General features: G+C 70.9%; 55 protein-coding genes and 1 tRNA gene (2 of these 56 only partly in view). 34 read left to right on the top strand and 22 right to left on the bottom strand.

From position 1 onward, the window contains the following. From NRP21_RS14210 to NRP21_RS14180, 7 genes are all read left to right on the top strand, one after another. Positions 1 to 229 carry the end of a hypothetical protein gene (locus tag NRP21_RS14210; RefSeq protein WP_257716871.1) on the top strand. It extends 347 nt beyond the left edge of the window, so the window shows 229 of its 576 coding nt (coding positions 348–576); the start codon falls outside the window, past its left edge; the stop codon is at positions 227 to 229. A gap of 298 nt (positions 230 to 527) precedes the next feature. After that, positions 528 to 1589 carry an amino acid ABC transporter substrate-binding protein gene (locus NRP21_RS14205; protein ID WP_257716945.1) on the top strand — a complete coding sequence of 354 codons (1062 nt, stop codon included), beginning with the start codon at positions 528 to 530 and terminating at the stop codon, positions 1587 to 1589. 71 nt (positions 1590 to 1660) lie between these two features. Further along, positions 1661 to 2863 (top strand): amino acid ABC transporter permease, encoded by a 1203-nt coding sequence (locus tag NRP21_RS14200; RefSeq protein WP_257716870.1) that lies wholly within the window; start codon positions 1661 to 1663, stop codon positions 2861 to 2863. Between the two features lie 12 nt (positions 2864 to 2875). Then, a complete protein-coding gene (locus tag NRP21_RS14195; protein WP_257716869.1) occupies positions 2876 to 4018 on the top strand; it encodes an amino acid ABC transporter permease in 1143 nt (380 codons plus the stop codon). A 26-nt stretch (positions 4019 to 4044) separates the two neighbouring features. Next, positions 4045 to 4839 (top strand): amino acid ABC transporter ATP-binding protein, encoded by a 795-nt coding sequence (locus NRP21_RS14190; protein ID WP_308219895.1) that lies wholly within the window; start codon positions 4045 to 4047, stop codon positions 4837 to 4839. A 136-nt stretch (positions 4840 to 4975) separates the two neighbouring features. Beyond that, positions 4976 to 6856: a potassium transporter Kup gene (locus NRP21_RS14185; protein ID WP_408639625.1), complete on the top strand. Its 1881-nt coding sequence runs from the start codon at positions 4976 to 4978 to the stop codon at positions 6854 to 6856. A gap of 35 nt (positions 6857 to 6891) precedes the next feature. Then, complete coding sequence (locus NRP21_RS14180) at positions 6892 to 7257, top strand: hypothetical protein (protein ID WP_257716867.1); 366 nt, start codon at positions 6892 to 6894, stop codon at positions 7255 to 7257. Positions 7258 to 7335: 78 nt separating this feature from the next. Here NRP21_RS14180 and NRP21_RS14175 read toward each other — a convergent pair. Further along, positions 7336 to 7411: transfer RNA gene (locus NRP21_RS14175), tRNA-Ala, on the bottom strand. A gap of 133 nt (positions 7412 to 7544) precedes the next feature. Between NRP21_RS14175 and NRP21_RS14170 the strand changes: the two genes are divergently transcribed. Together NRP21_RS14170 and NRP21_RS14165 are read left to right on the top strand one after the other, a co-directional pair. Next, positions 7545 to 8300 carry a CoA transferase subunit A gene (locus tag NRP21_RS14170; protein ID WP_257716866.1) on the top strand — a complete coding sequence of 252 codons (756 nt, stop codon included), beginning with the start codon at positions 7545 to 7547 and terminating at the stop codon, positions 8298 to 8300. Positions 8301 to 8313: 13 nt separating this feature from the next. Then, complete coding sequence (locus NRP21_RS14165) at positions 8314 to 8961, top strand: CoA transferase subunit B (RefSeq protein ID WP_257716865.1); 648 nt, start codon at positions 8314 to 8316, stop codon at positions 8959 to 8961. 66 nt (positions 8962 to 9027) lie between these two features. On the opposite strand, the gene NRP21_RS14160 is transcribed toward NRP21_RS14165, so the two are convergent. The 4 genes from NRP21_RS14160 to NRP21_RS14145 form a co-directional block, all read right to left on the bottom strand. Continuing rightward, positions 9028 to 9495, bottom strand: coding sequence for a hypothetical protein (locus NRP21_RS14160; RefSeq protein ID WP_257716864.1), 468 nt, complete (start codon positions 9493 to 9495; stop codon positions 9028 to 9030). A 72-nt stretch (positions 9496 to 9567) separates the two neighbouring features. After that, positions 9568 to 10374 carry an undecaprenyl-diphosphate phosphatase gene (locus NRP21_RS14155; protein ID WP_257716863.1) on the bottom strand — a complete coding sequence of 269 codons (807 nt, stop codon included), beginning with the start codon at positions 10372 to 10374 and terminating at the stop codon, positions 9568 to 9570. 78 nt (positions 10375 to 10452) lie between these two features. Further along, positions 10453 to 11556, bottom strand: a complete 1104-nt coding sequence (locus NRP21_RS14150) for a TRAP transporter substrate-binding protein (protein ID WP_257716862.1) — start codon at positions 11554 to 11556, stop codon at positions 10453 to 10455. Between the two features lie 86 nt (positions 11557 to 11642). Then, positions 11643 to 12497 (bottom strand): prephenate dehydratase, encoded by an 855-nt coding sequence (locus tag NRP21_RS14145; RefSeq protein ID WP_257716861.1) that lies wholly within the window; start codon positions 12495 to 12497, stop codon positions 11643 to 11645. Between the two features lie 218 nt (positions 12498 to 12715). On the opposite strand from NRP21_RS14145, the gene NRP21_RS14140 reads away from it, so the two are divergent. Genes NRP21_RS14140 through NRP21_RS14110 form a run of 7 tightly spaced genes read left to right on the top strand, consistent with a single transcriptional unit; the run spans position 12716 to position 20091 of the window. Continuing rightward, positions 12716 to 13249 carry a c-type cytochrome gene (locus tag NRP21_RS14140; protein ID WP_257716860.1) on the top strand — a complete coding sequence of 178 codons (534 nt, stop codon included), beginning with the start codon at positions 12716 to 12718 and terminating at the stop codon, positions 13247 to 13249. Further along, the gene (locus tag NRP21_RS14135; RefSeq protein ID WP_257716859.1) at positions 13249 to 14022 is read left to right on the top strand and encodes an inositol monophosphatase family protein; all 774 of its coding nucleotides are present in this window, start codon (positions 13249 to 13251) and stop codon (positions 14020 to 14022) included. The genes NRP21_RS14140 and NRP21_RS14135 overlap by 1 nt, the downstream gene beginning before the upstream one ends. 45 nt (positions 14023 to 14067) lie before the next feature. Beyond that, entirely contained in the window at positions 14068 to 15918 is a 1851-nt protein-coding gene (locus NRP21_RS14130) for an extracellular solute-binding protein (protein ID WP_257716858.1), read from the top strand. A 6-nt stretch (positions 15919 to 15924) separates the two neighbouring features. Next, on the top strand, positions 15925 to 17028 hold the full coding sequence (locus NRP21_RS14125; RefSeq protein ID WP_257716857.1) for a microcin C ABC transporter permease YejB: 1104 nt from the start codon (positions 15925 to 15927) through the stop codon (positions 17026 to 17028). Continuing rightward, entirely contained in the window at positions 17025 to 18074 is a 1050-nt protein-coding gene (locus NRP21_RS14120; protein ID WP_257716856.1) for an ABC transporter permease, read from the top strand. Before NRP21_RS14125 ends, NRP21_RS14120 begins: the two co-directional genes overlap by 4 nt. Beyond that, positions 18071 to 19678 carry an ABC transporter ATP-binding protein gene (locus NRP21_RS14115; protein WP_257716855.1) on the top strand — a complete coding sequence of 536 codons (1608 nt, stop codon included), beginning with the start codon at positions 18071 to 18073 and terminating at the stop codon, positions 19676 to 19678. Before NRP21_RS14120 ends, NRP21_RS14115 begins: the two co-directional genes overlap by 4 nt. Continuing rightward, positions 19675 to 20091, top strand: a complete 417-nt coding sequence (locus tag NRP21_RS14110) for a hypothetical protein (protein ID WP_257716854.1) — start codon at positions 19675 to 19677, stop codon at positions 20089 to 20091. The genes NRP21_RS14115 and NRP21_RS14110 overlap by 4 nt, the downstream gene beginning before the upstream one ends. A 138-nt stretch (positions 20092 to 20229) precedes the next feature. On the opposite strand, the gene NRP21_RS14105 is transcribed toward NRP21_RS14110, so the two are convergent. The 3 genes from NRP21_RS14105 to NRP21_RS14095 all read right to left on the bottom strand — a co-directional run bounded on the left by NRP21_RS14105 (position 20230) and on the right by NRP21_RS14095 (position 22904). After that, entirely contained in the window at positions 20230 to 20640 is a 411-nt protein-coding gene (locus tag NRP21_RS14105; RefSeq protein WP_257716853.1) for a MarR family transcriptional regulator, read from the bottom strand. 114 nt (positions 20641 to 20754) lie between these two features. Continuing rightward, on the bottom strand, positions 20755 to 22146 hold the full coding sequence (locus NRP21_RS14100) for a leucyl aminopeptidase family protein (protein WP_257716852.1): 1392 nt from the start codon (positions 22144 to 22146) through the stop codon (positions 20755 to 20757). A 32-nt stretch (positions 22147 to 22178) separates the two neighbouring features. Beyond that, positions 22179 to 22904, bottom strand: a complete 726-nt coding sequence (locus NRP21_RS14095; RefSeq protein ID WP_257716851.1) for an SGNH/GDSL hydrolase family protein — start codon at positions 22902 to 22904, stop codon at positions 22179 to 22181. Positions 22905 to 22994: 90 nt separating this feature from the next. Here NRP21_RS14095 and NRP21_RS14090 point away from each other — a divergent pair, with 90 nt between their 5' ends. The 4 genes from NRP21_RS14090 (at position 22995) to NRP21_RS14075 (ending at position 27299) form a co-directional block, all read left to right on the top strand. Then, entirely contained in the window at positions 22995 to 24083 is a 1089-nt protein-coding gene (locus NRP21_RS14090; protein WP_257716850.1) for a glycosyltransferase family 4 protein, read from the top strand. Then, a complete protein-coding gene (locus tag NRP21_RS14085; protein ID WP_257716849.1) occupies positions 24080 to 25255 on the top strand; it encodes a glycosyltransferase in 1176 nt (391 codons plus the stop codon). The genes NRP21_RS14090 and NRP21_RS14085 overlap by 4 nt, the downstream gene beginning before the upstream one ends. A 74-nt stretch (positions 25256 to 25329) precedes the next feature. Continuing rightward, the gene (gmd, locus tag NRP21_RS14080; RefSeq protein WP_257716848.1) at positions 25330 to 26310 is read left to right on the top strand and encodes a GDP-mannose 4,6-dehydratase; all 981 of its coding nucleotides are present in this window, start codon (positions 25330 to 25332) and stop codon (positions 26308 to 26310) included. Positions 26311 to 26315: 5 nt separating this feature from the next. Next, positions 26316 to 27299, top strand: a complete 984-nt coding sequence (locus NRP21_RS14075) for a GDP-mannose 4,6-dehydratase (RefSeq protein WP_257716847.1) — start codon at positions 26316 to 26318, stop codon at positions 27297 to 27299. Positions 27300 to 27321: 22 nt separating this feature from the next. On the opposite strand, the gene NRP21_RS14070 is transcribed toward NRP21_RS14075, so the two are convergent. Then, positions 27322 to 28722 carry a glycosyltransferase family 4 protein gene (locus tag NRP21_RS14070; RefSeq protein WP_257716846.1) on the bottom strand — a complete coding sequence of 467 codons (1401 nt, stop codon included), beginning with the start codon at positions 28720 to 28722 and terminating at the stop codon, positions 27322 to 27324. A 185-nt stretch (positions 28723 to 28907) separates the two neighbouring features. On the opposite strand from NRP21_RS14070, the gene NRP21_RS14065 reads away from it, so the two are divergent. Further along, complete coding sequence (locus NRP21_RS14065) at positions 28908 to 29549, top strand: acetyltransferase (RefSeq protein ID WP_257716845.1); 642 nt, start codon at positions 28908 to 28910, stop codon at positions 29547 to 29549. 100 nt (positions 29550 to 29649) lie between these two features. Beyond that, on the top strand, positions 29650 to 30801 hold the full coding sequence (locus NRP21_RS14060; RefSeq protein ID WP_257716844.1) for a DegT/DnrJ/EryC1/StrS family aminotransferase: 1152 nt from the start codon (positions 29650 to 29652) through the stop codon (positions 30799 to 30801). 365 nt (positions 30802 to 31166) lie between these two features. Here NRP21_RS14060 and NRP21_RS14055 read toward each other — a convergent pair whose 3' ends face one another. The 3 genes from NRP21_RS14055 to NRP21_RS14045 form a co-directional block, all read right to left on the bottom strand. Continuing rightward, positions 31167 to 31913 carry an ABC transporter ATP-binding protein gene (locus tag NRP21_RS14055; protein ID WP_257716843.1) on the bottom strand — a complete coding sequence of 249 codons (747 nt, stop codon included), beginning with the start codon at positions 31911 to 31913 and terminating at the stop codon, positions 31167 to 31169. A gap of 4 nt (positions 31914 to 31917) precedes the next feature. Next, positions 31918 to 32760, bottom strand: coding sequence for an ABC transporter permease (locus tag NRP21_RS14050; RefSeq protein ID WP_257716842.1), 843 nt, complete (start codon positions 32758 to 32760; stop codon positions 31918 to 31920). 68 nt (positions 32761 to 32828) lie between these two features. Next, positions 32829 to 33167 carry a hypothetical protein gene (locus NRP21_RS14045; RefSeq protein ID WP_257716841.1) on the bottom strand — a complete coding sequence of 113 codons (339 nt, stop codon included), beginning with the start codon at positions 33165 to 33167 and terminating at the stop codon, positions 32829 to 32831. A gap of 278 nt (positions 33168 to 33445) precedes the next feature. On the opposite strand from NRP21_RS14045, the gene NRP21_RS14040 reads away from it, so the two are divergent. Further along, positions 33446 to 34915: a lytic transglycosylase domain-containing protein gene (locus NRP21_RS14040; protein ID WP_257716840.1), complete on the top strand. Its 1470-nt coding sequence runs from the start codon at positions 33446 to 33448 to the stop codon at positions 34913 to 34915. Positions 34916 to 35020: 105 nt separating this feature from the next. Here the strand turns inward: NRP21_RS14040 and NRP21_RS14035 are convergent, their stop codons facing one another. Genes NRP21_RS14035 through NRP21_RS14020 form a run of 4 tightly spaced genes read right to left on the bottom strand, consistent with a single transcriptional unit; the run spans position 35021 to position 38433 of the window. Continuing rightward, positions 35021 to 35851, bottom strand: coding sequence for a MetQ/NlpA family ABC transporter substrate-binding protein (locus tag NRP21_RS14035; protein WP_257716839.1), 831 nt, complete (start codon positions 35849 to 35851; stop codon positions 35021 to 35023). Positions 35852 to 35874: 23 nt separating this feature from the next. Then, the gene (locus NRP21_RS14030) at positions 35875 to 36687 is read right to left on the bottom strand and encodes a MetQ/NlpA family ABC transporter substrate-binding protein (RefSeq protein ID WP_257716838.1); all 813 of its coding nucleotides are present in this window, start codon (positions 36685 to 36687) and stop codon (positions 35875 to 35877) included. A gap of 19 nt (positions 36688 to 36706) precedes the next feature. Beyond that, a complete protein-coding gene (locus tag NRP21_RS14025) occupies positions 36707 to 37372 on the bottom strand; it encodes a methionine ABC transporter permease (RefSeq protein WP_257716837.1) in 666 nt (221 codons plus the stop codon). Beyond that, positions 37369 to 38433 (bottom strand): methionine ABC transporter ATP-binding protein, encoded by a 1065-nt coding sequence (locus tag NRP21_RS14020; protein WP_257716836.1) that lies wholly within the window; start codon positions 38431 to 38433, stop codon positions 37369 to 37371. The genes NRP21_RS14025 and NRP21_RS14020 overlap by 4 nt, the downstream gene beginning before the upstream one ends. 282 nt (positions 38434 to 38715) lie before the next feature. On the opposite strand from NRP21_RS14020, the gene NRP21_RS14015 reads away from it, so the two are divergent. Beyond that, positions 38716 to 39690, top strand: coding sequence for a threonine ammonia-lyase (locus NRP21_RS14015; RefSeq protein WP_456300238.1), 975 nt, complete (start codon positions 38716 to 38718; stop codon positions 39688 to 39690). Positions 39691 to 39712: 22 nt separating this feature from the next. Here NRP21_RS14015 and NRP21_RS14010 read toward each other — a convergent pair whose 3' ends face one another. Further along, positions 39713 to 40258, bottom strand: coding sequence for a cupin domain-containing protein (locus NRP21_RS14010; RefSeq protein ID WP_257716834.1), 546 nt, complete (start codon positions 40256 to 40258; stop codon positions 39713 to 39715). A gap of 66 nt (positions 40259 to 40324) precedes the next feature. Continuing rightward, positions 40325 to 40864: a molybdenum cofactor biosynthesis protein B gene (gene moaB / locus NRP21_RS14005; protein ID WP_257716833.1), complete on the bottom strand. Its 540-nt coding sequence runs from the start codon at positions 40862 to 40864 to the stop codon at positions 40325 to 40327. Between the two features lie 124 nt (positions 40865 to 40988). Between moaB and NRP21_RS14000 the strand changes: the two genes are divergently transcribed. After that, positions 40989 to 41249, top strand: coding sequence for a hypothetical protein (locus NRP21_RS14000; protein ID WP_257716832.1), 261 nt, complete (start codon positions 40989 to 40991; stop codon positions 41247 to 41249). Positions 41250 to 41264: 15 nt separating this feature from the next. Here NRP21_RS14000 and NRP21_RS13995 read toward each other — a convergent pair whose 3' ends face one another. Beyond that, positions 41265 to 42824 carry a sulfatase-like hydrolase/transferase gene (locus tag NRP21_RS13995; RefSeq protein WP_257716831.1) on the bottom strand — a complete coding sequence of 520 codons (1560 nt, stop codon included), beginning with the start codon at positions 42822 to 42824 and terminating at the stop codon, positions 41265 to 41267. 104 nt (positions 42825 to 42928) lie between these two features. Between NRP21_RS13995 and NRP21_RS13990 the strand changes: the two genes are divergently transcribed. Then, positions 42929 to 43900, top strand: coding sequence for a Bug family tripartite tricarboxylate transporter substrate binding protein (locus NRP21_RS13990; protein WP_257716830.1), 972 nt, complete (start codon positions 42929 to 42931; stop codon positions 43898 to 43900). Next, on the top strand, positions 43900 to 44877 hold the full coding sequence (locus tag NRP21_RS13985; RefSeq protein WP_257716829.1) for a Bug family tripartite tricarboxylate transporter substrate binding protein: 978 nt from the start codon (positions 43900 to 43902) through the stop codon (positions 44875 to 44877). Before NRP21_RS13990 ends, NRP21_RS13985 begins: the two co-directional genes overlap by 1 nt. A gap of 4 nt (positions 44878 to 44881) precedes the next feature. On the opposite strand, the gene NRP21_RS13980 is transcribed toward NRP21_RS13985, so the two are convergent. Together NRP21_RS13980 and NRP21_RS13975 are read right to left on the bottom strand one after the other, a co-directional pair. After that, the gene (locus NRP21_RS13980; protein ID WP_257716828.1) at positions 44882 to 46612 is read right to left on the bottom strand and encodes a cation:proton antiporter domain-containing protein; all 1731 of its coding nucleotides are present in this window, start codon (positions 46610 to 46612) and stop codon (positions 44882 to 44884) included. An 82-nt stretch (positions 46613 to 46694) separates the two neighbouring features. Then, positions 46695 to 47597, bottom strand: coding sequence for a DMT family transporter (locus NRP21_RS13975; RefSeq protein ID WP_257716827.1), 903 nt, complete (start codon positions 47595 to 47597; stop codon positions 46695 to 46697). A 141-nt stretch (positions 47598 to 47738) separates the two neighbouring features. Between NRP21_RS13975 and NRP21_RS13970 the strand changes: the two genes are divergently transcribed. From NRP21_RS13970 to dnaA, 6 genes are all read left to right on the top strand, one after another. Continuing rightward, complete coding sequence (locus tag NRP21_RS13970) at positions 47739 to 48425, top strand: SIMPL domain-containing protein (protein WP_257716826.1); 687 nt, start codon at positions 47739 to 47741, stop codon at positions 48423 to 48425. 68 nt (positions 48426 to 48493) lie between these two features. Continuing rightward, complete coding sequence (locus NRP21_RS13965) at positions 48494 to 49474, top strand: Bug family tripartite tricarboxylate transporter substrate binding protein (RefSeq protein WP_257716825.1); 981 nt, start codon at positions 48494 to 48496, stop codon at positions 49472 to 49474. A gap of 47 nt (positions 49475 to 49521) precedes the next feature. Then, the gene (locus NRP21_RS13960) at positions 49522 to 50388 is read left to right on the top strand and encodes a DMT family transporter (RefSeq protein WP_257716824.1); all 867 of its coding nucleotides are present in this window, start codon (positions 49522 to 49524) and stop codon (positions 50386 to 50388) included. A gap of 60 nt (positions 50389 to 50448) precedes the next feature. Further along, positions 50449 to 51228: an enoyl-CoA hydratase gene (locus NRP21_RS13955; RefSeq protein ID WP_257716823.1), complete on the top strand. Its 780-nt coding sequence runs from the start codon at positions 50449 to 50451 to the stop codon at positions 51226 to 51228. Between the two features lie 140 nt (positions 51229 to 51368). After that, the gene (rpsT, locus tag NRP21_RS13950) at positions 51369 to 51638 is read left to right on the top strand and encodes a 30S ribosomal protein S20 (protein ID WP_257716822.1); all 270 of its coding nucleotides are present in this window, start codon (positions 51369 to 51371) and stop codon (positions 51636 to 51638) included. A 225-nt stretch (positions 51639 to 51863) separates the two neighbouring features. Beyond that, positions 51864 to 53357 (top strand): chromosomal replication initiator protein DnaA, encoded by a 1494-nt coding sequence (gene dnaA, locus NRP21_RS13945; RefSeq protein WP_257716821.1) that lies wholly within the window; start codon positions 51864 to 51866, stop codon positions 53355 to 53357. A 31-nt stretch (positions 53358 to 53388) separates the two neighbouring features. Here dnaA and NRP21_RS13940 read toward each other — a convergent pair whose 3' ends face one another. Beyond that, positions 53389 to 54396: a zinc-dependent alcohol dehydrogenase family protein gene (locus NRP21_RS13940; RefSeq protein ID WP_257716820.1), complete on the bottom strand. Its 1008-nt coding sequence runs from the start codon at positions 54394 to 54396 to the stop codon at positions 53389 to 53391. Positions 54397 to 54554: 158 nt separating this feature from the next. Here NRP21_RS13940 and dnaN point away from each other — a divergent pair, with 158 nt between their 5' ends. Then, positions 54555 to 55015 carry the start of a DNA polymerase III subunit beta gene (gene dnaN / locus NRP21_RS13935; protein WP_257716819.1) on the top strand. It continues 667 nt past the right edge of the window, so 461 of the gene's 1128 nt are visible here — the first part of the coding sequence; its start codon is at positions 54555 to 54557; its stop codon lies beyond the right edge, outside the window.

Below are 55015 nucleotides of genomic sequence, written 5' to 3'. Positions count from 1 at the left end.
TAAGGCGGTGATCGAGAGGCGCTCGCCCGCGCTGGAGGGAGCCCTGATTCTTGCCGCATCCGGGGCTGCGGGCCTGCCGCCAGGCCCACGCCCGGCCATTCGCCTGAATGGGGCGCGGCTGAGCCTGCCCTGGCCCCTGCCGCCGGAGGCGCTGGCTGCGCTGGAAGGGCTGGGAGCCCTGCTGGAGCCGGAAGGGCAAGGTATGGCTGTCACACTGCCCTCGGGGTGACCCTCGTCATGGCCGGGCTGGGGACCATCGGTGCCCGACCGGGGTGGAGGCCAGACGTCCTCGTTGCCAGGAGGCGGCACGCCACTTGCAGTGCTGGCCCAGTCATGTGGAGCGACATCATCGTGCCCTTGGTTCCTGCCGCGGGGCCCTCTCCGGCGAGGAATGGACGGGCGTGTGGCAGAAGGCTAAGGGGCGGCTGCCCTGCGGTTCGCGCAATCCCGCGTTGATCCAGGCACAACCCTGGCGCAGCATGACGTCTGGGTGAGTCCCAACGAGACTCGGGGAGAATTGAATGAGCATGCAGCCCTTGCGGCGCGTGATGTCCGGCCTGAAAGGCAGCCTGTTCGGCGCCCTGGCCATGACGGCGGTGGGTGCCCTTCCGGCCATGGCCCAGGCCCCGGCAGCCGGTGCTGCCGCAACACTGGACGCGATCAAGGCGCGCGGCACCTTGGTTTGCGGCGTGAACACCGGCCTGGCCGGCTTCGCGCAGCCGAACAGCCAGGGCGTGTGGCAGGGCTTCGACGTGGAGTACTGCCGCGCCATCGCCGCCGCGATCTTCAACGACCCGAACAAGGTCCGCTACGTGCCAACGACGGCGCAGAGCCGCTTCACGGCGCTGCAGTCCGGCGAGATCGACCTGCTGGCCCGCAACACGACCTGGACGCTGTCGCGCGACACCTCGCTCGGCCTCGATTTCACGGGCGTGAACTTCTTTGACGGCCAGGGCTTCATGGTGAAGACCTCGACCGGCGTGAAGACGGCCAAGGAGCTGAACGGCGCCACCATCTGCGTCCAGCCCGGCACCACCACCGAGCAGAACCTGACGGACTGGGCCCGCGCCAACCGCGTGCAATTCACCCCCGTGGTGATCGAGCGCCTTGAGGAGCTGGTGGGCGCCTACGCCGCTGGCCGCTGCGACGCCTATACCACGGACGTCTCCGGCCTCGCCGCCACCCGTTCCAGCCAGCCCAACCCCGCCGAGCACACGATCCTGCCGGACGTGATCTCGAAGGAGCCGCTCGGCCCGCTGGTGCGCCACGGCGACCAGCGCTACGCCGACCTCGTCCGCTGGGTGCACTTCGCCCTCGTCGCCTCCGAGGAGCTGGGCATCACCCAGGCCAACGTGGCGCAGATGGCCGCGAACGACACCCGGCCGGAGGTGCAGCGCATGCTCGGCAAGAATGGCGGCCTCGGCCAGATGCTCGGCGTCTCGAACGAGTGGGTCGTGAACGTCATCAAGGCGACCGGCAACTACGGCGAGATCTTCGCCCGCCACCTGCAGCCGATCGGCATCCAGCGCGGCCCGAACGCGCTCTGGACCACGCCGGGCGGCCAGCAGTACGCGATGCCGTTCCGCTGATCCGCGGGCCGCGGGGGCCGAATGGCCCCCGCGGCGCATCCTAAGAATAAGAAGAGACGAGGCATCACGGCATGTCGCAGACCACCATCGACCCGCGGCACCTGCGCCCGCCGCCGAAGAGGCAGATCCGCCTTTCCTGGGCGGATGAGCGGGTGCGGGCCATCGTGTGGCAGGTGCTGATCGTCGGCGCCGTGATCGGCATCGTCTGGTGGCTGGTGCGGAACACCCAGCACAACCTGGAGGTCCGGCGCATCGCGACGGGCTTCGGCTTCCTCCAGCGCGAGGCCGGGCTGCCGATCGGCGAGCACCTGATCGAGTATACCCCCGCCAGCACCTATCTCCGCGCGCTCACCGTCGGCGTGCTGAACACGCTGAAGGTGGCGGTGATCGGCATCGTGCTGGCCACGATCCTCGGCACGCTCATCGGCATCGCGCGCCTCTCGAAGAACTGGCTGCTCTCGAAGATCGCCGCCGTCTATGTCGAGGTGATCCGCGACATCCCGCTGCTGCTGCAGCTGCTGTTCTGGTACACGATGCTGCAGGGCCTGCCCGCCCCGCGGCAGGCGCTGAACCCCGTGAGCGGCGTCTTCCTCTCCAACCGCGGCCTGCGCCTGCCCTTCCTGGACTGGCAGGAGGCGCATAGCTGGGCGCTGCTGGCCTTCGTGGCGGGATGCTTCGCCACCTGGCTCACGGCCAAGGCCCTGCGGCGCAAGCAGATGGAGGATGGCCGGCCCCGCCCGCTCTGGCCGGCGGCGATCGGCTTCATCATCGGCCTGCCGCTCCTCGTCTGGCTGGCGGGCGGCGCGCCCACCGCCATCGACTGGCCGGCGCTGCGCGGCTTCAACTTCCAGGGCGGCTTCACGATCAGCCCGGAATATTTCGCCCTGCTGATCGGCCTGACCACCTACACCGCCGGCTTCATCGCGGAGATCGTGCGCGCCGGCATCCTGGCCGTGGCGCAAGGCCAGTGGGAGGCGGCGCAGGCCCTGGGCCTTCGCCCCGGCGTGGTGCTCCGCCAGGTCGTGCTGCCCCAGGCGCTGCGCGTGATCGTGCCGCCGATGACGAGCCAGTACCTGAACCTGACGAAGAACTCCTCCCTCGCGGTCGCCATCGGCTACCAGGACATCGTCTCCATCGCCAACACCACGCTGAACCAGACGGGCCAGGCGATCGAGGGCATCGCCATCATCATGGCGGTCTACCTGACCATCTCGCTGTCCATCAGCTTCTTCATGAACTGGTACAACAACCGCATCGCGCTGGTTGAGCGCTGAGAGGGCAAGGGCATGAGCGAAATCTCCCTCGGCACCTCCATTGCCGGCGTCCCCGAGGCGGCGCCGCGCCAGCCGCCGGCCCTGACCACCGGGCCGGTCGCGTGGCTGCGCGCCAACCTCTTCTCCTCCTGGCTGAACACGGCGCTCACGCTCGTGCTCGGCTACCTGATCGTGCGGTACGCGATCAGCTTCGTGGACTGGGCCTTCGTCAACGCCATCTGGTCGGTGGAGAACAACCAGACCCAGGCCTGCCGCGCGCTGAAGGCCTCGGCCACCCCCGGCGCCTGCTGGGCCGTGGTGACGGAGAAGCATCGCTTCATCCTCTTCGGCACCTATCCTTATGAGGAGCACTGGCGGCCCGCGCTGGTCTGCGTGCTCTTCACCGCGCTCTATGCCGTCTCGGCCATGCGCCGCTTCTGGCGCAAGGAACTGGCGCTGATCTGGATCGCGACCCTGGTCGTGATCGGCATCCTCATGTGGGGCGGCATCCTCGGCCTGAGCTATGTCCCGCAGGAGCGCTGGGGCGGGCTGCCCATCACCCTCATCCTCGCCACCTTCGGGCTGGCCTTCGCCTTCCCGCTCTCCATCCTTGTGGCGCTCGGCCGCCGCTCCTCGATGCCGGCGGTGCGCGTTCTCTGCGTGGCCTATGTGGAGCTGATCCGCGGCGTGCCGCTGATCTCCCTGCTCTTCATGGCGAGCGTCATGTTCCCCCTCTTCCTTCCCGAGGGGATCAATATCGACAAGCTGCTGCGCGCCCAGGTCGCCATCACCCTCTTTGCCGGGGCCTACCTGGCCGAGGTGGTGCGCGGCGGGCTGCAGGCCTTGCCGAAGGGGCAGTACGAGGCCGCCGACGCGCTCGGCCTCTCCTACTGGTACAAGACCGGCTTCATCATCCTGCCGCAGGCCCTGCGACTGGTGATTCCGCCGCTGGTGAACACCTTCATCGGCTTCTTCAAGGACACGTCGCTGGTGCTGATCATCGGCATCTTCGACCTGCTGACCGCGGGCAAGACCGCGGTCGTGGAGCCCGCCTGGCAGGGCTTCGGCGTCGAGGTCTACCTCGCCATCTCCGTCATTTACTTCTGCTACTGCTTCGCCATGTCCCGCTACAGCCAGAACCTGGAGGCGGAGCTGAACCGCCACCGGCGCCGCTGAGCCCTGCGGATCGAAAGGACCACGCCATGAGCGCCGCGATCGACACCGAAACCCATCTCCGCTCCGCTGTCCGCACGGATGCGCCGCCGGCCATCCTGCTGGACAAGGTCAACAAGTGGTACGGCGCCATGCACGTGCTGCGGGACGTGTCCCTCTCCGTCGCCACTGGCGAGCGGGTGGTGGTCTGCGGCCCCTCCGGCTCCGGCAAGTCCACCATGATCCGCTGCATCAACCGCCTGGAGCAGCACCAGGAGGGCCGGATCGTCGTGGACGGGACGGAGCTGTCGGACGACGTCCGCGCCCTGGACGCGATCCGGCGCGAGGTCGGGATGGTGTTCCAGTCCTTCAACCTCTTCCCGCACCTGACCATCCTGGAGAACTGCACCCTGGCCCCGATCTGGGTCCGCCGCATGCCGAAGAAGGAGGCGGAGGATCTGGCGATGCACTACCTGACCCGGGTGAAGATCCCGGACCAGGCGCGCAAGTATCCCGGCCAGCTCTCCGGCGGGCAGCAGCAGCGCGTGGCCATCGCCCGCGCCCTGTGCATGAAGCCCAAGATCATGCTCTTCGACGAGCCGACCTCCGCGCTCGACCCCGAGATGATCAAGGAGGTGCTGGACACCATGGTCGGACTGGCCGAGGACGGCATGACCATGATCTGCGTGACCCACGAGATGGGCTTCGCCCGCCAGGTAGCCGACCGGGTGGTGTTCATGGACCGGGGCGAGATCGTGGAGCAGGGCGCGCCGGAGCCGCTCTTCAACGACCCGAAGACCGAGCGCCTGCGGACCTTCCTCTCCCAGATCCTGCGCGGGCATTGAGCAGCGGCGCCCGGTCCGGAAGCCGTTCCGCGGCCGGGCGCATGACGGACCTGCAACTCAGGGGCGGTGCCGGGGGTTGCAGGGGCCGGGGCGGCGGTCATATGCCGCTGCCGGCCAACAGGCGCGGACAACGGACGTGACAGCAGAGGATACCCCAGGCGATCGACGGCCGGTGAATGCGGCCGTCCTCCTGGGCGTTCTGGGTATCGTCTACGGCGATATCGGCACCAGCCCCCTCTACTCCATGCGGGCGGCCCTGCTGCACTTCTCGGCCGATGGGCTGGAGCGCTGGGAGATCCTGGGGATCCTCAGCCTCATCATCTGGTCGCTCATCATCGTCGTCTCGGTGAAGTACGTCTGGCTCGTCATGCGGGCGGACAACCGGGGGGAGGGGGGAATCCTCGCCCTCATGGCGCTGGCCCAGCGCGTGGCGCGGACGGAGCGCGGCCGCTGGACGGTGGCCCTGGTGGGAATCGCCGGAGCGGCCCTCTTCTTCGGCGATGGGGTGATCACCCCCGCCATCTCCGTCCTCTCGGCCATCGAGGGGCTGAAGATCATCTCTCCCGCCTTCGAGGGCGCGGTCGTCCCGCTCTCGCTGGCCGTCCTCCTGGCGCTCTTCCTCTTCCAGTACCGGGGCACGGGTAGCATGGGCGCGGTGTTCGGGCCCATCACCGTGGTCTGGTTCGCCGTGATCGGCCTCCTCGGCCTTATCGAGGTGATCCGGGAGCCGGGCGTGCTCGTGGCCCTCTCGCCGCATCACGCCGTGCAGTTCATCTTCGCCTACAAGCTGGCGGCCTTCATCGCCCTCGGCTCCGTCGTGCTCGCCGTCACGGGGGCGGAGGCGCTCTACGCCGACATGGGGCATTTCGGCCGCCGTCCCATCCAGATCGCCTGGGCCGCCTTCGTGCTGCCCTCCCTCGCGCTGAACTACCTCGGGCAGGGGGCGCTGATGCTGGCGGACAGGGCCGCGCTGGAGAACCCCTTCTACCTGCTGGCGCCGGAATGGCTGCGCCTGCCGCTCGTCATCCTCGCCACGGCGGCCACCATCATCGCCAGCCAGGCGATGATCTCCGGCGCCTACTCCATCGCCCGGCAGTGCGTGCAGCTCGGCTTCCTGCCGCGCCTCGTGGTGCGCCACACCAGCGAGACGGAGGAGGGGCAGATCTACCTGCCGCAGGTGAACTTCGCCCTGCTGGCGGGCGTGCTCGTCCTCGTCATCGCCTTCCGCAACTCGGACAGCCTGGCCGCGGCCTACGGGCTGGCCGTCACGGGCACCTTCCTGGCCACCTCCACCCTCGCGGGCCTCGTCTTCCGGCGCAGCTTCGGCTGGTCGCTGCCCCTGGTGATCTCGGTCTTCGCCCCGCTCTTCGTGCTCGACTTCGCCTTCTTTCTCTCGAACGTCCTGAAGATCCCGGATGGGGGCTGGGTGCCGCTGCTGCTCGGCGGCGCGCTCTTCACCCTGATGCTCACCTGGCGCCGCGGCCGGGACCTGCTGTTCAGCCGCTTCCGGCAGGACAGCCTGCCCCTGAAGTCGTTCCTGGCCCGACTGCCGCAATCCCGCACCGTGCGCGTGCCGGGAATCGCGGTGTTCATGACGAGCCAGGCCGACTACGTGCCGAACGCGCTGCTGCACAACCTGAAGCACAACAAGGTGCTGCACGAGCGCGTCCTCTTCGTCACCGTGAACAACGAGGACGTGCCGCAGGTGACGCACCGCCGCCGGGTGGAGGAGCTGGCGCCGAACATCCACCGCGTCACCCTCTGCTACGGTTTCCAGGAGAGCCCGAACATCCCGAAGGAGCTGGAGGGGCTGCGCGAGGTGGGCGTGGACTACGAGCCGATGCAGGCTTCCTACTTCCTGGGGCGGGAGACGGTCGTCGCCTCGGCCATGCCGAAGATGGCGCGCTGGCAGCAGTGGCTCTTCGGCCTCATGTCCCGCAACTCGGTTCCGGCAACCGAGTTTTTTCGTATCCCCAGCGACCGCGTGGTCGAGCTGGGTGTTCGCGTCGCGATCTAGGCAGCCCTGCCGCCAGCAGCCCGAGGAGGTTCCGCATGCCGCTCGTCGTCCTGTCGCCGAGCGGCGGCACCGGCCTGCCCGAGGGCAGCCCCGAGCACCGCTACGAGGCGCAGCTGACGCTCGACTCCCAGGGCTTCCCCGACCCGAACGCCTGGCTGGCGGACGCGGCGCCATGGCCAGCCCGCCGCTTCTGGCCGGGCCAAGGGCTGATGGACGGCGACGTGCTTTACGATCCCGACACGGGCTGGGCGCTGCGCTTCTTCCGGCGGGACGACAGCCCGATCGATGCGCCGATCCAGGCCGTGATCCGCAGCGGCGTTCCCTGCCGGCCGGGCGAGAACGTGACGATCACCGAGCCTGACGGGCAGGAATACGCCTGGCGGATCGTGGGCGTCGGGTGAAGGGCGGCCCGCGAAGGGGCGGGCCCAAAAAGAGAGCGGGGCGCCCGTTGCCGAGCACCCCGCATCATCCCGCTAAACTGGTGGAGCCAATCGGAATCGAACCGACGACCTCTTGAATGCCATTCAAGCGCTCTCCCAACTGAGCTATGGCCCCCTACCGTGCGGGTGCCGCGATATAGCTCCCGGCTTTGGGGGCCGCAATCCCCTCCGGCCGCTTTTTTCGCCCTCTTTCTCGACCGCAATGGCGGGGCTAGCCTCCCGCCCGGAAACGCAGGAGACGGGCTCGAATGAGCAGGAAACTCTACCCGGATGCGAGAGCGGCGCTGGACGGGCTGTTGCGCGACGGGATGCTCATCCATTCCGGCGGCTTCGGGCTTTGCGGCGTTCCCGGCCTGCTGATCGAGGCGATCCGGGACAGCGGCGTGAAGGGCCTTACCTTTGTCTCCAACAACGCGGGCGTGGACGATGCGGGGCTGGGCCTGCTGCTCAAGACCCGCCAGATCCGCAAGATGATCGCCTCCTATGTCGGCGAGAACGCCGAGTTCGCTCGCCAGTACCTGGCCGGGGAGCTGGAGATCGAATTCAACCCGCAGGGCACGCTGGCCGAGCGCATCCGCGCGGGCGGCGCCGGCATTCCCGCCTTCTTCACCCGCACGGGCGTGGGCACCGCGGTGGCCGAGGGCAAGCCGACCCAGGACTTCGACGGCTCCACCTATGTCATGGAGCGGGGGATTATGGCGGATCTCGCCATCATTCACGCCTGGAAGGCGGATCCGGAGGGCAATCTCGTCTTCCGCAAGACGGCCCGGAACTTCAACCCGATGATGGCCACCGCCGCGAAGGTGACGGTCGTCGAGGTGGAAGAGATGGTCGGGCAGGGCGAGCTGGACCCGGACCACATCCACACCCCCGGCATCTACACCAAGCGCATGATTGTCGTGCCCGCCGGCACGGAGAAGCGGATCGAGCAGCGCACGGTTCGCAAGCGCTCCGAGCCCGCGGCGCCCGCCGCTGCCGGCACCGATCCCCTTCCGGCCCGCTGAGGAGGCACCCGACATGGCCTGGACCCGCGACGAGATGGCTGCCCGCGCCGCCCGCGAGCTGGAGGACGGCTTCTACGTGAACCTGGGGATCGGCATCCCGACCCTGGTCGCCAACCACATCCCGGAGGGCGTCTCCGTCCAGCTGCAGAGCGAGAACGGGATGCTCGGCATGGGACCCTTCCCATACGAGGGGGAGGAGGACCCGGACCTGATCAATGCCGGCAAGCAGACCGTGACGGAACTGCCGACCACCAGCTTCTTCTCCTCCGCCGACAGCTTCGCGATGATCCGGGGCGGGCATATCGACCTGTCCATCCTCGGTGCCTTGCAGGTGGCGGGGAATGGCGACCTGGCGAACTGGATGATCCCCGGGAAGATGGTGAAGGGAATGGGCGGCGCCATGGACCTGGTGGCGGGCGTCAAGCGCGTGGTGGTGCTGATGGAGCACACCGCCGGCGGCAAGCCGAAGCTGTTGAAGGCATGCACCCTGCCGCTCACGGGCAAGGGCGTGGTGGACATGGTGGTAACGGAGCTCTGCGTGATGGCGATCGACAAGGCCGCCGGCACGATGCGGCTGGTGGAGCTGGCGCCCGGCGTCACCGAGGAGGAGATCCGGTCCAAGACCGAGGCCGAGTACGAGGTGGCCCTGCAGGCCGCCTGAACGCCGCCCGGGGCGCCCTGGCGCCCCGGATGCGGCCCGCGTTCGATGTGGGGGCGGCGTCCGCGCTCAGCGCGACGAACGGCGCTCCTGATCCAGCTGGCGCCGCAGGTCCTGGATCTGCTGGTCCCGGTCCGCCAGCTCGCGCCGCAACTCGTCCCAGCTGACCGCCCCGGAACTGCCACCGGAAGCGGAGCGGATGTTGCTGCTGCCGCGGCGGCGCGTCGTCCGGCGCGACTCGGTCCTGTCGGAGCGGGCCGTGCGGGTGGAAGGTGAGGGAAGGGGGGTAGCCACGTACGGCGTGCCGACTTCAACGGAGCCGGGCACGTCCGTCACCGGCATGTCCGGAACCACTCGTTCCCCGAGATTCCTCTCAACGGGCGGAGGAGAAAGCCGCTCGAACTGCCGGAGGGAAAGGCCGAGATAGTCACCCGTAGGGCCCGAATCGCTGGGCCAGCTCTGGGCAGCCGCGGGCGCCGGCAAAAGCCCGACGAGGGACAGCCCAAGGAAACCCGCACAGATCCGGGTCATCAACATGCGGCCTCTCCTTCTCCGCGGCGTCGAACCGTTAAGCCAACAGGCCCCGGAGCGGAAGCCTCGGCATCTCTCCTAACGAATTGCGAGCCAGAGGAGAATGATGCCTCCCAACACGATCCTGTACCAGCCGAAGGGCGTAAAGCCGATTTTTGAGATGGAGGCGAGCACCACGCGCACCACCACCAGAGCGACGACGAAAGCCGCAACGAACCCAACGCCGATCTGGCCGAGGCCGGAAAGGTCGAGTTCGGCGCGCGCCTTCCACAGGCTGTAAGCCGTGGCCGCCAGCATGGTGGGAATGGCCAGCAGGAAGGAGAACTCGGCCGCAGCCCGCCGCTCCACCCCCAGCAGCAGGGCGGTGATGATGGTGGCGCCCGATCGGCTGGTGCCGGGGATCATGGCCAGCACCTGCCCGAAGCCGATGATCACGGCGGCCACGGGTCCGATTTCCGGCATGGAGCGGATGGTCGGGTTGGGGCGGGCCCGCTCGATCAGGATGATGGCGATGCCGCCGGCAACCAGGGCACAGGCCACGACCCAGGGGTTGAACAGGAGCCGCGTGATGGTCCCATGCAGGACGGCGCCGATCACCATGGCCGGCAGGAAGGCGAGGACGAGGTTGACGACAGTGTACCGCTCCACCGTCGCCGGGCGCCACATGCCGCGGGCCAGGATCATCAGCTCCCGCCAGTAGGTGACCACCACCGCCAGGATGGCGCCGAGCTGGATCGCGATCTCGAACACCTTCCCGGGCGGGCCCTGGAAGCCGATCAGCTCCCCCAGCAGGATCAGGTGGCCGGTGGAAGAGATGGGCAGGAACTCGGTCAGCCCCTCCACCACGCCCATGAACAGGGCGGACAACAGGCCGGCGAGATCCATGGAAGGTCCGTGACTTGAAAAAGGAAAGGGGGCGGAGCCCCCCGGCCCCGCCCCCTTCCTTGTACGCGTCCCGGCGGTTCAGCGCACCGTCTGGGCCGCGGTGAAAGCGAAGTTGTCGAATGAATTCTCGCTCACGCGGTGCCAGGTGTAAACCTCGTCCCGGAACTTGCGATTGCTCTCCAGCACCTTCTTGAAGCGCTCGTTCTTGTCGGCCTGCTCGGTCATCACCTCGTTCGTGGCGCGCCAGGCGGCCTCCAGGATCGGGCGGGACCAGAAGCGCAGCTGGGCGCCGGCGGCCACCAGCCGGCGCAGCGCCTGCGGGTTCGCCACGTCGTACTTCGCCACCATCTCGGCGTCCGCCTCGGCGCAGGCGACCTGGATCGCGGCCTTGTAGGCGGCGGGCAGGGCGTCGTAGGCGCGCTGGTTGGCGATGAAGTGCAGCCGCGCGCCCGGCTCCCAGAAGCCCGGGGCGTAGTAGTTCGGCGCCACGCGGGCGAAGCCGAGCTTCTCGTCGTCATGCGGGCCGACGAACTCGGCCGCGTCGATCGTGCCGCGCTCCAGCGAGGAGTAGATGTCCGAGGCCGGGGTAACGGAGGGGGTGGCGCCCATCTTGGCGAAGACCTGGCCGGCGAGGCCGGTAATGCGGAACTTCAGCCCCTTCACGTCATCCACGGTGCGGATCTCGCGCCGGAACCAGCCGCCCATCTGCGCGCCCGTGTCGCCGCAGGGGAAGGAGACGGCGCTGTAGTCGCGCAGGAGCTCGTCCAGCAGCTGCTGCCCGCCGCCGAAGCGCAGCCAGGCCGTGTTCTGCCGGGCGTTCAGGCCGAAGGGCACGGCCGTGAAAAAGGCCAGCGTCGGGTCCTTGCCGATATAATAGTAGGTGGCCGTGTGGCAGCACTCGATGCTGCCGGACTGCACGGCGTCCAGCGCGGACAGGGCCGGGGCGATCTCGCCGGCCGAGAAGGCCTGGATGCGGAACTTGCCCTCCGTCAGCTCGCCCACGCGGCGGGCCACCGCCTCGGCAGTTCCCCACAGGATGTCGGTGTTCTTGGGAAAGGAGGAGGTCAGGCGCCAGCGCACTTCCGGGTTTGTCTGGGCGACCGCCGGGGCGGCGAGCATCACCGGCACTGCGGCGGCCGGTGCGGCGCCAAGCAGGGCGCGGCGGTTCACGCTGGAGGACATGCGAGACATTTCCTTTCCCTGAACAAAGTTTGATTGATGCTTCCTTACGTCATGCCCGGGCGGTTCGGAAGCGGGGATTCCGGCCGTTACTCGGCGGCCTCCGCCTGTTCCCGGCGGTAGGGATGGGCGGGGTAGCAGCCCAGAACATGCACCTCGCGCGAGAAGAAGCGCAGCTCCTCCAGCGCCCGGCGCAAGGGCGGCTGGTCGGGGTGGCCGTCCACGTCGCAGAGGAACTGCACGGCGGTGAAATGGCCGTCCAGCATGTAGGACTCGAGCTTCGTCATGTTCACGCCGTTGGTCGCAAAGCCGCCGAGCGCCTTGTAGAGCGCGGCGGGGACGGAGCGGACCCGGAAGACGAAGGTGGTGACGCTGTCCGGCGCGGTCACGACCGGCAGGGCGGGCTCCCGCGACATGACGTAGAAGCGGGTGGTGTTGTGGGCCTCGTCCTCGACGTTCCGGCGGAGGATGTTCAGCCCGTAGATCTCCCCGGCCAGCGACGAGGCGATGGCCGCGTCCTCCACCCCGCCGCGCTCGGCAATGAGGTGGGCGGCGCCGGCCGTGTCGGCCTCGATCACCGCCTGCCAGCCCGTGCTCCGCAGCAGGTTCAGCACCTGGCCCAGCGCCACGGGGTGGGAATGGGCGCGGCGGATCGTCTCCATCGTGGCGCCGGGCGGGGCGAGGATGCAGTGCTCCACCCGCTCGAAGTGCTCGCCCACCACATGCAGGCCGGATTCGGGCAGCAGCCGGTGGATGTCGGGTACCCGGCCGGCCAGGGAGTTCTCGCAGGGCAGCATGGCAAGTTCCGCCCGCCCCTCCCGCACCGCTGCCATCGCCGCCTCGAAGGAGGGGCAGGGCAGGGTGGTCCAGCCCGGATAGGCAGCGCGGCAGGCCAGGTCGGAATAGGCGCCGGGGAGGCCCTGGAAGGCGATGGTCTGATTCACGGGGCGCCTCTCAGTCTTGGGTTCCTGCGGGCGGGCAGCCCGGGGTGGGCACGCCCTGCACGCGGGCTGGGCCAGCCGTTGCGGCTGACGCCACCGGGTTGTCGCGGCGGTGCGGGATCACTATGGTTCGCGGGCTTCTAGCCGCGACGGCGGGGGCGCGCAAACGTGCCGCGCCGGTCCAACGGCCGTGGCCTAACAATGGGGAACGGGCAGGTCGGATGAGCCTGGAAGCGAATAAGGCCTTCGCGGCGGTTCTGACCGCCGGCATCAGCTTCATGGTTGCCGGGCTGGTCGGCGGCCTCCTCGTCCACCCGCACCGCCTGGAGAAGCCGGCGATCGATACCGGCGAGGTGGTGGCTGCCGCCGCCCCGGCCGCGCCCGCGGCGCTGGAGCCGATCGGGCCGCTGCTGGCGAGCGCGGATGCGGCGAATGGCCAGGCGATCATGGGCCGCGTCTGCGCCGCCTGCCACACCTGGACGGAGGGCGGGCGCAACGCCGTCGGGCCCAACCTCTACAATGTTATCGGCGGGCCGCACGCCCATAAGGAAGACTTCAACTACTCCCCGGCGATGAAGGCCCTGCACGACAAGACCTGGGACTACGAGGCGCTGAACGCCTTCCTCAATCGCCCCGCCGGCGCGGTGCCGGGCACCCGCATGGCCTTCGCCGGGCTGAACCAGGCGAAGCAGCGGGCGGACGTGATCGCCTATATGCGGACCCTGTCCGGCAGCCCGCAGCCGCTTCCCCAGTAATGGAAGCCCTGATCGCCTCGGCCGAGGCCGCGGCGGATCTGGCGGGGGCGGTCATCCGCCCCCTTTTCCGTTCGGCCCTGCTGGTCGAGGCGAAAGGCGATGCCAGCCCCGTCACCGAGGCCGACCGGGGCGCCGAGCGCGCCATCCGCGACCACATCGCCCGCCACCACCCCGGTCACGGCGTGATCGGGGAGGAGTACGGGAACGACCGCCCCGACGCCGAGTGGGTCTGGGTGCTGGACCCGATCGACGGGACCCGCGCCTTCGTCACCGGCCGGCCCCTGTTCGGCACGCTGATCGCCCTGCTGCACCGGGGGCGCCCCGTGCTGGGGATCATCGACCAGCCCGCGACGGGCGAGCGCTGGATCGGGGTGGAAGGGCGGCGGACCGTGTTCCGCGGCCCCTTCGGCGGGGCGGTAGGTTGCCGGCCCTGCCCGGAAATTAGGGCGGCGGAACTCGCCAGCACCTCGCCCGACATCTTCCCCCCGGGGCAGGATGCCGGCTTCCTGGCGCTGCGCCGGTCCGTGCGCCGGGTGAGCTGGGGTGGGGACTGCTACATCTACGGCCTGCTCGCGCTCGGCCTGATCGACGTGGTGGTGGACGCCACCATGAAGCCCTGGGATTGGGCCGCCCTGGTGCCTGTGGTGGAGGGCGCCGGCGGGCGCGTCACGGACCATGCCGGGCGGCCGCTGACCCTCGAATCGGCCGGGGATGTCATGGCTGTGGGGGACCCGGCGCTGCTGCCGGCCTGCACGGCGTTGCTTTCCGTTTAGTTGCAGACGGTTGAGGGATAGGGCTTTAGGCCCCACTGTAAGTCCATGCGCCGCCGCACCCTTCTCTCCTCGGGCCTCGCCTCCGGTCTTGCCTTTGGGCTGCCGGGCCTTCCAGCCCTTGCCCAGCCGGCCGCGCCGGCCCCGAGGCGGGTCCACGCGCTCTCCCTGCTGGGCGAACCGGCCCTGCCGGCGAATTTTACCCACTTCCCCTGGGTGAACCCGGATGCGCCCAAGGGCGGGGAGATCACCCTCTACGCCCTGGGCAGCTTCGACAGCTTCAACGCCTTCATCCTGCGCGGCACCCCGGCCGTAGGCGTCGGCAATCTCTACGACACGCTGCTGAAGGAGAGCGCGGACGAGGCGAGCGCCGAGTACGGCCACCTGGCGGGGATGGTGGAGCTGCCGGCCGACCGCCGCGGCGTGACCTTCGAGCTGCGCGAGGGTGCCCGCTGGCATGACGGGAAGCCGATCACGGCCGATGACGTGGTCTGGACCTTCAACACCCTGCGCCAGCACGGCCGCCCCTTTTACCGCGCCTACTGGGCCGACGTATCCGAGGTGGTGGCGGAGACCCCGCGCCGCGTGACCTTCCGCTTCTCCACGGACGAGAACCGGGAGCTGGCCCTCATCCTCGGCCAGCTCGCGGTTCTGCCGAAGCACTGGTGGGAGGGGCGCGACTTCTCCCGCCCCGCGCTGGACGTGCCGCTCGGCTCCGGCCCCTACAAGGTCGAGCGCTTCGAGGCCGGGCGCTCCATCGCCTATCGCCGCGTGGCCGATTACTGGGGCCGCGACCTGCCCACGATGAAGGGCACGAACAACTTCGACCTGATGCGCTACGAGTACTACCGTGACGCGACCGTCTCGCTGGAAGCCTTCAAGGCCGGCAACATCGACTTCCGGACGGAGAACGTGGCGCGCGATTGGGCGACCGCCTACGACTTCCCGGCCGTGCGCCGCGGCTGGGTGAAGCGCGACGAGGTGCGCCACGAGCTGCCGACGGGGCTGCAGGGCTTCATCATGAACGAGCGGCGGCCCCTGTTCGGGGACCGGCGCGTGCGTGAGGCGCTCGGGCTCGTCTTCGACTTCGAGTGGATGAACACGAACCTGTTCTACGGGTCCTACGCGCGCACGAGCTCCTACTTCTCCAACTCCGACTTCGCCTCCCGCGGCCTGCCGGAGGGGCGGGAGAAGGAGATCCTGGAGCGGTTCAAGGACAAGCTGCCGCCCGAGGTGCTGACCCGCGAGTTCAAGGTTCCCGTCACGGACGGGTCCGGCAACAACCGGGATGGGGCGCGCCGCGCACTGGAGCTTCTGCGGGAGGCCGGCTGGACCGTGAAGGACCGCCGCCTGACCAATGCGCAGGGGCAGCGCTTCGAGTTCGAGATCCTGCTGAACGGCCCGACCTTCGAGCGCGTGGCCCTTCCCTACATCCAGTCCCTCCAGCGCCTGGGGATCGAGGCGCGCGTCCGTACCGTGGACCCGCCGCAGTACCAGGTGCGGATGGACGGCTTCGACTACGACATGACGGTCGATGTCTTCGGCCAGTCCTCCTCGCCCGGTAACGAGCAGCGGGACTATTGGACGAGCGCGAAGGCGGAGGAGAACGGCAGCCGCAACACCATCGGCATCAAGGACCCGGTGGTGGACGCGATCGTGGAGATGATCGTCGCGGCGCCCGACCTGCCGGAGCTGACGGCCGCCTGCCGCGCGCTGGACCGCGTGCTGCTCTGGGGCTTCCACGCTATCCCGCAATGGCACAGCCGTACCTTCCGCCTGGCCTGGTGGGACAAGTTCGGCCGGCCAGACCGCGCCCCGAAGCGCGCCATCGGCCTTGATTCCTGGTGGGTGGACGCCGGGAAGGAACGCGCCCTGGCCGAAGCGCGGCGCGCGGGCTAGGGGCGCGTGGGGGCTTACCTCCTTCGCCGCCTGGCGCTGCTGGTGCCGACGCTGTTCGGCATCATCCTCATCAACTTCGCCGTCACCCAGTTCGCGCCGGGCGGCCCGGTGGAGCAGATGATCGCGGAGCTCCGCGGCCAGGGGAACACCAGCCTCGGCCGCCTGACGGGTGAAGGCGGAGGCGAGGTTCGCCCGCCCCAGCCGCAGGGGGGAGGGGAGGGGCCGCGCTCCACCTATCGCGGCGCGCGCGGCCTGGACCCGGCCGTCGTGGCCGACATCGAGAAGACCTTCGGCTTCGACAAGCCCGCCACCACCCGGTTCTGGGAGATGATCACCAGCTACCTGCGCTTCGACTTCGGCGATTCCCTGTTCCGAGGCCGCCCGGTGCTGGACCTGATCTTGGAGCGGCTGCCCGTCTCCATCTCGCTCGGCCTCTGGTCCACCCTCATCATCTACTTCGTCTCCATCCCGCTCGGGATCCGCAAGGCGGTGAGGGACGGCACGCGCTTCGACGCCTGGACCTCCGGCGTGGTGCTGCTGGGCTACGCCATTCCCGGCTTCCTCTTCGCCATCATGCTGGTGGTGATCTTCGCCGGCGGATCCTTCTTCCAGTGGTTCCCGTCGCGCGGCCTGACAACCAGCGGCAGCGAGACCTGGCCCTTCCTGCAGCGCGCGGCGGACTACGCTTGGCACATGGTGCTGCCCACGGTCGCCCTCGTCGTCGGCGGCTTCGCCGGGCTGACGATGCTGACGAAGAACGCCTTCCTCGACGAGATCAACAAGCAGTACGTCCTCACCGCCCGCGCCAAGGGGGCGGGGGAGGGGCGGGTGCTCTATGGCCACGTCTTCCGCAACGCGATGCTGCTGATCATCGCGGGCTTCCCGGCCGCCTTCATCGGCATCCTCTTCACCGGGGCGCTGCTGGTGGAGATCGTGTTCAGCCTGGACGGGCTTGGGCTGCTGGGCTTTGAGTCGGCCATCCGGCGCGACTACCCCGTGATGTTCGCCACCCTCTACATCTTCACCCTGCTCGGCCTCGTCATGCAGATCATCGGCGACATCAGCTACATGCTGGTGGATCCCCGCATCGACTTCAGCGCCCGCCGTTGACCCTCTCGCCCCTCACCCGCCGCCGCCTCGCCAACTTCCACGCCAATCGGCGGGGATGGTGGTCGCTCTGGACCTTCGCGATCCTTTTCGTCGTGACGCTTTTCGCGGAGGTGATCGCGAACGACCGGCCGATCGTCGCGCGGGTGGAGGGCCAGTGGTTCTTCCCCGTGGCCGTGGAGTACGCCGAGAGCGACATACTCAGCGACGGCTTTCCCACCGCCGCCGACTGGACCGACCCGGTATTGGCGGATGAGGTGAGCAAGCGCGGCTGGGCGATCTGGCCGCCCATCCCCTTCAGCCATCGCACCGTGGTGCGGGACCTCGGCCGCCCCGCGCCCTCCCCGCCCTCCGCCCGCAACCTGCTGGGCACGGACGACCAGGCGCGGGACGTGCTGGCGCGGGTGATCTACGGCTTCCGCATCTCCGTCCTTTTCGGCTTCACCCTGACCATCCTCTCCTCCATCGTCGGTGTCGCGGCCGGGGCGGTGCAGGGCTATTACGGCGGCTGGGTGGACCTGATCTTTCAGCGGGTGATCGAGATCTGGTCGGGCCTGCCGCAGCTCCTGCTGCTCATCATCCTCGCCAGCGTGATCGAGCCGAGCTTCACTTCGCTCCTCGTCTTCCTCCTCCTCTTCTCCTGGATGTCCCTGACGGGCGTGGTGCGGGCGGAGTTCCTGCGCGGCCGCAACCTCGATTACGTCCGCGCCGCCCGTGCGCTCGGCGTCTCGGACACGCGGTTGATGGCCCGCCACATCCTGCCCAACGCCATGGTGGCCACCCTGACCATGCTGCCCTTCATCCTGGCCGGCTCCGTCACGGTGCTCGCCAGCCTGGACTTCCTGGGCTTCGGCCTGCCGCCCGGCTCGCCCTCGCTCGGGGAGCTGGTGTCCCAGGCGAAGAACAACCTGCAGGCGCCCTGGCTGGGCATCACCGCCTTCGTCGTGCTGGGCGGCATGCTCACGCTGCTCGCCTTCATCGGAGAGGCGGTGCGCGACGCCTTCGATCCGCGCAAGCAGCCCGGTGGCTCCATGGGGGGTGGCCGGTGAGCGATCCCATCCTCGACGTCCAGGACCTTTGCGTCGCCTTCCGCGGGCACCAGGTGGTGAACGGCGTCTCCTTCAGCGTCCGTCCCGGCGAGACCCTCGCTTTGGTGGGGGAGAGCGGCAGCGGCAAGAGCGTCACGGCGCTGTCCTGCCTCCGCCTCCTCGGCCCCGGCGGCGCCAATCCGGCCGGGAAGGTGACCCTGGACGGGGTGGACGTGCTGCGCGCCTCGGCGGGCGAGCTGCAGCGCCTGCGCGGCGGCGTGGCGGGGATGGTGTTCCAGGAACCCATGACCTCGCTCAACCCGCTGCACACGATCGGGCGGCAGGTTGCGGAAGCCATCACCCTGCACCGTCCCATGCGCGGCACCGCGCTGCGCCAGCGAGTGATCGAGCTGCTGCACCGCGTCGGCCTGCGCGCGGCGGAGGAGCGGCTGAACGCCTTCCCGCACCAGCTCTCCGGCGGCCAGCGGCAGCGCGTGATGATCGCGGTCGCGCTCGCCAACGACCCGCGCTTGCTGATCGCGGACGAGCCGACCACGGCGCTGGACGTGACAATCCAGGCGCAGGTGCTGGACCTCCTCGCGCGGTTGAAGCGGGAGCTTCGCATGGCGATGCTCCTCATCACCCATGATCTCGCGATCGTCCGCCGCCACGCGGACCGTGTGGTGGTGATGAAGGACGGCGCGGCCGTGGAGCAGGGCCGCGTGGCGGAGGTCTTCGCCAATCCCGCGCACCCCTACACGCGCATGCTGATCGAGACGCAGCCGCACGGCCGCGCCGCGCCGCTGCCGCCCGACGCGCCGGAGATCCTGCGCGCGGAGGGCATGAAGGTGCACTTCCCCATCCGCCGCGGCCTGTTCCGCCGCGTGGTGGGGCAGGTGAAGGCGGTGGACGGCGTGGACATCACGCTCCGCCGCGGCGAGACGCTCGGCGTGGTGGGGGAGAGCGGCAGCGGCAAGACGACGCTCGGCCTCGCGCTGCTCCAGCTGGAGCACTCGGAGGGCGAGGTGGCGCTGGATGGCCGGCCCATCCACGACCACTCCCGTAAGGCGCTGCGCCCGCTGCGGCGGAAGATGCAGATCGTCTTTCAGGACCCCTATGGCAGCCTCTCCCCCCGCATGAGCGTGGGCGAGATCGTGGGCGAGGGGCTGGCCGTGCACGAGCCCACGCTCTCTCGTGTGCAGCGGGATACACGCGTGGCGGACGCGTTGCGCGAGGTGGGCCTCGATCCCGCCACCGCCGTGCGATACCCGCACGAGTTCTCCGGCGGCCAGCGCCAGCGCATCGCTATCGCCCGCGCCCTGGTACTGGGGCCGGAGCTGGTTGTGCTGGACGAGCCGACGAGCGCGCTCGACGTCTCCGTGCAGGCGCAGGTTGTGGAACTGCTGCGCGACCTGCAGGAAAGGCGTGGCCTGGCCTACATCTTCATCTCGCACGACCTGCGCGTGGTGCGCGCGCTCGCGCACCGCATCGTCGTGATGAAGGACGGGCAACTGGTGGAAGGGGGAGAGACGGAAGAGGTGGTCTCCAACCCGAAGCAGCCCTACACCCGCGCCCTGATGGAGGCCGCCTTCGAACTGCGGTCCGACCCGGGATGCGAGACATGAACGAACTGGAGCGCCTGCGCGATCTGCTGAACCGGGAGCAGGTGAAGCTCGGCATCAACATCCGGCAGATGAACGCGCCGGGCTCGCCGGTTTACCGGACGGGCGAGAACATCACGATTCCCGCGCTCCTGCTCGGCGCCAGCCTGCTGGCGACGATGTACGTCCACACCTGGGTCGGCTTCGCCATCCTCGTCGCGGGCGCGGCCTGGTGGATCCTGAAGGTGCTGCCGAAGGTGCGGGACGGCGTGTTCGACCGCAGCGCCGCCTTCGCGCTCTCCAGCGAGGCCGCCTTCGACGCGCTCTGGGCGAAAGGCGTGCTCAGCCTCTACGCGCGCATGCCGGATGGGACGGAGAGGGCTGCCGCGAAGCGGCAGGATTGGCGCGCCTTCGTGCGCGCGCTGCCGGAGGGGTAGCGCCCTTCCGGCGCGGGAGCGGGCCGCCGGAAGGCGGGGGCGCACCCGGAGTGCAGGCCCCGCTCCTTGCGGCGAGCGGGGCGTCGGAGGGCGGCCAGCCGAGCGGCTAAGACCGCACTCCTCGCGGTGGAACGGCTCTCAGCTCGCCCGCTTCGTAGCGGTCTGGGTATTGGCCGCCTGCGCGGCGGGGCGCTGATCCACATCCTCGGCGGCCGCGGCCGCCTCGCCCATGATGCTGCGCATCTCGCGCAGCAGGGCAGCGCCCTTCACGGTGCGCTGGACGAGGACGGAGCGGCGATCCTGCGGGTCGGTCTTGCGGCGGGCGAAGTCCAACTCGCCCAGGCGATCCAGCGCGCGGGTGATGGCGGGCTTGGAGACGTTGAGCGAGGCGGCCAGGCCGCGCACCGTGTGCGGGCCCTCACCGAGATAAACCGTCAGGAACACGCCCAGCTGCCGCGCGGACAGGTCAGGGCCGTCGCGGCGAACCAGCGCCACAACCGTATCCCGGAGGATGCCGACGAACTGGTCCGGTGTGCCTTGCACGGGCATCGATCAATCATTCCTTCTCTTGGGGCGGACCATTTTGGCCCGCCAAGCTTACAATCATCTGCCGGGCCTCTCTCCGGATGGAGGAAACCCGAGCCGGCCTTGCGGAATTCCCGCTCAGGACCTGGCCCATGCAGGTAGGAGCGCCATCAGACCGGCGTGGAGAGCCCGCAGGCCCATCGCTTCACCGCCCTCCGGACGACCAGGCCGTGCCGAATCGTTCCAGGCGTATAGGTCGAGATGAGCCCAGGGAACACCATCCGGAACAAACCGGCGTAGAAAGAGCGCAGCGACGATGGATCCCGCCATCGGCCGACTGCCGACGTTGTTGATGTCGGCCGCCGAACTGTCGAGCCACGAAGCGTAACCTTCATGCAACGGCAGCCGCCAGAGCGCGTCGTGACACGCCTCGCCCGCCGCGAGAAGTGCGCGGGCGACGCTTTCGTCATTCGTGAACAGCGCGGGTAGGTCAGGGCCGAGCGCCACGCGCGCGGCGCCGGTCAGGGTCGCGGCATCGATGATCAGCGCGGGTTGGTGTTCCCCCGCGAAGGTAAGGAGATCGGCGAGCACGAGCCGGCCCTCGGCATCGGTGTTGCCCACTTCCACCGTAAGGCCCTTGCGGGTCCGCAGCACGTCGAGCGGCCGCATGGCCATGGCGGATACGGCGTTTTCCACCGCGCCGATCACAACGAGGAGGCGGATCGGCGCGCGCAGGCGCATCAGCGCTTCCGCCAGGCCGAGCAGCAGCGCGGCGCCGCCCATGTCCTTCTTCATGCGCTTCATGCCGTCGGCCGACTTCAGGTCCAGCCCGCCCGTATCGAAGCACACGCCCTTGCCGCAGAGCGCGATCAGCGGCCCATCGGCGCTGCCCTCCCAACGGATCACCGCGACGCGCGGCGCGCGGTGGCTGCCGCCGCCGACAGCGGCGACGGCGGGGAAGCCCTGCGCCAGCGCGTCGCCCGCGATCTCCTCGAACCCTGCTCCGCAGCGCTCCGCCACGCCGCGCGCCGCGTCGGACAGTTCGGCCGGGCCGAGATCGGCGGCGGGCAGGTTGATCAGCTCCCGTGCCCGCAGGATCGCCTCCGCCAGGACCTGCGCCTCGGCACCGCCTTCCGGCGGCACGAGCCGCGCGGGCTTGCGGGCGGGGGCTTTGTAGCGGGCGAAACGATAGGCACCGAGCATCCAGCCAAGGGTGGCGGCGGCCGGATCGGCTTCCCCGGCCATGTGCCAGTCCGTTCCTTCCGGCAGGGCGAAGGGCAGGCCGCCATAGGCCCAGGGCGAGGTGGGCGAGGCGCCGAGCCCGAGCACGGCGGCGGAAACTCCTTCCCTGCCCGGCAATAGCATTACCCGTCCCGCCTCCGCGACGAAGCCGCTCTCCCGCAGGAATGCGGCGGCCGAGGGGTCCAGTCCTTCGGTCAGCTCCGGCAAGCCCTGGCGCGTCACCGCATGCACGGGGCGTGAATTGATGCCGGGCATCGCAAGGGCCCAGAGGAAATCGGCTTCAGCCATTCCTACAACTAAAGATTGTATATCGTTAAAGTTCATCGCGGAAGCGAAATCGTTGCGCGGATGCCTGCCGCCAGCGCTTCCGCCAGGCAGGCATAGCCGCGATCATTGTGGTGTAGCCCGTCCGGCGCGATCATCGCGGCGTCCGGCGTCCCCGTGGCAGCCCACTCGTCCATCATCCGGCGGCGGGAGAAGAGCGGAACGCCGCGTTCCTGCGCCACCTCCGACAGCACGCCGTCGAACAGGTCCCGCAGCACGGCGTGGGCGGCCACCCAGGGGCCGCGCTGGCTGTCCATCAGGATCACGTCGGCGCCCGCGTCCTGCATCATGGTCACGCCCTGCCGCAGCAGGGTGCGGAAGCGGGTCAGGCTCTGCTCGCGGATCGCGCCGTTCACGCCGAGCTGCCAGATCACCAATGTCGGGCGGGCCGCCACCACATCCGCCTCCAGCCGGGCGCGCATCTCCAGCGCGTCCTCCCCGCCGCGCCCGCGGTTCAGCACTGTCGCCGAGATTCCCATGCGCCGCAGCGCGGCCTGCAACTGCGCCGGGTAGGTCCTGTCGGGCGAGGAGGCGTAGGCGCCCTGGGTGGAGGAACTGCCGAAGGCGATCACCAGCGGTTCCCGGCCCTCGCGCAGCGCCTCCGCGAGGTGCGGCAGCTCCAGGGGCTGGAGCGCGGCCGGCGGGCAGGCGGCCACCTCCGCCGCCCGGGCGGCCGGGGCGGCGAGCAGGCTGAGCAGCAGAAGAAGAAGGCGCGGGGCCATCCATTGCCTATGCCGTACGTTTCTCGCATCGCCAAGATCACCCGTGTCCCCGCCTTTCCCCGGGCAGGCGCGGGTGATACGCGCCGCGGAATGCGAATCCTGCTCTGGTACTGGGGCCGGCGCGGCGGCGGGGCCCAGTTCGCCCTCTGCCTCGCGCGCGGCCTGGCCGGAAGGCCGGGGGTGGGGCTCGCCCTCTCCCTGGCCGACCGCAACGAGTTGCTGCCCGAGGCGCGCGCGATTGGCGTGCCGCTGGACGCGGTGGAGACCTTCGCCGGCGCGGCGGGGGCGGCGCTCGGGACCCTTCGCATCCCCACCCTGCGGCGCCGCCTCGTGGAGCAGGCCCGCACCACGGGCGCGGAGGTGATCGTCTCCGCCATGAACCATGTCTGGACGCCGCTGGTCGCTGGCGCCCTGCCGCGGGCCGGTATCCCCTTCGTCAGCACGGTCCACGACGCCCTGCCCCATCCCGGCGATCCCGCCTTTGCCTGGGACTGGCGCCTGCGGCGGGAACTGAACGCCGCCGCGGGGGCCGTGACCTTCTCGGAAGCCGTGTCGCGTGCCGTGACCGCGCGGCGGCCCGGCCTGCCGATCCTGCACCTGCCTCTCGGCGCCCACATCCCGTCCGTGGCCATGGCCGCCCCGGCGCCGGCCGCGGATTTCCTCTTCTTCGGCCGGATCCGGGCCTACAAGGGCCTGGACCTTCTGCGCGATGCCTTCGCCGCCCTGCGGGCCCGCCATCCCGGCGCGACGCTGCGAGTGGTGGGGGAGGGGGATCCGGACGCCTGCGCCCCCGGCCTCGCTGCGGTACCGGGCGTGACGGTGGAGCCGCGCTGGGTGTCGGATTCCGAGATGCCCGCCCTCGTCGCCTCGGCACGGGCGGTGGTGCTGCCCTACAGGGAGGCCAGCCAGTCCGGCGTGCTGCCGATCGCCCTCGCCCTGGGCGTGCCGGTGGTCGCAACGCCCGTGGGCGGGCTCTCCGCCCAGCTGGAGCACGGGGTCAGCGGCCTCGTGGCGCGGGAGGCCTCCGCCCCCGCCCTGGCCGAGGCCATGGCCGCCCTGCTGGACCCTGCCCGCCGCCTTGCCCTCTCGGCCGGCGCGCGGGAGGCGGGGGCGCGGCTGACGGACTGGGACGCGCAGGCCGCGCGTCTGGTCACCTGGTTGGAGGAGACGGTGCGATGAGCCCGCTGCACCGCATCTGGACCCTGCTGCCGCGATCGGCCCGGAGGGAAGCGCTCTTCTCCCTCACTGCGCTGCTCGCCCCGCGGATCGCGCGGCCCGAGCCCCCGCCCGCCCTGCCGGTGACGGTGGCCGGCTACTTCAATGCCCGCACCGGCCTCGGCGCCGCGACCCGGCGGCTGGCGGCGGGGCTGCGGGACCAGGGCATCTCCGTGGTGGAGGCGGACCTCACCGGCCCGCTACGGCAGGGGCCTGCCGGCCCGCCGCTCGCGGTGCCGCCCGGGCCGGGGACGCTGCTGGTCCATGTGAACGGGCCGATGCTGCCCTGGGCGCTGCTCGCGCTCGGTCGGCGTGCGGTGGCGGGAAAGCGGGTGATCGGCGTCTGGAACTGGGAACTGCCCGTCCTGCCCGCCGATTGGGGCCGCGGCCTGGCGGCCTGCCACGCGGTCTGGGTCGGCACGGAATTCGTGGCCGGCGCCTGCCGCCGGCCCGATGGCCCCCCGGTGCAGGTGGTGCCCTACCCCCTGCCGCGCCCGGCCCCCTCCGGCCTCGGCCGGGCGGATTTCGGGCTGCCGGAGGGGGCCTTCGTCACCCTCGCCGTCTTCGACGCCACCTCATCCCTCGCCCGGAAGAACCCGCTGGGCGCGATCGAGGCCCATGCCCGCGCCTTTGGCAACGATCCCGCCCACCTCCTCGTCCTCAAGACCCACGGCACGGCCGAGGCGGGTCCCGGATGGGCGGAGGTGGCCGCCGCTGCCGCGGCACGGCCCAATGTGCGGGTGATGGATGCCTCGTTTTCCCGGGGGGACCTCTGGGCCCTGATGGCGGCGGCCGACGTCCTGCTCTCCCTGCACCGCTCCGAGGGGTTCGGCTTCGCGATCGCGGAGATGATGGAGCTGGGCCGCCCCGTCGTGGCCACGGGCTGGTCGGGGAACACCGACTTCATGAGTGGCCCGGGCTGCCACGCCGTGGGCTGGCGGCTGGTGCCCGCGCGCGATCCTCAGGGCACCTACGACATGCCCGGCGCCCTCTGGGCGGAGCCGGATCCCGACGAGGCCGCCGCGGCGCTTCGCCGGATCGCGGCCAATCCCGCTCTGCGAAATCCCCCGCCCGTCCGCCTGGCCGCGCCCAACTACCGCGCGGCGCTGGGCCTGGGCCCAGGCGAGGAGCTGTGACCGTTCTACCCTAGCAAGGCGTGGACAAGGCCGCTAAAGCACCCGGCCTGAAACACCAGACGAAACTGGAACCCATGCCGCGCGCGCTCATCACCGGTGTGACCGGACAGGACGGGGCCTACCTGTCGCAGCTCCTCCTCGACAAGGGTTACGAGGTGTTCGGCCTCCTGCGCCGTTCCTCCTCGGGCGACGTGATCGACGAGCGGCTGCGCTGGCTCGGCATCGCCGGCCAGGTGCGGATGATGGACGGCAACCTGCTGGACCTCTCCGCCCTGCTGCGGATCCTGCAGGAGGTGAAGCCGGACGAGGTGTACAACCTCGGCGCCCAGTCCTTCGTGAAGACCTCGTGGAACCAGCCGCTGCTGACGGGGCAGGTCACGGCCATGGGCGCCGGGAACATGCTGGAGGCGGTTCGCCTCGGTGCCCCGGGTGCGCGCTTCTACCAGGCTTCCTCCTCCGAGATGTACGGCCTGATCCAGGAGCCGGTGCAGAGCGAGAAGACGCCCTTCTACCCCCGCTCCCCCTACGCGGTGGCGAAGCTCTACGCCCACTGGATGACCGTGAACTACCGCGAGAGCTTCGGCCTGCACGCCAGCTCCGGCATCCTGTTCAACCATGAGAGCCCGCTGCGCGGCATCGAGTTCGTGACCCGCAAGGTCACGGACGGCGCCGCCCGCATCAAGCTCGGCCTGGCGCAGGAACTGCCCATGGGCAACCTCGACGCCAAGCGCGACTGGGGCCACGCCCGGGACTACGTGCGCGCCATGTGGCTGATGCTGCAGCAGGACACGCCTGATGACTACGTGGTGGCTACCGGCCGCACCGTGACGGTGCGGGACATGTGCCGCATCGCCTTCGACCATGTCGGCCTGAACTACGAGGAGTTCGTGAAGGTCGATCCGGCCTTCATGCGCCCCGCCGAGGTGGACGTGCTGCTGGGCGATCCCGCCAAGGCGAAGGCGAAGCTCGGCTGGAGCGCCGAGACCACGCTGGAGGAGATGATCAAGGAGATGGTCGAGGCCGACCTCGCCCGTCACCGCGCGCGGATGCGCTAGGCCCGGTGCCCCAGCCCGCCCGCATCTTGCTGACGGGCGCCGGGGGTTTCGTCGGCGGCCACCTGCTGCCCACCTTGCGCGCCGCCTTTCCCGGCGCCGCCCTGATCGGGACCACCCGTGGGGCGAGCGAGGGGGCCTTGGCCGGCGCCGACGAGACATTGGTGCTCGACCTCGACGAACCGGCCGCCATGCCGGATGCCCTGGCCGCGGCGCGGCCGGATGCGGTGCTGCATCTCGCGGCCCGCGCCGATGTTGGCGCCTCCTTCCGGGATCCCCTGGCGGTCTGGCGCACGAACCTGACGGGCACCGTTGCCCTGGCAGAGGCCGTGCTGCGGGTGGCGCCCACTGCGCCCTTCCTCCTCGCTTCATCCGGCGAGGTCTATGGCCTGGCCTTCAAGGCCGGCCGGCCGGTGGCGGAGGACGCGGTCCCCGCGCCCGCCAACCCCTATGCCGCGAGCAAGGCGGCCGCCGATCTGGCGCTGGGCGAACTCGCGTTGCGTGGCCTGCGCGCCGTGCGGTTGCGCCCCTTCACCCATACCGGCCCGGGGCAGACCGACGGCTTCGTGGTGGCGGCCTTCGCCCACCAGATTGCCCGGATCGAGGCCGGGCTACAGCCCCCGGTGCTGCGGACGGGGGCGCTGGACCGCTGGCGCGACTTCCTGGATGTGCGCGACGTCTGCAACGCTTACGCCGCCGCGCTGGAGCGGGCGGATGTCCTGCCGCCGGGCATTGCCCTGAACATCTGCTCCGGCACGCCCCGCCGCATCGGCGACATGCTGGACAGCCTCCTCCGCCTTTCCGGCGTCTCGGCGCGGGTGGAGCAGGAGGCGGCGCGGCTGCGCCCGACCGACGTGGAGCGGGTGCTGGGCGACAACACCCGCGCCCGCGAGGCCCTGGGCTGGTCCCCCCGCATCGCCTGGGAAGACACGCTGCGGAGCGTACTGGAGGACTGGCGCGCGCGCGTGGCAGCGGAGAAGCCGGGCGGCTGAAGTCCGGCGTATCCTGGCCCGCTCAGCCGGCCGCCGGCTCCAGCCCCGCCAACAGGGCGCGGGCGGTGGCGGACCAGGGCACGGGCTGGAACTCGGCCCCGATCCGGGCTTCGAGGGCCGTGACCTCCCCGGGATCGGCGATGATGCGGTGAAGAAGGGCCACCGCCTCCGGCACGTCCTCGGGGTCGTGGTAGAGGCAGAAGGGGCCACCCGCTTCCGGGATGGAGGTGGAGGAAGAGGCGACGCAGACCTTGCCGAAGGCCAGGCTCTCCGTCACCGGCAGGCCCCATCCCTCGTAGTGGGAGGGGAAGAGGGTGAAGCGGCACCCGGCATAGAGGGCGGCCAGCTCCGTGTCGCTCGGGTCCTCCACCAGCACAACCTTGCCCGCCAGCCAGTCGCAATTGTCCAGCTGCTGCATGAGGTCAGCCACCATCCAGCCGACGCGCCCGGCGAAAACGAGGGGTGGCACCTGGTCCGCCGGCATCAGGTCGAGCAGCCGGCGCCAGGCCCGGAAGGCGAGGAGGTGGTTCTTGCGGGCCTCGATGGTGGAGACGAAGAGCACGTAGCCCGGCGGCAGGGCGGCCAGCCGGGGGGGCAGGCCAGATGCGGCGGCAGGCCCCTGCCCGAAGCCGCTGCCGATCGGTAGGGCCACCACCGGGCCGGGCAGGCAGACCCCCATTCCGGGTGCCAGCCGTTCCAGGTCCCCTGCCGAGGCGCGGGAGATCGCGAAGAAGCGGTCCACCACGGGCAGGGTGGACTCCATCCAGGCGGTGAAGGTGCGGACCAGCCCGGCATCGCAGAATTCCGGCCGGGCGATCGGGATCAGGTCATAGACCAGCAGGGCCACGGAGACGCCGGTGGCCTCCTTCACCCGCCCCAGCAACTCCCCGTAATCGGTGCGGAACCAGGGCGATCCGAGGATGAGCAGCGTGTCGCCGGGCCGGGCGAGAGCCTTCAGGTCGCCGCCCTCGGCGATGGCTTGGTCGGCCGGGCGGGGGGAGGCGGGGCGAAGGAGGCGGCGCAGCGCCGCGAGGGCGCCGCCCCCCGCCCGCAGCCCGGCCCGCAATGCCGAACTCTGGGAGCGCACCGCTTCGCCGAGCGGCACGCGGATGTCCGCCGGCAGGCGGGAGGCGAGGCGGCGGACGGCCCCCGACCGGCCGGGTCCCCGGGCGCCGGGCTGGGCCCCCGTGGACGGCCCGGGACCCTCGGCGTGGCTCAGGGCGGTGAACAAGGCCTCGATGTCGGACCAGGGCACGGCACGCAGGGTGTCGCGGATCCGGTCGTGGCGGCAGAAGGCGATCTCTCCCGGGCGCTCCGCCACCAGGGCGCGGTAAAGTTCGTAGGAAAGGCGCTGGATGCCGCTCGGCCGGCGATTGACCAGCGCGTACTCGAACAGATCCTCCACATCGATCCAGAAGGTCACGCCGGCCTCCCGGGGATGTGCGGCCCTGTCCTGTCCTGACGGGCGGTGCACGTATCGGTCATGAAACTGCGATACGCGATGCGTCCGGCAGTGCCAAGGATTGCGCCCCGCTGGCCTGGGCGGGGCGACAGCCCGGGGCCCCTGTGCGATCCTGGCCCTTCCTTCACGACCCAGGAGAGATGCCCTTGCCCGAAGCGCCGCGCGTGGTGATCGTCGGGGCAGGCGGTCATGCCAAGGTGATCATAGAGGCGCTGATGGCCGCGGGCTTCCCGCCGCCCCTGGGCCTGGTGGATCCGCACCCACCTGGACCTTCCGTGCTCGGGGTGCCCGTGCTGGGCGGGGATGAGCGGCTGGAGGCGCTCCGGGCGGAGGGGGCAGCGGCGGCGGTGGTGGCGCTCGGTGGGAACGGGCTGCGTCTGAAGGTCGGGAACGGGCTGGCGGCCATGGGCTATGCCCTGCCGGCGGTGATCCATCCGGCCGCCCAGATCTCCCCGAGCGCGTCTATCGCCGAAGGGGCGGTGATCATGGCCCGGGCCTGTCTGGGGCCGGATGCCCGGATCGGGCGCTTTGCCATCGTCAACACCAACGCCGTGGTGGAGCACGACAACGTGCTGGGGGAGGCCGCCCACGTGGCCCCCGGCTGCGCCCTGGCCGGCAACGTGACGGTCGGCGACCGGGCCCTGGTCGGCGCCGGATCGGCGGTCCGGCCGGGCATCACCATCGGGGCTGATGCCATCGTCGGCGCGGGCTCCGCTGTGGTGCGGGACGTGCCGGCGGGCCTGCGTGTCGGCGGCGCACCGGCCCGGCCGCTGGCGGGGCGGGGGTGACGGCACGGGCGGCAAATCCCTGCTTCGTCCCGGCCGAAAGCGGTGTAAGAGGCAGCGAAGCAGGCCGGTCACGGCGCGGTAACGAAGGATGGCAATAAGAATGAGCGGTGCGACGATCCCGCAGCCCGAACGGCCGGCTCGCGCGGCGCAGCCCGTGATCCCGGTTTACCGGCCCGACCTCTCCGGCAATGAGCGCGCCTACGTGCTGAACTGCGTGGAGAGTACCTGGATCTCCTCGCTCGGGGCTTATATCGGCAAGTTCGAGGCGGCGATTGCCGGCATCACCGGCGCGAAGCACGCGGCCTCCGTCTGCAACGGCACGGTCGCCCTGCACCTGCCCCTGCACTGCATGGGGATCGGGCCGGGGGACGAGGTGATCGTCCCGGCCTTCACCTACATCGCCTCCGTCAACACCATCGCCCAGACCGGCGCCACGCCCGTCTTCGTCGAGAGCCTTCCCGGCGACTGGCTGCTGGACCCCGAGGACGTGGAGCGCAAGATCACGCCGCGCACGAAGGCGATCATGCCCGTCCACCTCTACGGCGGCGCCTGCGACATGCCGGCGATCATGGAGATCGCGCGCCGCCGCGGCGTGCGGGTGCTGGAGGACGCGGCCGAGGCGCTGGGCACGACCATCCACGGCCGCCATGTCGGCACCTTCGGCGATGCCGGCAGCTTCTCCTTCTTCGGCAACAAGACCGTGACGACCGGCGAGGGCGGCATGGTCGTGACGGATGACGACGACTTCGCGGCCCAGCTCCGCCAGGTGAAGGGCCAGGGCCAGTCCCTGACGCGCCGCTACTGGCACGAGGTGCTGGGCTTCAATTACCGCATGACGAACATCTGCGCGGCCATCGGCCTGGCACAGACGGAGCGCCTGCCGCAGATCCTGGCGGCCAAGCGCCGCCTGGCGGACTTCTACCGGGAGCACCTCTCCAACCTGCCCGTGACCTTCCAGCGCAAGATGGACGGGGTGGAGAGCGCGGACTGGCTGGTCAGCCTGCTACTGCCGGCCGGCACGGACCGGGACCGCGTGATGGCGGAGATGGGAACGGCAGGGGTGGAGACGCGCCCGGTCTTCTTCCCCGCGCACCACATGTCGATGTACCGGCAGGATACGCACTTCCCCGTGGCCGAGGACGTGGCCGCCCGCGGCATCTCCCTGCCGAGCTTCCCCGCCCTGACCGATGACGATCTGGCCCGGGTGTGCGAGGCGCTGACGGACGCGCTGCGGGCCCAGGGCAAGGCCTAATCCGAGGGGGGGCTTCTTGCCCCCGCTCGTCGCTGACGGTCTGTCCCGGGGAGAGGAAGAAGGAATTCTTCCTCTCCCCGGACGCCTCACCATTATCTTCTTCTTCGAGTTGGTCTGATACCGTTGACGGTGCGCCTCGGCTCGTGGAGCCGAGGAGACTGTGAGGGCGGGACCGGGTCCTGATCGTCAGCGCCTCGCCGCAAGTCAGTCTCGCGGCAGCCCGATGCAGGTCCAGGGTTGGACCTATAGGTCCAACCAGCCTCCTGGCTCGGGACAAACGCTTCGCGGTTGCCCGAGGGTCCAGCGGGCAGAGCCCCCTGGGGCCGGACAGACCGCGACGAGGTGCCGGGATCCGGTGCGGCGCCTCAGCTCGGTTCGGCCATCATTTCCGCCACCACCTGGTCGGGCGGGCCGTCGGCCACGATGCGCCCGGCATCCAGGCGTATGGCCCGCGTGCACCAGCGGCGCACGATGTTCATGTCGTGGGTCGCAATGACCAGGATGTCGGCGCCGGAGACGAGCTGGGCGAGGCGGGCTTCGGCCTTGCCGATGAAGGCGGCGTCGCCGGCCATGAACCACTCGTCCATCAGCAGGATTTGCGGCTGCATGGCGGTCGCGAGGGCGAAGGCCAGGCGGATGGCCATGCCGGCGGAGTACCCCTTGATCGGCACGTCCATGAACTCGCCGAGGCCGGCGAACTCCGAAACCTCCTCCTCCAGCTTCGCTTGATCCGCCGGGCTCAGGTTCCGGTAGAGGGCGCGCAGGCGCACGTTCTCCCGCCCCGTGCTGTCCTGGTCCATGCCGGCGGCAGGGTCGATCATGGAGCCGATGGCGCCCTCGATCCGCAAGCGGCCGCCCACCGGCTCGTAGATCCCGGCCAGGGAGCGCAGCAGGGTCGTCTTGCCGGCGCCATTGCGGCCGATCAGCGCCACGCGCTCCCCGGACTCGATGCGGAAGTTGAGGTCGCGCAGCGCGCTGACCACGACGCGGTTCGCCTCGTCCGTCCGCACCCGCACGGCGGCGCGGGCCAGCAGGCGCTTCTTCAGGCTGCGCGCGGCAAGGTGGTAGAGCGGGAACTCAACCCGCAGCCCCTGGGCTTCGATCAGGGCCATCGGATCAGACCCAGAAGGCCAGGCGACCGCGGAAGCGGGCGAAGAAGGCGAGGGATACGGCGCCGAGCACCAGCGTGTAGATGACCGCGGCGAGCCAGACGAGCGGCGCTCCGCCGCCCTCCACCAGCGGCCCGCGGATCGTTTCCAGCACGGCGTAGAAGGGGTTGAGCGGCAGCCATACGGCCAGGTCCTTCAGCAGTTCCGGCTTCCAGAGGATGGGGGTGAGGAAGAAAGAGAGCTGCATCACGTTGGCCACGATCGGCCCGACGTCCCGGAACCGCGCGCAGACCATGCCGAGCAAGATGGAGGCGAAGAAGGCGTTCGCCAGCAGCAGGGCGAGCCCCGGGACGGCGAGCAGTGCTTCCGGCCCCGGCAGGTGGCCGAAGATGACGAAGATGACGAGGATGAGGGGCAGGCTGTGCGCCGCCGTCAGCCCGTTGCGGAGGACGCTGCGCAGCGCGTGGACGGTGAAGGGCACGCGGAGCTGGCGGATCACTCCCTCCGCATGGGTCATGGCGATGCAGGCATCCGTCACCATGGCGGCGATGACGTTCCAGACCACGAGGCTGACGGTAAGGTGGGGCAGGTAGTCGGCGAGGCTGAGTCCCAGCAGGCGCGAGTAGAGCAGCCCGAGCCCCATGATCATGAGCGCCGTGGACAGGGTCATCCAGAAGGGGCCGATGACGGATCCGCGGTAGCGGTTCCGCAGATCGAGCCGGGCGAGCGCCCAGGCGAGGCGCCAGGAGCCGAGGCCTTCTCTCAGGTCGGTCCGTGCCAACTCCGCACGGCGCGGCGATGCCGCGTCGAAGACATAGGTTTCGGAGGCGAGAATGGGACCTGCGAGCATTTCGCGGGGGCCTATACACTGCCCTGTGCCCCGCCCGCCAGCAGTGGTCGAGGAATGGGCGCGCGTCTCTACGGCGCGGCGCGGCTCAGCCGCGTGGGGCTTCCGGGCAGGACCGTCACGCGGTCCCCAGCCTTCAGGCCCCCGGCATCGGCCTGGATGACCTGCAGTTCCGTGCCCGTCTCGCCGCGCACGGTGATCTCCACCGCCGTGCCTCCTTCCCCGCGCAGGACGGCAGGGCGCGTGGCAAGGACGGTGCCGCGGGCCGGCGAGGCCGGTCCGGCCGTTGTCGCGGCCGCGGGCGCCGGGGCCGCCGGCTCCGGCCCGCAGGCCGCGAGCGGGGCGAGAAGGAGCGCGATGACAAGGGGGGCGGATTGGCGGGCCGGGGAAGAAAGCGGGGTGGCGGGCATGGATCTTCCTCGACGGGAGCTCGGCGCGGGCGGGGTTCCGGGCAGGGCCAAGATGGCGCCGGAGGGCCGCCCGGCCAATCCCGGACCGCCCCTTCCGCGCGGTTCCGCCGCCTTACGGCCGCAAAGTCTCCTTGCCGTGGCCGCAAGCTTCCGTTAGCCCTGCCGGTGCGACAGTCAATCGCGGCCGGCGGGAGCCGGCGACACCGCGTGGGGACGCGGGGTCGTGGGTCTCCCGCTCGCCGGGTAACCGGCCGGCCGAAGCACAGGGGGTTGAGGGGATGAACCTGATCGTTCGCGGCGCGAAGGCGCCGAGTCCGCGGGGTGCGTCCGGCTTCCGGCGCGGCGCGCGTGCCGTGGCGGCGATGTCGGTCATGGCGGCACTGGCCGCCTGCGGTAGCCAGCCGGAAACGTCGGGGCCGGTGACGAGCGCCCGCTCCACCTCCACCACCCGGATCGCCAGCTACGATCCGCCTGGCCCGTCCTCCGATCCCTGGGGGCCCTATATCCGCGAGGCCTCCGCGCGCTTCGACGTGCCGGAGCGCTGGATCCGCGAGGTGATGCGCCAGGAGAGCGGCGGGCGCGTGAGCGCGACCTCCCGCGTGGGCGCCATGGGGCTGCTGCAGCTCATGCCCGGCACCTATGCCGAGATGAACGCCAAGCACGGGCTGGGGGACGACCCCTACCACCCCTGGTCCAACATGATGGCCGGCACGGCCTATATCCGCGAGATGTACGACCTCTACGGCTCGCCGGGCTTCCTGGCGGCCTATAACGGCGGCCCGAAGCGGCTGGAGAACTATCTCTGGGCCGGCGGGCGCATGCCGGAGGAGACGCGGAACTACGTGGCCCGCATCGGGCCCCGCCTCAGCGGCGAGCCGCGCCGCCGGGCGCCGGAGGAGGTCTACGCGGCCGCCGATATCGGCTTCAACCCGCCGGCCCGCCGCAGCAGCGGCGCCGATCCGGCCACGATGCTGGCGATCCGCGAGCAGCGGCGGAACGCCGCCGCCGATGTCCAGGTCGCGCGCCTCGCGCCCGGCCCTGTCACGCGGATGGAGCCGATTCCCGATGGCTCTACCTATGCTTCCAGCCCGGCCGCGGCGCCGGTGCAGTCGCAGCTCGCCTCGCTCGGGCCGAACGTGATCCGCATGGATCCGATCCCCGACGGCTCCACCTACACGCAGCCGGAGCGGGTCGTGGTGGCACAGATGGACCCGATCCCGGACGGCTCGACCTATGCGCGGGAGCCCGCGCCCGTCGTCGTCGCCCGGATGGATCCGATCCCCGACCCGCCCGCGGCGGCCCCCGCGCCGGCCGCCCCGCGCGCCATGGCCGTGGCCTCGGCCGAGGCGGCGCCGGCCAGCATGCCGTTCGAGCGGGCGACGCCCCCGAGCCGCTTCTCCTTCGTCCCCTCCGCCCAGGCCGGGACGCTGCCGACGCCGATGGCGCGCCAGAACGGCCTGCCGCCGGGCGTGCTGCGCGCCGGGACCGCCGCGCCGATGCCTGCGCCCGCCACCGGCAGCTGGGGCATCCAGGTCGGCGCCTTCGCGAGCGAGAACCTGGCGCGCGATGCCGCCGGCCAGGCGCGCAACGGCGCCGGCAACGGCCGGGCGACGGTGATGCCGGTGGCCCAGGGCCGCAACACACTCTACCGCGCCCGCGTCACCGGCCTGTCCCGCGATGCGGCGCAGAGCGCCTGCGACCGGCTGCGGGCCCGCGGTAACTGCATGATCGTCTCGCCCGAGAGCTGAGACAGAGAAAAGGCCGGCCGCCACGGCGACCGGCCCTCCAGCACAGGATCGGGGGCCGGGGAGAGGTGATCTCCCCGGCCCCTTCCGTTTCAGGCACCCACGACTTCAGGCACCCACGACGACGGCGCCGCCGAACTTCTGCTCCACGAAGGCCTTCACCGCCGGATCGGCGTAGCCGGCGGCCAGCTTCGCGGCCCAAGGGGCCTGCGCATCGGCGCGGCGCACCACGACGAGGCAGGTGTAGGGGTTGGTCTTCGCGCCTTCCGCCGACTCCGTGGCCAGGCTGTCGCGGCCAGGCTGCAGCCCGGCCGGCACGGCGTAGTTGCCGGTGATGGCGGCGGCATCCACGTCGTCGATCGCGCGGGCGATGGAGGCGGCCTCCAACTCACGGATGCGGAAGCGCTTCGGGTTCTCCGTGATGTCCGCGATCGTGGCGCGGTAGTCGGCGCCGGCGCGCAGCTTGAAGAACCCGGCCTCGGCCAGCAGCACCAGGGCGCGGCCGCCATTGGTCGGGTCGTTGGGAATGGCGATGGTGGCGCCGTTCGGCAGGTCGGCCACGGACTTGTGCTTGCGGCTGAACACCGCCATCGCCGTCAGCACGGTCTTGCCCACGGGCACGAAGTCGTAGCCGCGCTGCTGCCTCTGGGCGTCCAGGAAGGGGGCGTGCTGATAGACGTTGGCGTCGATCTCTCCGCCCTGCAGGGCGACGTTGGGCTGGATGAAATCGCTGAACTCCGTGATGCGGACCACAAAGCCGTCCTTGGCGAGGACGTCGCGCACCTGTTCCAGCACCTGGGCGTGGACCCCGGCGGTGACACCGACGCGGAGCGGCCGGGAGGCGGTGCCGAAGGCGGCGCCCGCATTGCTGCTCTGGGCCAGGGCACCGTGCGCCAGGGTCAGCGCGGGCGCGGCGAGGAGGAGGGAGCGGCGGAGCATGGCTGCGTTTCCTTGATGCGGGTTCAGAAGGCGGGGATGGCGGCGCCCTGGAAGGTGGTCTCGACGAACTTCTTCACCTCGTCGTTCTGGTAGGCGGCCAGCAGGCGGCGAACCCAGGGGGCGTCCTTGTCCTGGGTCCGCACGGCGATGAGGTTGGCGTAGGGGCTGTCGCCGCTCTCGATCGCCAGGGAATCGCGCACGGGGTTTAGCCCGGCGGGAACGGCGAAGTTGGTGTTGATGGCGGCAAGGTCCACGTCCTCCAGCGCGCGCGGGATCTGCGCGGCCTCCAGCTCCGTCACGCGGATGCGCTTCGGGTTAGCGGTGATATCGGCGACCGTCGCGGTGTGGTCCGCGCCCTCCTTCAGGCTGAACAGCCCGGCCTTGGCCAGCAGCACCAGGGCGCGGCCGCCGTTGCTGGGGTCGTTCGGGATCGCCACGCGGGCGCCGTTCGGCACCTCCTGCACAGACTTCACGCGGCGGGAGTAGAGGCCCATCGGGAAGATCAGCGTCTTGCCCACGGCCACCAGCGGCAGGCGGCGGTCGCGCACTGCGGCGTCCAGGAAGGGCTGGTGCTGGTAGGAGTTGGCGTCCAGGTCGCCGGCCGCCAGGGCGGCGTTGGGCTGGATGTAGTCGGTGAACTCCACCACGCGGATCGCCAAGCCGTCGCGCGCCGCGATGTCCCGCACCTTCTCCATCACCTGGGAGTGGGGGCCGGCTGTGGCGCCGATGCGGAGCGGGCGGGCGGCGGTGCCGGCATCCTGCGCGCGTGCGACGGCGGGCAGGACCAGGGGGGAGAGGGCGGCGAGGGCCGCGAGGTGGCGGCGTGTGACGGGCATGGTTCTTCTCTCGTGTGTGTCAGCGCCGGCTGTAGCGCCGGACGAGCCAGTCCCCCAGGGACTGAAGCCCCTGGACGAAGAGGATGAGGATGACGACGACGGTCGCCATCACCTCCGGCATGAAGCGCTGGTAGCCGAAGCGGATGCCGAGGTCGCCGAGGCCGCCGCCGCCGATCGCCCCCGCCATGGCGGAGTAGCCGACGAGGCTGACGAGGGTGACGGTGACGGCCGCGATCAGCCCCGGCATGGCCTCCGGCACCAGCACGCGGGTGAGGATCTGGGTGCGGGTGGCGCCCATGGCGCGGGCCGCCTCGATCACCCCGCGGTCCACCTCGCGCAGCGCGTTCTCGAAGAGGCGGGCGATGAAGGCGATGGCGGCCAGGGCCAGCGGTACCATGGCCGCCGTGGTGCCGATGGAGGTGCCGGCCACCAGCCGCGTGAAGGGCACGATCGCCACCATCAGGATGATGAAGGGCGTGGAGCGCACGGCGTTGATGAGCAGCCCGATCGGCCGGTTGGCCCAGCCATTGGGCGAGAGCCCGCCCGGGCCGGTGGCGTAGAGCAGCAGGGCGAGCGGCAGGCCGACGATCACGGCGATGATCACGCTGCCGAAGGTCATCAGCAGCGTTTCCCACGCCGCCTCGATCATCAGGTCAGTCAGGGCAGGGGGCAGCCAGGGGATCATGCCGGGTCCTCCCCGATCTCGGATACGTCGAGGCCGAGGCCGCGCATCCAGGTGGTGGCCTCCGCGATGGCGGCGGGCGGGCCGTAGGCGGCGAGCGCCATGAGGCCGTAGGGCTCCTGCCCGATCGCGTCGATGCGGCCGGAGACGATGTTCAGATCCAGCCCGAAGCGGCGGGAGGCCTCGCTGACCACGGCGCGGGTGGAGGAGGGGCCGGCGAAGAGGACCTGCAGCAGCCGCCGCTCCTCACCGGGGTTCGGCGCGGGCAGCTTCGCCACGGTGCCGGGCGGTACGACATGGCCGATCACCTCGGACACGAAGCGGCGGGTGGTGGGGTGCGCCGGGCGGGTAAAGACGTCGAAGACGCGTCCCTGCTCGATCACCTTCCCGGCCTCCATCACGGCCACGCGGTCGCAGATGGCCTTCACCACCGACATCTCGTGGGTGATCAGCAGCACCGTCAGGTCCAGCCGGTCCCGGACGGAGCGGATGAGGGAGAGGATCTCCTCCGTCGTCTCCGGGTCCAGCGCGCTCGTCGCCTCGTCGCAGAGCAGGACGCGAGGGCGGGAGGCCAGTGCCCGGGCGATGCCCACGCGCTGCTTCTGCCCGCCGGAGAGCTGGGCGGGGTAGTGATCTCGCCGCTCCTCCAGCCCCACCAGCGGCAGCAGCTCGGCCACGCGCGCCTCGCGCTCGGACCGCGGCACGCCCGCGATCTCCAGCGGGAAGGCGATGTTCGCCGCGACGGTGCGGGAGGAGAGCAGGTTGAAGTGCTGGAACACCATGCCGATGCCGCGGCGCGCCTGCCGCAGCGCGGCTTCATCCAGTGCGGTCATCTCCTGGCCCAGCACGGTCACGCGGCCCGAATCCGGCCGCTCCAAAAGGTTCACGCAGCGCAGCAGGGTGGATTTGCCGGCGCCCGACCGGCCGACGATGCCGTAGATCTCGCCCGGCGCGACATCGAGGGAAACGCCGTCCAGCGCGCGCAGCGGCGTGCCGCGGCCGCGGTATTCGCGGACCAGCGCCTGGAGGGATATGGCCGGCGGGGCGCCGGAAGGTTCGGACATGATGGGGAAACCCGAAGCGGGAAGGGGGGCGGTCAGGCCCGCGGGGTCTGCCACGGATGGGGCGCGCAGGAAATCCAACATGACGCGAAGGACACCTGCACCGCGTTCCGGTCCAAGGGCTGGCACCTTCCGCGATGGCCCCGCGCAAGGCGCACCATCATTCTCCTGTCATTGATCGTGGTTTCTATATTGCACCTAGGGGCGCCGTGCAAAACTGTCAACGCGCCGGGGCGTGTTGCCGCCGGGCCGGGCTGGCCGCACCATCCCCGCATGCACATGCCCGTGACGACCCTTCCCAGCTTCGATGACGTCCGTGCCGCTGCCGAGCGGCTGAAGGGGCGTGTGGTCCGCACGCCGATGCTGCGGCACCCCGTGCTGGACGCCGCCGTGGGCGGAACGGTTCTGGTGAAGCCGGAGCCGTTGCAGCGCACTGGCTCCTTCAAGTTCCGGGGCGCGACCAATGCCGTGCTGAAGCTGCCGGCGGAGCGGCGCGCGGGCGGGGTGGTGACGCACTCCTCCGGCAATCACGGCCAGGCCATTGCCTGTGCCTCGGCGGCGGAGGGCGTGCGCGCCCTGGTCGCGATGCCGCAGGACGCCCCCGCCATCAAGGTGGAGAGCACGCGCCGCTGGGGGGCGGAGGTGGTCTTCTTCGACCGTCTGGGCACGGATCGGGACGCCTTGGCGCAGAAGCTTGCCGAGGAGCGCGGCGCCACCATCATCCCGCCCTTCGACCACCCCGACGTGATCGCGGGCCAGGGGACGGTGGCGGTGGAGCTGATCGAGGACGCCGAGGCGGCCGGGCTGCGCCTGGATGCGCTGGCCATCTGCACGGGCGGTGGCGGGCTGACCGGCGGCTGCGCCCTGGCCGTGGAGGGGATGAGCCCGGGGACGGAGGTCTTCGCCGTAGAGCCGGAGGGATGGGACGACACCGCGCGGTCCCTTGCCGCCGGGCAGCGTGTGCGGGCGGACGGGAAGGGCTCCACCTTCTGCGATTCCCTGCTCTCGGCCACCCCGGGGGAGATCACCTTCGCCATCAACGCCCCGCGGCTCTCCGGCGGCGTCGCCGTCACGCCGGAGGAGGTGCTGAAGGCCATGCGCTTCGCCTTTGACCACCTGAAGATCGTGGTGGAGCCCGGCGGCGCCGTGGCGCTCGCCGCCGTGCTGGCTGGCTACATCCCCGCGAAGGGCCGGACGGTCGGCGTGGTGCTCAGCGGCGGAAACGTCGATCCCGCCGTTTTCACGCGCGCCATGGCCTGACCGCCGACCGGGGGACGCCGGATCAGGTGTAGCCCTTGTTCCGGTGGTCCTCCGAGGCTTCCTCCTGGGTCTCCGCGCCGGCCTGGGAGCCCCCAGAGGAGGTGCCACCGCTGGAGGTGCCGCCGCCGGACGAGGTGCTGCCCGACGAGCTACCGCCCGAGGAGGCCTGCCCACCGGAGGAGGCGCCGCCCTCGGCCGGGCGGAAGTCGAACGCGCCATCCCTGCTCTGCCAGCTCTGCACCGTCAGCACCTTGGCGCCGCCCTTGCTCTCGTGCGGGCCGTGGACCACGCCCTTGGCATGGGTGAGGAAGGCGCCGACGCCCAGGGCTTCCCCGGCCTCGATCAGGTCGCCCTCCAGCACGTAGTGCATCTCGTCGCCCGCCTCGTGGGAGTGGGCCGGGATCACCCCACCCGCCGGCAGGTGGACAATGGAGGTGACGACCCCCTTCGACCGGTCCTCGTTCAGGATCTGGATCCGGAACTCGCCCTTGGCGCCCGGAATCTCGAAGGGCACCGCCTCGCCCGCCGATGCCATCTTCAGGCCCTGACCCGCCCCTTGGTTCGACATGTGCTGCCTCCACTCGCTCGAGCGGAACGAACGTGGCCCCGGACCGGGAAGTTGCCAGGGGTGGATTCAGGCCGCCTTCAGGTGCTCCAGCAGGCGCGGCATCAGTTCCACCAGGTTGCAGGGGCGGAAGCGGGAATCGAGCTGGTGGACGAGGATGTCGTCCCATCCGTCCCTCACCGCCCCGGTGCTGCCAGGCAGGGCGAAGAGGTAGGTCCCGCCCGATACCCCACCGATGGCGCGGGACTGGATCGTGGAGGGACCGATCTTCTGGTAGCTCAGCATCCGGAACAACTCGCCGAAGCCGCTGATCTCCTTCTCCAGCACGCGGGAGAAGGCCTCCGGCGTCACGTCGCGGCCGGTGATGCCGGTGCCGCCGGTGGTGATGACGCAATCCACCTGCGGGTCGGCGATCCAGCGGCGAAGATGGGCCTCGATGGTCTCCGCGTCGTCGCGGCAGATGGCGCGATCGGCCAGGCAGTGCCCGGCGGTCTCGATCCGGGCGGCCAGGGTGTCGCCGGAGCGGTCGGAGGCAAGGTCGCGCGTGTCGCTCACCGTCAGCACGGCGATGTTCACGGGCAGGAAGGTGCGGGTCTCGTCGATGGGCATGCCGGATACTCCTCTGTCCCGGATATAGGCCGCCAGGGCCGCGCAGCCGCCCCCTTCGCGGCGCGTTCGTGCCATGGCAGGGTCCGCCCCCAATCCAGGACTCTGGGTCAGAGAGGAGATTCCGATGCCGCGGCTGCTGAACGCCCTGGGGTTCGTCGCCTTCGTGGTCGGGGCGGTCGCGCTCGCCTTTGCCCTCTACATCCTGCTGGCCGGGGTGATTGGCTGGAACCCCTTCAGCAACGTCCGGCCGATGCTGGCCAGCGTGAACAGCATGGCCGTCATGGCGATCATCGGCGTCGTGCTGCTGGTGATCGGCGCGATGCTCGCCGTGGCGGCGGCCCGGGCGGAGTGGCGGCGGGAGATGCAGGCGGTGGTGGCGCCGTAGCGCCACCCGCCATCCTCACCACTCCCCGAGGAAGACGCCGGCCCGCTTGTGGCTGTCCGTCCGAAGCTCCGCTTCCGCCCAGGTGATGGTGGTGCGGCGCTTCAGCCCCTGGAACCAGGACAGCAGCCTCTCCCGCATCTTCGCACAGACCTCGCCCATGGCAGGATCGGCGCCGAGGTCGTTCAGTTCGCCCGGATCGGCCTGAAGATCGAAGAGCATGGGCCGCAGCCCGCCGGTCCAGTGCACGTATTTCCAGCGGTCCGTCCGCACCATCCAGGCGTGGTGGTGCCCGGTGGGCAGGCCCAGGCGCCGGCGGGCGCCGCGGAAGGTCCAGTCCAGCTCCGAGATCGCAGCATCCCGCCACGTCACCTCGCGCCCGCGGGTAAGGGGGAGCAGGGAGCGGCCGTCGATCACGTGCTTCGCCGGGTCCAGTTCCAGCGCGTCCAGCACCGTCGGCACAACGTCGATCGCCTCGGCGAAGCGGTGCTCCACCGTGCCGCGCGTGGCGTCCGCCTCCGGCGAGGGATCGTAGAGGAGGAAGGGCACGCGCTGGATGCAGTCGTGGAACAGCTCCTTCTCGCCGAGCCAGTGGTCGCCTAGGTAGTCGCCGTGGTCGGCGCAGAACACCACCATCGTGTCCTTCCACCGCCCCAGCCGCTCCATCGCATCCCAGACGCGGCCGAGATGGTCGTCGAGCTGCTTGATCAGACCCTGGTAGGCCGGGCGCACCGTCTCCACCGTCTCGTCGCGGGAGAAGTTCTGCGCCACCTCCTCATTCTGGAACTCGCGCAGCACGGGATGGGCATCCGGCCCGCGCTCCGCCTCGCCCCGCACCACGGGCAGGCAGTCCTCCGGCCCGAACATGGCGTGATAGGGGGCGGGCGCGATGTAGGGCCAGTGCGGCTTCACGTAGGAGAGGTGCAGCACCCAGGGCTTATCCCCCTGCTCCTCCATGAAGCGGACTCCGACATCGGTGGTGTAGGCGGTCTCGCTGTGCTCCTCCCTCACGCGGGCGGGGTAGCGCGCGTTCCGCATCTTCCAGCCGGAGAGCGGGCCATCAGGACCGTCCACGGCGATGACGTAGTCCGTCCAGGGATCCTTGCTGTCGTAGCCCTTCTCGCGGAGCCAGTCCGCGTAAGCGGAATCCGGCTCGCCATGGTGGCCGTCATGCCGGTCCACCAGCGTGAACCAGCCTTCGTCCAGCAGCACCTTCAGCTCGCTCGCACCGTCCACCTCCAGCCGCGCCTGGCCGCGCGCATCGGGTAGCACATGGGTCTTGCCAGCGAGCGCGAGCGTGCGCCCGGCCTCGCGCAGGTGCCAGCCCAGCGTCACCTCACCGACCGAGAGCGGGACGCGGTTGTGCGTGGCGCCGTGCGAGGAGACGTAGCGGCCGGTGTAGTAGGACATGCGCGACGGCCCGCAGATGCCGGACTGCACATAGGCCTGGGCGAAGCGCACGCCGCGCGCGGCCAGAGCATCAAGATTCGGTGTGGGAAGGTGCGGGTGGCCCGCACAGGACATGTGATCCCAGCGGAACTGGTCCGCCATCACGAACAGCACGTTGCGAACGGTCATGCCGGCCTTGTCTTCCCCCGTTTCCTGCCGCCAGGATAGGCCCGGAGGAGGGCCGGCGACAGACCGGCCCCGGCGGGAAACAAGGGGTTCAGGAAAGCATGGCCATGCTCACGCGACGGATGTTGGGGATGCTCGCGGCCGGTACCGCGCTGCCCGGCCCGGTTCTGGCCCAGGGCGACGTGACGCGGATCGTGGCGGCCTTCCCACCCGGCGCGGCGCTGGACGGCGTGGCGCGGCTGCTGGCCGATGGTGCCGCGCGTGGGGCCGATGGGCGCGCCCGCGGTGCGACGGTGGTGGACAACCGGGCCGGCGCCAACGGCAACATCGCCGCCGGCCTCGTCTCCCGCGCGGCGCCGGACGGGCGGACGCTGCTGCTGGCGATCGACACCACCTTCACCCTCAACCCCTTCGTCTATCACCATCTCGGCTACGAGCCGGGAGACCTGGAGCCGGTGGCCATCGCTGGCACCTTCCCGCTGGCGCTGCTCGTCCACCCCTCCACGGGAATCACGAGCCTGGAGGGCTTCGCGCGCGCCGCGCGGGAGCGGCCAATGCTCTACGCCTCGGCCGGCAACGGCTCCCCGGGGCATCTCGCGATGGAGTTCCTGCGCAACAGCCTCGGGCTGCGGAAGCGGGCGCTGGAGCACGTTCCCTTCCGCGGCAATGCGGAGGCGATGACGGACCTCCTCGCCGGGCGGGTGAAGGCTGCCTTCATCGCCGTCTCCGGCGGCGCCGACTTCGTGAAGGACGGGCGGCTGCGGGCCCTCGCCGTCTCCGGCCCCAGGCGCATGCCGATCCTGCCGGAGGTGCCCACCGTGGCGGAGGCCGGCCACCCCGGCTTCGACGTGCGCTTCGCCTACGTGCTGATGGCCCCACGCGGCGTGCCGGCCGAGGCGAAGCAGGAATGGGCTGGCCTCGTCGCCGCGGTGCTGAAGGAATCCGTGACGCGGGAGAGGATGGGAGCCTGGGCGGTGGACCCCGACGCCGGCGGCCCACAGGAGGCCGCGGCCTGGATCGCCTCCGCCCATGCCCGCTGGGGCCAGGTGGCGAAGGACTCCGGGATGCGGACGGGCTGATGCCCACCGCGATCCGGCGCCGGACCCTTGTCGCGGCGCTCTCGGCCGGGGCGCTGGCGCGGCCGGCGGCGGCGCAATCCCCCGATCCCGCGCGCATCATCGTGCCCTTTCCGCCCGGCGCGGCCTCGGACGGCATCGCGCGGCTGCTGGCAGAGCGGATGGTGCGGGCCGGCACATGGGGCGGTGCGGTGCTGACGGAGAGCCGGCCGGGCGCCGGCGGCAACATTGCCGGCGCCGCCACGGCCCGCGCGCGGCCGGACGGGCGCAGCTTCCTGCTGACCATCGACAGCACGCTGACGGTGAACCCGCACCTCTATCCCGATCTCGGCTACGACCCGGACGCGCTGGAGCCGGTGGCGCTGATGGGCACCTTCGCCCAGGTGTTGCTGGCCCATTCCTCTTCCGGTGTCACCGACCTGCCGGGCTTCCTGGCCGCGGCGCGCGGGCGGGGCCTGGCCTACGCCTCGGGCGGGGTGGGCACGCCAGGGCAGCTGGCGATGGAGGCGCTGCGGCTCGCGGCGGGGTTGCCCGCCACGGCGCTGAACCACGTGCCCTATCGCGGCTCCGGTCCGGCGCTGACGGACCTGATTGCCGGCAACGTGCCGGTGGGGTTCCTCGCCATCTCCGGCGCGCCGGACTTCGTGCGCGACGGCCGGGTGCGGGCCATCGCCGTCTCCAGCGCGGAACGGCTGGAGACGCTGCCCGGCGTGCCCACGATCGCGGAGCTGGGCTTCCCCGGGCTGGACATGGAATTTGCCAACCTGCTGATGGCACCGAAGGGCATCCCGGCCGAAGCGCGGGACAGCGTCGCTGCCCTCGCCGTGGCCATGCTGAAGGAGGAGCCGGTGCGCGCCCGCTTCGCCATGTGGAACCTCTCCACCCGTGCCGGCGGGCCGGATGCGGCGGGGGCCTGGATCGCCCGCGCCCGGCCGCGCTGGGGCGAGGTGGTGCGGGCGACGGGGATGCGGGCCGAGTAGCCCTCTAGATTCCCAGCCCGCCCACGGCGGCATCCGCCACGCGGCGCTTGCGGAGCACGTCGATCGTGGCCTGGGCCGTGCTGGCGGCCACGCCCATGCGCTGCATGGCGAAGTCCGCGATCCCCAGTGCCACCTCCCGCTCGCCCATCACGGCCAGGCCGGAGGAGTCCTGCACGTGCAGCCAGTCCACCTCGGCATCCTGGTGGGCGCGCACGGTCACGGCGATGCCGGGATTGGCTGTGCGGGCCAGCTCCACCACGCGTCGCGCCTCCCAGGCCAGGGGCAGGGTGACGATCAGCAGCCGGGCGCGATCGACATGGGCGGCCTCCAGCATCTCCGCCTGGGTGCCGTTGCCCCAGAGCGCGGGCACGCCCTGGTTGTGCAGCAGGTCCACGCGCTGGCGGTCGTCCTCCACCACGATGAAGGGCAGGTGGTGGCGCCGCAGCGCCGCGGCCACCAGCACGCCGACCCGGCCGTAGCCGACGAGCACCGCGTGGTTCTCAAGCCGGGGAAGGTTGGCGTTGAGCCGCCCCGCACCCTCCCGCCCGCGCTGCACCCGCCCGGGCATCCGCGCGGCCAGCGCCGCCAGGAACCGCCGGGTCAGCGGCATCAGGAGGATGGCGCCGAAGCTGCCCAGCAGGATGGGGCCGCGGATCGAGGCCGGCAGCAGGCCCTCGCCGATCGCGAGTTCCATCAGCACGAAGGAGAACTCGCCGATCTGCGCCAGGGCCGCCGCGACCACCGCCGCCGTGGCCGGCGCCACGCGCAGCCCGATAAGGAGGAAGAAGGTGGCGCCGCCATTCGCGAGCAGCACCACGGCGAGGGCGAGGAGCGAGGTGACCGGCGTGTCCAGCACCGTGAGCGGGTTGAGCAGCATGCCGACCGAGACGAAGAAGATCGCCGCGAAGATCCGCTGCAGGGGCAGGGTCTCGGCCGCTGCCTGGTGGCCCAGGTCGCTCTCGCCCAGCACCACGCCCGCGAAGAAGGCGCCGAGGGCGAAGGAGACGCCGAAGAGGGTGGAGGCCCCGTAGGCCACGCCGAGCGCCACCACCACCACGGCGAGCGTGAACAGTTCCCGCGATGCGGAGCGAGCGACCTGGCCCAGCGCCCAGGGCAGGATGCGCCGCCCGATCACCAGCATCAGCGCCGCGAAAGCGCCGAGCTTCGCCACGGCGAGCACGAGGTTGAGGCCGATCCCGTCCCCTCCCTGGTGTCCGGACGCCGCGGGCAGCAGCACGAGGCCGAGCACCACCAGCAGGTCCTGCAGCACAAGCCAACCGAGCGCGGTCCGCCCTGCCTCGCTGGAGAGCTGCCCCTGCTCCTCCAGTGCCCGGGTAGCGACGGCGGTGGAGGCGATGGCCAGCGCCAGGCCGAAGACGAGGGCATGGCCGAAGGGGAGATCCGGCAAGGCCACGCCGAGCACCGCGCCGAGCAGCACGCCCAGCACCACCTGCGCCGTCGCGCCCGGCACCGCGACCCGCCACACCGCCAGCAGGTCCCGCGCCCGGAAGTGCAGCCCAACGCCGAAGAGGAGGAGGCCGACGCCCACTTCCGCCAGGGTGCGGGTGAACTCGCCATCGATGGTGACGCCCGGCGTGTTAGGGCCGATCGCGACGCCTGCGACGAGGTAACCCACCAGCGGCGGCATGCGGATGAGCCGCGCGGCGAGCCCGAAGGCGAAGGCGAAGGTCAGGCCCAGCACGAGGCTGGTGAGGAAGGGCGTGGCGTGTTCCATCGAATCGCGTTTGTCGCAGCCCCGGCCGTTCAGGACCAGGGCGGAACGGTGCGCCTCCGGTGGCGAATTGCGGGAGGTGCCCTCAGGAAAGGATGACGATCACCACGCTGGTGACGATCAGCAGCGCCCCGATCACGTCGCGCTGCTTCAGTGGCTCCTTCAGGTACCAGCGACCGAAGGCGAGGGTGAAGATGATCTCCACCTGCCCGACCGAGCGCACCAGCGCCACGGGGGCCAGGGCGAAGCCGGTGAACCAGCAGGCCGAGCCGAAGGCCGAGAGAAGCCCCACCGGCGCCGCGTTGCGCCAGTTGCTGAACACCTGCCGGAGGGAGGCAGGTTCCCGCACCAGCAGCCAGCCGCCCTGCATCACCGTCTGCATGGCGTTGGTGATGACGAGGGTGCAGAGCGCGCCGAGCACCGTGTCCGCCGCGGCCAGGTCCTGGTTGGCGGCGCGGATGGCGATGCCCGTCAGCCCGAAGCAGGCGCCGGCCGCGATCCCGAAGAGGGCGGCCGGCTGGGCCGTGGCGCGCAGGGCCTCCCCGATGCTGCGGACCTGCCCGGCCATGGAGAGCCACAGCACCGCGCAGACGCCCAGCCCCACCCCCGCCCAGGCGAGCGGGGGAATGTGCTCCCCCAGCAGGATCACGGCGAAGACCGCGCCCTGGATCGCCTCGGTCTTGGAATAGGCGGTGCCGACGGCGAAGCCGCGCGGCGCGAAGGACGAGATGAGGAAGATCGTGCCGAAGATCTGCAGCACGCCGCCGACAAGGCAGAGGAACAGGGCCCAGGGACCGAAGGATGGCAGGGGGCTGCCGCTCAGCCACCACCAGAGCCCGACCAGGGCGAGGCCGGGCGGCACGCCGTAGAGGTAGCGCACCACCGCGGCGGCGTTCAGGGAGAGCTTTCCGCGCAGCTTCTGCTGAAGGGCGGTGCGCCAGCACTGGAACAGGGCGGCGGAGAGGGTGGCGGCGAGCCAGAGGGGCATTCAGCGCGTCCGGGCGGGGTGCGCGGCCGGAAGCGGCGCGTTGTCACAACCCCGCCAGGGTTGGCGGCGCGCGGTCATCCGTCAATCCTGCGCCCGCGCGCCGCCCCATATCCGCCGCATCGCCCGCCCAGGATCCCCGGCATGAGACGCTCCCTTCTCCTCTCCTTCCTCGCCCTGCCGCTGCTTGCCGGGGCCGCTGCCGCGCAGCCGGCGGTCTTTGCCGGGCCGGGCACCCTGCTTCGCCTCTCCGAATCGGCCGAGGTGGTGCGCGCGCCGGACGAGGTGAGCGCCACCCTGCGTTACGAGGCCCGCGAGTCCTCCGCCGCCGGCGTGCAGGCCACGGTGAACCGCGCGATGGCCGCGGCGCTGGAGACGGCGCGCGGCGCGGCGGGCATCACCTCCTCCACCGGCGCCTATCGCAGCTGGCGGCAGGAGGACCCGGCCCGCTGGGTGGCGAGCCAGACCCTCAACCTGCGCGGCAAGGATCAGGCGGCGCTGCTGGAACTGGTGGGCACGCTGCAGTCGCGCGGCCTGGTGGTGGGCGGGATCGGCTTCGGCCTGAATCGCGACACGGCGCGTACGGCGCGGCAGGAGGCCGCCTCCATCGCGCTGGATGCCCTGCGGCGCCGGGCGGAGGCTGTGGCGGTGCAGATGGGGATGAAGGTGGAGCGAATCGCCGAGGTGAACGTCGAGGCGAGTGACGTTGGCACCCCGCGCCCGATGATGGCCCAGGCCATGGCCCGGGCCGCGCCGCCGCCCGTGGCGCAGTCCGACGATATCGTGGTGACCGCCTCGGCCAGCGCGGCGGTGGTGCTGGCGCCGAACTGAGCCGCCGGTTGACGCGGGCAGGGCAGGGCGGGACGGTCCGGCCCAACGAATCCAACCGGAGGACGCCCTTGCCCCGCCTCGCCGCATCCGTACTCGCCGCGCTCGCCTTTCTCGCCGCCCCGGCCCTTCTTTCCGCGGGGGCAGCGATGGCGCAGGCGCAGACGGCGCAGCCGCCCATCCGCCTCATCGTCGGCTTCCCACCGGGCGGCGGCATCGACCTGCTCTCCCGCGTGATGGGGGAGGGGCTCTCGGCCCGGCTGGGCCGCACGGTGGTGGTGGAGAACCGGGCGGGGGCGGGCGGCAACATCGCGGCGGACGCCGTGGCAAAGGCAGCACCGGACGGCAACACGCTGGGCGCCGTGCCCGCCGGGCCGCTGGTGATCAACCGGCACATCTACCGGTCCATGCCCTTCGACCCGCTGCGGGATTTCACCCCGATCAGCCGCTTCGCCGCGATCCCCGTGGTGTTCCTGGCCGCCCCGAAATCGGGGATCACGGACATCGCCACCCTCCGCGCGGCGCTGGAAAAGGGGCCGCTGCCCTGCGGCACGCCGGGGGCAGGCACCACGCAGCACCTCGCCCTGACCCTGCTGATGCGGGAGATCGGGCGGGACTGCACCATCGTGCACTACCGCGGCACCGGCCCGGCCCTGCCGGACCTGCTGACGGGCACGATCGGCCTCTACGTCGATACCGTCGTCACCGGGCTGCCGCCGGCGCGGGACGGGCGGGCGCGGGCCATCGCCATCGCCTCCCCCACCCGCTCCGCCCTCGCGCCCGAGGTGCCGGTGGTGGCGGAGAGCGTGCCGGGCTTCGTGGCGGAGACCTGGCTCGCCCTCGTCGGCCCGCGCAGCCTGCCGGAGCCGGTGGCGGCGCGGCTGGAGGAGGCGATGATTGCCCTGGCCCGCGACCCCGCCGTGGTGGCCCGGCTGCGGGAGCTGGCCTCCGACCCCGTCGGCTCCACCCGGGCGGAGCTGGCCGAGACGATCCGCGCCCAGGATGCCGTCTGGGGCCCCGTGGCGAAGGCGGCGAACGTTACCGCGGATTGAACGGGGGCCGGGGACGGGCCGGGCAGCGCGTGCCATAAGCGCCCGCGATGTCCCCCGTCCTCTCCGGCCTGCTGCTCCAGTTCACGGCCATCGCGCTCTTCGTCGGGCTGGACACGGTTACGAAGCTGCTGACGGTGCACTACCCCGTTCCGCAGATCGTCTTCATGCGCTTCGTGTTCCACACGCTGCTGGTGGCCGCCGCGCTATGGCTGGCCACCGGCCGGCTGCCCTGGCGCAGCCGGGCCCCGGGGCTGGAGGCGGTGCGGAGCCTCTGCCTGCTGGCCGCGAATGCCCTCGTCGTCCTTGCCTTCTACTACATTCCGCTGGCCGATGCGGCGGCCGTCACCTTCGCCTCTCCCATCTTCACCGCCGGGCTTGCGGCCCTGATCCTGGGCGAGGTGGTGGGGCCGCGCCGCTGGCTCGGAATCGGGATCGGACTGGTGGGCGTGATGATCGCGCTGCGGCCGCCCTTCCTGACGGGGGAGATGCCGCATCCCGCGCTGTTCCTGCCGCTGGGCACCGCCGCCTTCTTCGGGGCGTACCAGATGCTCACCCGCAAGCTCTCCGCGGTGGACAGCCCCTCGACCATCATCCTCCACACGGGGCTGGCGGCCGGCGCCGTCTCGGGCCTCGTTCAGCCCTTTGTCTGGCAGGATCCTACGGCCGGGGCCTGGGTCCTCATGGCCCTGGCCGGGGTCTTCGGCCTCTCCGGCCACTACCTTCTCGTCCTGGCCTATTCCCGGGCGCCGGCCAGCATCCTGGCGCCGATGACCTATACCCAGCTCATCTGGGCCACCCTGTCCTCGGCCCTTGTCTTCGGCGACATGCCGGATGGCTGGATGCTGCTGGGCGCGGGGGTGATCACGGCGGGCGGCATCATCACGGGATTGCCGGAACGCCGCCGCCCGGGCTGATCCGCCGGGTTGACCGCTCCGCCGCCCCGCCACAGCCTGCGGCCCTCAAGGGAGGGCAGGATGGCCGAGTACGGGATGATCAAGGCGGAGACGCGCGGCAAGGTGGGGCTGATCACCTTCGACCGCCCCTCGGCCCTGAATGCGCTCTGCGACCAGCTGACGACGGAGTTGGGCGACGCGCTGAAGGCCTTCGATTCCGATCCGGGCGTGGGCGCCATCGTCATTACCGGCAGCGAGAAGGCCTTTGCGGCCGGAGCCGACATTAAGGAGATGAAGGACCGCACCTACCCCGCCGTCCACTTCGAGGATTTCATCGGCACGAAGTGGGAAACGGTGCTGACGGTGAAAAAGCCCGTCATCGCGGCCGTGGCGGGCTTCGCCCTCGGTGGCGGCTGCGAGCTGGCGATGATGTGCGACATCATCCTGGCGGCCGAGAACGCCAAGTTCGGCCAGCCTGAGATCAAGCTGGGCATCATCCCCGGCGCCGGCGGGACCCAGCGGCTGATCCGGGCCGTGGGCAAGTCCAAGGCCATGGACCTGATCCTGACCGGCCGGATGATGGACGCGGCCGAGGCGGAGCGCTGCAACCTCGTCACCCGCGTAGTGCCCGTGGAGAGCCTCGTGGAGGAGGCGCTGAAGATGGGGGAGGCGATGGCCTCATTCTCCCTGCCCTCCGTCGTGATGGCGAAGGAGGCGGTGAACGCCGCCTACGAGATGACCCTGCGGGAGGGTGTGCGCTTCGAGCGGCGCCTGTTCCACAGCCTCTTCGCGACGGAGGACCAGAAGGAGGGGATGGCGGCCTTCGCGGAGAAGCGGAAGCCAGCGTTCCGCAATGCATAACAGGGTTTTCCACAGGGAAAGCCGGGTACCCCGGACTCTTCCTTGACTCAGGGGGGGGCTGTGGATAGAACGCCCCCCTCTCGCGGCCGCCCCAGGTGGTGCGCGTCCCGTGAACATTTCGACTGGTATCCTCAAGGCCCATGGCGAACACCGCTTCCGCGCGCAAGCGCATCCGGCAGATCGAGAAGCGCACCGAGCGCAACCGCGCCCGTCGCTCGCGCGTCCGCACCTTCCTGCGCGCCGTCGAGGACGCGATCACGGGCGGCGACAAGGCGAAGGCCCAGGAGGCATTCCGCCTGGCCCAGCCGGAGCTGCAGCGCGCCGCCGACAAGGGCGTGACGCATGACAACACCGTGGCCCGCAAGCTGTCGCGCCTTTCCGCGCGCATCAAGGCGATCGGCGCGGCCTGAAGGTTCGAGGGCGCCGCCCGGCGCCCTCTTCAAGTACTTTCTAAGTACAGTCGTGATGCGGAGGCGTCACGGTGCTTGCGCGCCGTGGCGTTTTTCTTTGCGTCTGCGGTTTGGCTGCCGGGAACGTGTTTGGCGTTTACCTGGGAGCGGGCCGCAAGTTACGCTTCGTGGTGATCCCGCAAGCACGGCGACGTGAGGCGGGAAGGGGGCTCGGGGGTGGATCACATGCCGGAACAGCACGCCGAAGTCGCGTCCGCAGTCCCGGCACAAGGCCCGTCCGAAGCCGATCCCGCCCGCGTGGACGCTGCCTGGGCGCGTATCCGCGGCCGCCTGCGCGAGGAGGTGGGCGAGGCCGAGTACCGCACCTGGCTGCGCCAGCTGACCCTGGCCGGGCTGGAGGGGGACGAGGCGGTCGTCCATGTTCCCACCCGCTTCCTGCGGGACTGGCTGCGTGGCCAGTACGGGGACCGGCTGCGCGCGCTCTGGCAGGCTGAGTCGGTGGGCGTGCGCCGGGTGGACATCCGCGTGGCTTCCGCCGGGGCGCCCGTGCGCGAGGCGGCGGCTGCGCCGGCACCCGCCGGGGTGAACGGGGCGGTGGACGGGTTGGATGCGGCCGAGCCGCTGGCCCGCCCGGTGCCCGAGGCCGCCAGACCCGATGCCCGCGGCGCCGATACCCGGAACGACTGGGCCGCTCCGCTGGACCCGCGCTTCACCTTCGACAGCTTCATCGTGGGCAAGCCCAACGAGTTCGCCCATGCCTGCGCCCGGCGCGTGGCGGAGAAGCCGAACTCTCCGGGCTTCAACCCGCTGTTCCTCTATGGTGGCGTCGGGCTGGGCAAGACGCACCTGATGCACTCCATCGCCTGGGCGATCCGGGAGCCGCAGGCCGGCGGACCCGGCCGCTCGGTGGCCTATATGTCCGCCGAGAAGTTCATGTACCGCTTCATCGCGGCGCTGCGCTCGCAGTCCACGATGGAGTTCAAGGAGAGCCTCCGTTCCGTCGATGTCCTGATGATCGACGACCTGCAGTTCCTGATCGGCAAGGACAACACGCAGGAGGAGTTCTTCCACACCTTCAATGCCTTGGTGGACCAGGGCAAGCAGATCGTCGTCTCCTCCGACAAGCCGCCTTCCGACCTGGCGGGGCTGGAGGATCGGCTGAGGACCCGGCTGGGCTGCGGCATGGTGGCGGACATCCACGCCACCACCTACGAGCTCCGCATCTCCATCCTGGAGAGCAAGGCCTCGACCGCGGGCGTGGACGTGCCGGCGCGGGTGCTGGAGTTCCTGGCGCACAAGATCACCAGCAACGTGCGAGAGCTGGAAGGCGCGCTGAACCGCCTGATCGCCCACGCCAACCTCTTCGGCCGGCCGGTCACGCTGGAATCCTGCCAGGAGGTGCTGCACGACATCCTGCGGGCCCATGACCGCCGGGTGACGATCGAGGAGATCCAGAAGCGGGTCGCCGAGCACTATAATATCCGCCTGACCGACATGTCCTCCGCCCGCCGTGCCCGCAACGTGGCGCGGCCGCGGCAGGTGGCCATGTACCTGTCGAAGCAGCTCACCTCCCGCTCCCTGCCGGAGATCGGGCGGCGCTTCGGCAACCGGGACCACACCACGGTGATGCACGCCGTCTCCCGCGTGGCCGAGTTGATGCAGCAGGATGCGGGCTTCGCGGAGGACGTGGAGCTGCTGCGCCGGATGCTGGAGACCTGAGGGGTTCCGGGAGGCACCGCCTCCCGGAGCGTCACCACTCCACGCCGATCTTCCCGAAGTGGCTTCCCGCCTCCTCGTAGCGGAAGGCGTCCGCGAGCCGTTCCAGCGGGAAGCTCCGGTCGATCACGGGGCGCAGCGCGCCGTCGTCCAGGGCGCGGACGAAATCCTGCTGATGGCGGCGGCTGCCGACAATCAGGCCCTGGAGCCGGGCCTGCTTTGCCATAAGCAGGGCCGTGGGCACCTCTCCGGCCCGCCCGGTGAGCACGCCAATGAGGGAGATGTGCCCGCCCACCCGTACGGCCTGGATGGACTGGGCCAGGGTGCCGGGGCCGCCGACCTCCACGACGTGATCGACGCCCAGGCCGCCGGTCAGCTCTCGCGCCTGGGCGCCCCAGTTCTCCACCGCCCGGTAGTTGATCGTCTCATCGGCGCCGAGGGCGCGGGCGCGCTCCAGCTTCTCGTCGGAGGAGGAGGTGATGATGACCCGGGCGCCCATCCGCTTGGCGATCTGAAGGGCGAAGATCGACACGCCGCCGGTGCCGAGGGCCAGGATCGTGTCGCCCGCCTTCAGCCCGCCATCCACCACCAGGGCCCGCCAGGCCGTCAGCCCCGCGGTGGTGATGGTGGCCGCCTCCACGTGGCTGAAGCCGCGGGGCGCGCGGGTGAAGGCGGTGGCGGGCAGGACGACCTGCTCCCGCGCGAAGCCGTCGATCCCGTCGCCGGGGGTGCGGGAGAAGTCGGCGATCGCCGGGGCGCCCTCCTGCCAGTCCGGGAAGAAGCAGGAGACCACATGGTCCCCGGGGGCGAACTCGGTCACGCCCTGGCCCACCGCCTCCACCACGCCGGCGCCATCCGCCATGGGGATGCGCCCGTCCGCGGCCTTGGCCCGGCCCATGGCCACGCCATAGTCGTGGTAATTCAGGGAGCTGGCGTGCAGGGCGACCCGGATCTCGCCGGCGCCGGGCGGCCCGGGGTCGGGGCGTTCGGCAAGCTCAAGCCTCTCCAGCCCGCCGGGCGCGCGTACCACAACCGCCTTCATAAGAACCTCCAGACCGGTCCCGCCCTGAACGCCCGGACGGGGAGGGCGTTCGGGCGGGGCGACTCAATTCTGGCCGAGGCTTCACGTCGCGTTTTCAGGATGATACGAGGATCGTTCGGGGGCCTGTCGCCCTCCATGGCGTTGCAGGGGTGGCGGCGATGAAGTTCACGGTGGACCGGGCGGTGCTCCTGAAGGCCCTCGCCCATGTCCAGAGCGTGGTGGAGCGGCGCAACACCATCCCCATCCTGGCGAATGTTCTGCTGGACGCGGCGGAGGGCCGCCTGCGCCTGACCGCGACGGACATGGAGATCGCGATCGTCGAGGAGGTGGGCGGTATCGAGGTGGCGCGCGAGGGCCGCTGCACCGCGCCCGCCGCCACCCTGTTCGAGATCGTCCGCAAGCTGCCGGATGGCGTGAAGGTGGAGCTGGATCACAAGGGCGGCGACGCCCCGCTGGGCCTGCGCGCCGGCCGCTACGTCACGAGCCTGACGGCCCTGCCGGTGGAGGACTTCCCCTCCATGACGGAGGGCAAGCTGCCCCACAGGTTCAACGTCGGCGCCGGGCTGCTGCGGGATCTGGTGGACCGCACCCGCTTCGCTATCTCCACGGAGGAGACGCG

This window comes from Roseomonas populi, from assembly GCF_024594815.1.
GTDB classification, from domain to species: domain Bacteria; phylum Pseudomonadota; class Alphaproteobacteria; order Acetobacterales; family Acetobacteraceae; genus Roseomonas; species Roseomonas populi.
This window is presented reverse-complemented; position numbering and strand designations above follow the sequence as displayed.

Coding starts and splice junctions, on each gene's coding strand:
- NRP21_RS14205 (WP_257716945.1), top strand. CDS start 528: ATGCAGCCCTTGCGGCGCGTGATGTCCGGCCTGAAAGGCAGCCTGTTC.
- NRP21_RS14200 (WP_257716870.1), top strand. CDS start 1,661: ATGTCGCAGACCACCATCGACCCGCGGCACCTGCGCCCGCCGCCGAAG.
- NRP21_RS14195 (WP_257716869.1), top strand. CDS start 2,876: ATGAGCGAAATCTCCCTCGGCACCTCCATTGCCGGCGTCCCCGAGGCG.
- NRP21_RS14190 (WP_308219895.1), top strand. CDS start 4,045: ATGAGCGCCGCGATCGACACCGAAACCCATCTCCGCTCCGCTGTCCGC.
- NRP21_RS14180 (WP_257716867.1), top strand. CDS start 6,892: ATGCCGCTCGTCGTCCTGTCGCCGAGCGGCGGCACCGGCCTGCCCGAG.
- NRP21_RS14170 (WP_257716866.1), top strand. CDS start 7,545: ATGAGCAGGAAACTCTACCCGGATGCGAGAGCGGCGCTGGACGGGCTG.
- NRP21_RS14165 (WP_257716865.1), top strand. CDS start 8,314: ATGGCCTGGACCCGCGACGAGATGGCTGCCCGCGCCGCCCGCGAGCTG.
- NRP21_RS14160 (WP_257716864.1), bottom strand. CDS start 9,495: ATGTTGATGACCCGGATCTGTGCGGGTTTCCTTGGGCTGTCCCTCGTC.
- NRP21_RS14155 (WP_257716863.1), bottom strand. CDS start 10,374: ATGGATCTCGCCGGCCTGTTGTCCGCCCTGTTCATGGGCGTGGTGGAG.
- NRP21_RS14150 (WP_257716862.1), bottom strand. CDS start 11,556: ATGTCCTCCAGCGTGAACCGCCGCGCCCTGCTTGGCGCCGCACCGGCC.
- NRP21_RS14140 (WP_257716860.1), top strand. CDS start 12,716: ATGAGCCTGGAAGCGAATAAGGCCTTCGCGGCGGTTCTGACCGCCGGC.
- NRP21_RS14135 (WP_257716859.1), top strand. CDS start 13,249: ATGGAAGCCCTGATCGCCTCGGCCGAGGCCGCGGCGGATCTGGCGGGG.
- NRP21_RS14130 (WP_257716858.1), top strand. CDS start 14,068: ATGCGCCGCCGCACCCTTCTCTCCTCGGGCCTCGCCTCCGGTCTTGCC.
- NRP21_RS14110 (WP_257716854.1), top strand. CDS start 19,675: ATGAACGAACTGGAGCGCCTGCGCGATCTGCTGAACCGGGAGCAGGTG.
- NRP21_RS14105 (WP_257716853.1), bottom strand. CDS start 20,640: ATGCCCGTGCAAGGCACACCGGACCAGTTCGTCGGCATCCTCCGGGAT.
- NRP21_RS14100 (WP_257716852.1), bottom strand. CDS start 22,146: ATGGCTGAAGCCGATTTCCTCTGGGCCCTTGCGATGCCCGGCATCAAT.
- NRP21_RS14095 (WP_257716851.1), bottom strand. CDS start 22,904: ATGGCCCCGCGCCTTCTTCTTCTGCTGCTCAGCCTGCTCGCCGCCCCG.
- NRP21_RS14090 (WP_257716850.1), top strand. CDS start 22,995: ATGCGAATCCTGCTCTGGTACTGGGGCCGGCGCGGCGGCGGGGCCCAG.
- NRP21_RS14085 (WP_257716849.1), top strand. CDS start 24,080: ATGAGCCCGCTGCACCGCATCTGGACCCTGCTGCCGCGATCGGCCCGG.
- gmd (WP_257716848.1), top strand. CDS start 25,330: ATGCCGCGCGCGCTCATCACCGGTGTGACCGGACAGGACGGGGCCTAC.
- NRP21_RS14060 (WP_257716844.1), top strand. CDS start 29,650: ATGAGCGGTGCGACGATCCCGCAGCCCGAACGGCCGGCTCGCGCGGCG.
- NRP21_RS14055 (WP_257716843.1), bottom strand. CDS start 31,913: ATGGCCCTGATCGAAGCCCAGGGGCTGCGGGTTGAGTTCCCGCTCTAC.
- NRP21_RS14050 (WP_257716842.1), bottom strand. CDS start 32,760: ATGCTCGCAGGTCCCATTCTCGCCTCCGAAACCTATGTCTTCGACGCG.
- NRP21_RS14045 (WP_257716841.1), bottom strand. CDS start 33,167: ATGCCCGCCACCCCGCTTTCTTCCCCGGCCCGCCAATCCGCCCCCCTT.
- NRP21_RS14040 (WP_257716840.1), top strand. CDS start 33,446: ATGAACCTGATCGTTCGCGGCGCGAAGGCGCCGAGTCCGCGGGGTGCG.
- NRP21_RS14035 (WP_257716839.1), bottom strand. CDS start 35,851: ATGCTCCGCCGCTCCCTCCTCCTCGCCGCGCCCGCGCTGACCCTGGCG.
- NRP21_RS14030 (WP_257716838.1), bottom strand. CDS start 36,687: ATGCCCGTCACACGCCGCCACCTCGCGGCCCTCGCCGCCCTCTCCCCC.
- NRP21_RS14025 (WP_257716837.1), bottom strand. CDS start 37,372: ATGATCCCCTGGCTGCCCCCTGCCCTGACTGACCTGATGATCGAGGCG.
- NRP21_RS14020 (WP_257716836.1), bottom strand. CDS start 38,433: ATGTCCGAACCTTCCGGCGCCCCGCCGGCCATATCCCTCCAGGCGCTG.
- NRP21_RS14010 (WP_257716834.1), bottom strand. CDS start 40,258: ATGTCGAACCAAGGGGCGGGTCAGGGCCTGAAGATGGCATCGGCGGGC.
- moaB (WP_257716833.1), bottom strand. CDS start 40,864: ATGCCCATCGACGAGACCCGCACCTTCCTGCCCGTGAACATCGCCGTG.
- NRP21_RS14000 (WP_257716832.1), top strand. CDS start 40,989: ATGCCGCGGCTGCTGAACGCCCTGGGGTTCGTCGCCTTCGTGGTCGGG.
- NRP21_RS13995 (WP_257716831.1), bottom strand. CDS start 42,824: ATGACCGTTCGCAACGTGCTGTTCGTGATGGCGGACCAGTTCCGCTGG.
- NRP21_RS13990 (WP_257716830.1), top strand. CDS start 42,929: ATGCTCACGCGACGGATGTTGGGGATGCTCGCGGCCGGTACCGCGCTG.
- NRP21_RS13985 (WP_257716829.1), top strand. CDS start 43,900: ATGCCCACCGCGATCCGGCGCCGGACCCTTGTCGCGGCGCTCTCGGCC.
- NRP21_RS13980 (WP_257716828.1), bottom strand. CDS start 46,612: ATGGAACACGCCACGCCCTTCCTCACCAGCCTCGTGCTGGGCCTGACC.
- NRP21_RS13975 (WP_257716827.1), bottom strand. CDS start 47,597: ATGCCCCTCTGGCTCGCCGCCACCCTCTCCGCCGCCCTGTTCCAGTGC.
- NRP21_RS13970 (WP_257716826.1), top strand. CDS start 47,739: ATGAGACGCTCCCTTCTCCTCTCCTTCCTCGCCCTGCCGCTGCTTGCC.
- NRP21_RS13960 (WP_257716824.1), top strand. CDS start 49,522: ATGTCCCCCGTCCTCTCCGGCCTGCTGCTCCAGTTCACGGCCATCGCG.
- NRP21_RS13955 (WP_257716823.1), top strand. CDS start 50,449: ATGGCCGAGTACGGGATGATCAAGGCGGAGACGCGCGGCAAGGTGGGG.
- rpsT (WP_257716822.1), top strand. CDS start 51,369: ATGGCGAACACCGCTTCCGCGCGCAAGCGCATCCGGCAGATCGAGAAG.
- dnaA (WP_257716821.1), top strand. CDS start 51,864: ATGCCGGAACAGCACGCCGAAGTCGCGTCCGCAGTCCCGGCACAAGGC.
- NRP21_RS13940 (WP_257716820.1), bottom strand. CDS start 54,396: ATGAAGGCGGTTGTGGTACGCGCGCCCGGCGGGCTGGAGAGGCTTGAG.